General features: G+C 42.8%; 34 protein-coding genes (2 of these 34 only partly in view). 14 read left to right on the top strand and 20 right to left on the bottom strand.

Annotated elements, in window-relative coordinates; all coding sequences use genetic code 11:
• Nucleotides 1-145, top strand: the 3' portion of a protein-coding gene (locus HMPREF1536_RS09245) for a DUF6722 family protein (protein WP_028729989.1). The gene continues 110 nt to the left of window position 1, outside the view; only the last 145 of its 255 coding nucleotides appear in the window; the start codon falls outside the window, past its left edge; its stop codon occupies nt 143-145.
• Between the two features lie 181 nt (nt 146-326).
• Here HMPREF1536_RS09245 and HMPREF1536_RS09240 read toward each other — a convergent pair whose 3' ends face one another.
• The 8 genes from HMPREF1536_RS09240 to rbr all read right to left on the bottom strand — a co-directional run bounded on the left by HMPREF1536_RS09240 (nt 327) and on the right by rbr (nt 16,374).
• Nucleotides 327-1,040 (bottom strand): hypothetical protein, encoded by a 714-nt coding sequence (locus tag HMPREF1536_RS09240; protein WP_028729990.1) that lies wholly within the window; start codon nt 1,038-1,040, stop codon nt 327-329.
• A 1-nt stretch (nt 1,041) separates the two neighbouring features.
• Nucleotides 1,042-5,751 (bottom strand): efflux RND transporter permease subunit, encoded by a 4,710-nt coding sequence (locus HMPREF1536_RS09235; RefSeq protein WP_028729991.1) that lies wholly within the window; start codon nt 5,749-5,751, stop codon nt 1,042-1,044.
• A complete protein-coding gene (locus HMPREF1536_RS09230; RefSeq protein ID WP_028729992.1) occupies nt 5,748-8,849 on the bottom strand; it encodes an efflux RND transporter permease subunit in 3,102 nt (1,033 codons plus the stop codon). Before HMPREF1536_RS09230 ends, HMPREF1536_RS09235 begins: the two co-directional genes overlap by 4 nt.
• Before the next feature lie 18 nt (nt 8,850-8,867).
• Complete coding sequence (locus HMPREF1536_RS09225) at nt 8,868-9,929, bottom strand: efflux RND transporter periplasmic adaptor subunit (protein WP_028729993.1); 1,062 nt, start codon at nt 9,927-9,929, stop codon at nt 8,868-8,870.
• A gap of 6 nt (nt 9,930-9,935) precedes the next feature.
• Nucleotides 9,936-11,432, bottom strand: a complete 1,497-nt coding sequence (locus tag HMPREF1536_RS09220) for a TolC family protein (RefSeq protein ID WP_028729994.1) — start codon at nt 11,430-11,432, stop codon at nt 9,936-9,938.
• 20 nt (nt 11,433-11,452) lie between these two features.
• Nucleotides 11,453-14,761, bottom strand: a complete 3,309-nt coding sequence (locus HMPREF1536_RS09215; protein ID WP_028729995.1) for a golvesin C-terminal-like domain-containing protein — start codon at nt 14,759-14,761, stop codon at nt 11,453-11,455.
• The gene (locus tag HMPREF1536_RS09210; RefSeq protein WP_028729996.1) at nt 14,754-15,647 is read right to left on the bottom strand and encodes an ABC transporter ATP-binding protein; all 894 of its coding nucleotides are present in this window, start codon (nt 15,645-15,647) and stop codon (nt 14,754-14,756) included. The genes HMPREF1536_RS09215 and HMPREF1536_RS09210 overlap by 8 nt, the downstream gene beginning before the upstream one ends.
• A 148-nt stretch (nt 15,648-15,795) precedes the next feature.
• A complete protein-coding gene (gene rbr, locus HMPREF1536_RS09205) occupies nt 15,796-16,374 on the bottom strand; it encodes a rubrerythrin (RefSeq protein ID WP_028729997.1) in 579 nt (192 codons plus the stop codon).
• Nucleotides 16,375-17,938: 1,564 nt separating this feature from the next.
• Between rbr and HMPREF1536_RS09200 the strand changes: the two genes are divergently transcribed.
• On the top strand, nt 17,939-21,487 hold the full coding sequence (locus HMPREF1536_RS09200) for a hypothetical protein (protein ID WP_147337522.1): 3,549 nt from the start codon (nt 17,939-17,941) through the stop codon (nt 21,485-21,487).
• Nucleotides 21,488-21,546: 59 nt separating this feature from the next.
• Here HMPREF1536_RS09200 and HMPREF1536_RS09195 read toward each other — a convergent pair whose 3' ends face one another.
• Together HMPREF1536_RS09195 and HMPREF1536_RS09190 are read right to left on the bottom strand one after the other, a co-directional pair.
• Complete coding sequence (locus HMPREF1536_RS09195) at nt 21,547-26,574, bottom strand: DUF4132 domain-containing protein (RefSeq protein ID WP_028729999.1); 5,028 nt, start codon at nt 26,572-26,574, stop codon at nt 21,547-21,549.
• Nucleotides 26,575-26,596: 22 nt separating this feature from the next.
• Nucleotides 26,597-27,016 (bottom strand): hypothetical protein, encoded by a 420-nt coding sequence (locus tag HMPREF1536_RS09190; RefSeq protein WP_028730000.1) that lies wholly within the window; start codon nt 27,014-27,016, stop codon nt 26,597-26,599.
• 297 nt (nt 27,017-27,313) lie between these two features.
• On the opposite strand from HMPREF1536_RS09190, the gene leuS reads away from it, so the two are divergent.
• The 4 genes from leuS (at nt 27,314) to porZ (ending at nt 34,035) form a co-directional block, all read left to right on the top strand.
• Complete coding sequence (gene leuS / locus HMPREF1536_RS09185) at nt 27,314-30,151, top strand: leucine--tRNA ligase (protein WP_028730001.1); 2,838 nt, start codon at nt 27,314-27,316, stop codon at nt 30,149-30,151.
• Nucleotides 30,152-31,033 (top strand): YitT family protein, encoded by an 882-nt coding sequence (locus HMPREF1536_RS09180; RefSeq protein ID WP_028730002.1) that lies wholly within the window; start codon nt 30,152-30,154, stop codon nt 31,031-31,033.
• An 83-nt stretch (nt 31,034-31,116) separates the two neighbouring features.
• Entirely contained in the window at nt 31,117-31,698 is a 582-nt protein-coding gene (locus tag HMPREF1536_RS09175; protein WP_028730003.1) for a non-canonical purine NTP diphosphatase, read from the top strand.
• 3 nt (nt 31,699-31,701) lie between these two features.
• Nucleotides 31,702-34,035 (top strand): type IX secretion system anionic LPS delivery protein PorZ, encoded by a 2,334-nt coding sequence (gene porZ / locus HMPREF1536_RS09170; protein ID WP_028730004.1) that lies wholly within the window; start codon nt 31,702-31,704, stop codon nt 34,033-34,035.
• On the opposite strand, the gene HMPREF1536_RS09165 is transcribed toward porZ, so the two are convergent.
• From HMPREF1536_RS09165 to nadA, 3 genes are read right to left on the bottom strand one after another with little or no spacing between them, the layout of a single operon-like run.
• Nucleotides 34,019-34,990: an SGNH/GDSL hydrolase family protein gene (locus HMPREF1536_RS09165; RefSeq protein WP_028730005.1), complete on the bottom strand. Its 972-nt coding sequence runs from the start codon at nt 34,988-34,990 to the stop codon at nt 34,019-34,021. The two genes, porZ and HMPREF1536_RS09165, sit on opposite strands and share 17 nt — an antisense overlap.
• 6 nt (nt 34,991-34,996) lie before the next feature.
• Nucleotides 34,997-36,457 (bottom strand): MBOAT family O-acyltransferase, encoded by a 1,461-nt coding sequence (locus HMPREF1536_RS09160; RefSeq protein WP_028730006.1) that lies wholly within the window; start codon nt 36,455-36,457, stop codon nt 34,997-34,999.
• A 37-nt stretch (nt 36,458-36,494) separates the two neighbouring features.
• On the bottom strand, nt 36,495-37,481 hold the full coding sequence (gene nadA / locus HMPREF1536_RS09155; protein ID WP_028730007.1) for a quinolinate synthase NadA: 987 nt from the start codon (nt 37,479-37,481) through the stop codon (nt 36,495-36,497).
• A 1,008-nt stretch (nt 37,482-38,489) separates the two neighbouring features.
• Between nadA and HMPREF1536_RS09150 the strand changes: the two genes are divergently transcribed.
• Nucleotides 38,490-39,020 (top strand): RNA methyltransferase, encoded by a 531-nt coding sequence (locus tag HMPREF1536_RS09150; RefSeq protein WP_028730008.1) that lies wholly within the window; start codon nt 38,490-38,492, stop codon nt 39,018-39,020.
• Here the strand turns inward: HMPREF1536_RS09150 and HMPREF1536_RS09145 are convergent.
• Nucleotides 39,012-39,584: a DUF4294 domain-containing protein gene (locus HMPREF1536_RS09145; protein ID WP_369800849.1), complete on the bottom strand. Its 573-nt coding sequence runs from the start codon at nt 39,582-39,584 to the stop codon at nt 39,012-39,014. The genes HMPREF1536_RS09150 and HMPREF1536_RS09145 overlap by 9 nt on opposite strands.
• A 257-nt stretch (nt 39,585-39,841) precedes the next feature.
• Between HMPREF1536_RS09145 and HMPREF1536_RS09140 the strand changes: the two genes are divergently transcribed.
• Both HMPREF1536_RS09140 and HMPREF1536_RS09135 read left to right on the top strand, forming a co-directional pair.
• Nucleotides 39,842-40,648, top strand: coding sequence for a PorV/PorQ family protein (locus HMPREF1536_RS09140; RefSeq protein ID WP_028730010.1), 807 nt, complete (start codon nt 39,842-39,844; stop codon nt 40,646-40,648).
• A 12-nt stretch (nt 40,649-40,660) separates the two neighbouring features.
• Nucleotides 40,661-42,724, top strand: a complete 2,064-nt coding sequence (locus tag HMPREF1536_RS09135) for a helix-hairpin-helix domain-containing protein (protein WP_028730011.1) — start codon at nt 40,661-40,663, stop codon at nt 42,722-42,724.
• Nucleotides 42,725-42,785: 61 nt separating this feature from the next.
• Here the strand turns inward: HMPREF1536_RS09135 and HMPREF1536_RS09130 are convergent, their stop codons facing one another.
• Nucleotides 42,786-43,679, bottom strand: a complete 894-nt coding sequence (locus HMPREF1536_RS09130; RefSeq protein ID WP_028730012.1) for a DUF1574 family protein — start codon at nt 43,677-43,679, stop codon at nt 42,786-42,788.
• Between the two features lie 6 nt (nt 43,680-43,685).
• Complete coding sequence (locus tag HMPREF1536_RS09125) at nt 43,686-45,125, bottom strand: MBOAT family O-acyltransferase (protein ID WP_028730013.1); 1,440 nt, start codon at nt 45,123-45,125, stop codon at nt 43,686-43,688.
• 478 nt (nt 45,126-45,603) lie between these two features.
• On the opposite strand from HMPREF1536_RS09125, the gene HMPREF1536_RS09120 reads away from it, so the two are divergent.
• Nucleotides 45,604-46,383, top strand: coding sequence for a radical SAM protein (locus HMPREF1536_RS09120; protein ID WP_028730014.1), 780 nt, complete (start codon nt 45,604-45,606; stop codon nt 46,381-46,383).
• 8 nt (nt 46,384-46,391) lie between these two features.
• Here HMPREF1536_RS09120 and HMPREF1536_RS09115 read toward each other — a convergent pair whose 3' ends face one another.
• Nucleotides 46,392-48,848 carry a T9SS type A sorting domain-containing protein gene (locus HMPREF1536_RS09115; RefSeq protein ID WP_044193537.1) on the bottom strand — a complete coding sequence of 819 codons (2,457 nt, stop codon included), beginning with the start codon at nt 48,846-48,848 and terminating at the stop codon, nt 46,392-46,394.
• A complete protein-coding gene (locus tag HMPREF1536_RS09110) occupies nt 48,848-49,951 on the bottom strand; it encodes an acyltransferase family protein (protein WP_028730016.1) in 1,104 nt (367 codons plus the stop codon). The genes HMPREF1536_RS09115 and HMPREF1536_RS09110 overlap by 1 nt, the downstream gene beginning before the upstream one ends.
• 404 nt (nt 49,952-50,355) lie before the next feature.
• On the opposite strand from HMPREF1536_RS09110, the gene HMPREF1536_RS09105 reads away from it, so the two are divergent.
• The 3 genes from HMPREF1536_RS09105 (at nt 50,356) to HMPREF1536_RS09100 (ending at nt 52,872) form a co-directional block, all read left to right on the top strand.
• Complete coding sequence (locus HMPREF1536_RS09105; protein WP_052349928.1) at nt 50,356-51,603, top strand: tetratricopeptide repeat protein; 1,248 nt, start codon at nt 50,356-50,358, stop codon at nt 51,601-51,603.
• A 35-nt stretch (nt 51,604-51,638) separates the two neighbouring features.
• Complete coding sequence (locus tag HMPREF1536_RS26605) at nt 51,639-52,046, top strand: helix-turn-helix transcriptional regulator (protein WP_052349929.1); 408 nt, start codon at nt 51,639-51,641, stop codon at nt 52,044-52,046.
• 157 nt (nt 52,047-52,203) lie between these two features.
• Nucleotides 52,204-52,872: an outer membrane beta-barrel protein gene (locus HMPREF1536_RS09100; protein ID WP_081693426.1), complete on the top strand. Its 669-nt coding sequence runs from the start codon at nt 52,204-52,206 to the stop codon at nt 52,870-52,872.
• 84 nt (nt 52,873-52,956) lie between these two features.
• On the opposite strand, the gene HMPREF1536_RS09095 is transcribed toward HMPREF1536_RS09100, so the two are convergent.
• Nucleotides 52,957-54,633, bottom strand: coding sequence for a SulP family inorganic anion transporter (locus HMPREF1536_RS09095; protein WP_028730018.1), 1,677 nt, complete (start codon nt 54,631-54,633; stop codon nt 52,957-52,959).
• 259 nt (nt 54,634-54,892) lie between these two features.
• Between HMPREF1536_RS09095 and HMPREF1536_RS09090 the strand changes: the two genes are divergently transcribed.
• Entirely contained in the window at nt 54,893-56,713 is a 1,821-nt protein-coding gene (locus HMPREF1536_RS09090; protein ID WP_028730019.1) for a thiol protease/hemagglutinin PrtT, read from the top strand.
• Between the two features lie 114 nt (nt 56,714-56,827).
• Here HMPREF1536_RS09090 and HMPREF1536_RS09085 read toward each other — a convergent pair whose 3' ends face one another.
• Nucleotides 56,828-57,671 carry the 3' portion of an arylsulfatase gene (locus tag HMPREF1536_RS09085; protein WP_028730020.1) on the bottom strand. The gene runs 596 nt beyond the window's last position, so the window shows 844 of its 1,440 coding nt (coding positions 597-1,440); the start codon falls outside the window, past its right edge; it ends in the stop codon at nt 56,828-56,830.

The following is a 57,671-nucleotide window of genomic DNA, read 5'->3' as shown; positions in this document are numbered from 1 at the left end:
ATCGAAATTAGTAATCGGAGGAGCTGTTATTACAACAGTCTTACAACTTAATTCCGATAAATATGTGGTAATAGCAGCGGCTATAAGTTTAGCTATAATCTTCTTTATGTTGGGATTTGGAGTATTAATCTTTAAAAAGAAATAAATATGGGACCAGCTTTATTTTTATATTCTCTTTTGGGAGCAGCTGCCCTTATAGGGTATATCTTCCTTTTTAAAACTAAGAAAGGCAGAGATTGGTTAGAGAGAAACAGTTAAGCTAACAATAAACATTTGGCCCGGATAATAGGATATCTTCATAAGATACTTACTATCCGGGCCTTCTATTATATAAACCTCTCTCTCTTCTGCAAATTCAGTAACCCTATCATCATCCATACCAGGCCGCCTGTAAAAAGGAAGATGCGGCTCTTAATGATCAGGCTTTCCCAGATCACCGGAAGGAAGTTTTCAGGGACTTTGAACGGGTTCAGCAGGATATTCCAGAAGGAACGCTCTATGAAATCCATCTCACTGGTTATCAGGAGAAGAATTGCCAGGATGATCGTTAATACCGCTGTCCCATTGCCGCTACGGGTAATCGTGGAGAGCATAAAGGCCAGATTACCGAAAAAGACCAGCGGAAACATCAACTGGATGGACATCTCAAACGGGTTGACCGGATAGAGCAACAAGGTCGCCACATACGAAAAAGCCACAAGGATAAAGAAGATCGCCACATAGATCATCAGCAGACGCACTCCCCACACCTTGTACTTATAGTCAGGGATACCGAAAAGGATTTCCAGTATCCGGTTGTCCTCATCGTTCTGGATGCCGAATACAGCAGGATAGAAGACAAGCAGGACGCATGGGAACATCAGCAGGTTATAAATCACCCCTTCGTTAATCTCCGAACGGTTCCAGGCCACCTGAAACATAAAATAGGCAAAGAAGACAAACGCCGCCACCAGGAACCAGATGAACTTCCCGGCAAAGATGATCTTCAAGTTGTATTTCACTACTTTAGGTAGCAGTTGTATGAGTTGTTTCGTTGTCATATCAATCATTCATATTCTTTAGTAGACAGAGATAAGCATCTTCCAGGTTCGGTTCTACCTGTACGGCACCCTCATAAGGCGGTACGGCAGAAAGATAGCGTACCTGTATCGTATCGCCATCCTGGATATGATGGATTACCATCGTCTTATCCAATACTTTCTCAAATTCTTCCCGTCCGATATGGAACTGCCATACCTTGCCGGCAGCCATATCCACCATATTGATCGGATCGCCGAAATACTTCAGATCCCCCTTATTGATTACTACCACCTGGCTGCAAGAACTGGATATATCTTCGATAATATGGGTGGAGAAGATCACGATGCGGTCACGACTCAGTTCGACCAGCAGGTTACGGAAACGGATACGTTCACGCGGGTCGAGTCCGGCCGTAGGCTCATCCACCACCAGGATACGCGGCAGGTGAAGCAGGATCAGGGCAATACCGATACGCTGTTTCATACCGCCGGAAAAGGAGCCGATCTTGTCGTCCTTCCGCTCGTACATGTGGACGGCTTTCAGGACGTATTCCAGCCGCTCGTTACGCAGTGCGGTATCTGTAATGCCTTTCAGGATGGCCTGGTAATCGAGGAACTCCCAGGAAGACATATTCTCGTAGGTTCCGAATTCTTGTGGCAGGAAACCGATCAGGCTCTGCAGTTCTTCGCGGTAGATACGGGTATCCAGGCCATTGATCCAGATGCTGCCATAGCTCTGTTCGAGGATACCGCAGATCACACGCATCAGGGTAGACTTTCCGGCTCCGTTAGGCCCCAGAAGACCGAACATCCCCGTGCGGATTTCGAAAGACACTCCACGAAGGGCTTTGAACGGCTTGCGCTGTTTACCGATCAGCGGGATACTCTTGACCATGCGGAACCACGAACGCCGCAATCCGGCCATACGTCCTTTGATACGTTCGATATTGATCTCCTTTTCATACAGATATTGAGAGGAGATATAGACGGCAATACAGAACGCCCATAACAAACCGACTACACCGACCAGATTCGTATTATCCATCTTCAGGAATAACATGAATAGGATAACCGGCGGAATACTCCAGAAGATCACGCGATTGATATACTTCACCGTCTTACTCTCTGCAAAACGGAAATACAGATACTCCCGTACTTTCCGCCACAGGTAAAGGATCGTAGCATAAATGGCAAACGACAGCAGGAATATCCACAGCCGGTTGTCGATAAAGAACCAGGTGAAATAGATTCCGAAGAGCAGCATTCCGAATTGCCAGATCACATTCACAAAGTCTTTCAGGGAACGGTACTCGTTGCCCAGTCCCAGATGCCGGCGGATATGCAGTCCGCTGTTCCATTGGCGGCTGAAGCGTCCCGGCCAGTCGTATATCTTCACCAGGTTGCGGACAGAGATATGTATTTCCTCTCCGGGATCGATCACCTTCGAGCGGGCCCGGCGCAAGCTGGTCTGTGCAAAATAAGTCACGCCCGGAATACCGAACACCAACAGCACCAGATAGATGGATTGCCACAGCATACCGTCGGCATACAACCAGATACAGGCAATCCCCAACAGGAACAAGACCAGATGAAGTATCCATATTTTAGGGGACAGGCCACGATACCATTGCAACGTATTCTCCAATCCCATGCAGACGGTCGGTATCAGGATCAGGGTAAGCAAGGCGGAGAAGGCCAGCCCCCCTATCACCGTGATGGCAAACGGCGCACCGATCGCCCCGGCATATTCCGCATCCCCCATCGCCAGCGGGAACATAGCCACGATGGTCGTAATCGAAGTGATCAGGATCGGGCGGATACGCGACAGGCCGGCTGTCATCAGCGCCCGGTTGCGGCGGTATCCCTGCCGGCGTAGGATATTGGAGTAGTCGATCAGGATGATACCGTTGTTCACTACCACCCCCAGCAGAATCAGGAAGCCGGTCAGCGTATTGGCATTCAAGAGACTGTTGCCCGTCAGCAGCAAGGCCAGCAGAGAACCGATAGCAGCCAGCGGGATCGAGAAGAGCAGGACAAAAGGCGTCACCAGCGACTCGAAGACCGAAGCCAGGATCATAAAGATCAATATAAAGGCGGCCACGATCAGGAACTTAAAGTCGGCAAACTGATCCTCCTCATGGAATACCTCCACCGCCACCCCGGCAGGCAGGTTATACCCCGCCACCAACTGGTCGATGTCCGAACGATAGCCTTCCAGCAGGTCTTTCGACGACTCCACATCTTTGGAAAAGTTATAGAACACCTCGATCTGCTTATCCTGATTGACACGCATGATACGCGAACGTCCACGGCCATAGTTGATAGAGGCCAGATCCTGCAAGTTATGCAATCCCCCGGCCGCATTCTGTATCTGCACGGCACGCAGATCGTCGATCGTTTTATCTTTCTTCCCGGTTTCCTCCTCCTCTTCTTCGGCTTCGGGGACATCATTACGGATAATGATATCATAGGTATCCTCTCCCACCTTGAAGGAAGAGCCGGACGAGTATTCCGAATTGAGCGCCGCCAGTCCAGAAGAGATATTGGCACGGGAAATATCGTAGGAAGTCAGCAGGATAGGATCAAAATCAAGCCGTATCTCCGGCTGACGGCGGTTGTAGGAAACGTTGGAGTTACGGATAAACTCCTGCTCATCGAGGTAATAGCGGAAATCTTCGGCTACGAGTTGCATCACATCGAAGTCGGAACCTTTTATCACGATCCGTTCGCGGTTATCGCCTATTCCCAGCAGGCGCATAAAGCTACCCAGGCCACTCATGGCCGAGCCAGCTCCTCCTCCTCCACCCATCGCCTCGTTGACGGATATTTCCACTCCCTGGATGTTGGCCAGCTTCGATTGTACATCGGCTTTGATATCGGCAATCTTACGTTTACCTATTTTCGTATAGTCGTCTTTCAGGACAAGGGTAAGCACGGCATCCGTCTCACGGATACGGCAGATCAGGTCTTTCATCTCCGGAAAGTCGGTCAGACGTTCCTCCATCACCTTGACGACCTTGTCGGTGTTGTCGAGCGTGCTGCCGGTCTGCATCGTAGCGTAGATGTTGAAACGGTCGGAGTCGACATCCTTCATCTGCTGGACGTTCAACGTGATGGAGAGGATCAGCGTGGCAAACAGCAGGATGATGGCACCTATGATCGTCACCCCCGAATTACGCATGCAAGTCTTCAGAAAGACCAGATAGATCTGAACGGGACGCTGTACGATCGAGACTTTCTCGTAGAACACGCTTTGCCCCGTCTTCTTCCGCAGCAACGTATACGTAGCCATCGGGATGAAAAGAAGGGCGACAAAGAGGGAGATCGTAAGGGTCGAGATGATCGAGACGCCGATATGATGCCCGATCAGCTTGATCATGAAATTATCGGAAAAGACGAAAGGCAGGAACACCGTTACCGTTGTCAGCGTAGCGGCCACGATCGAGCGCCACACCTCCCGGGTACCCTGCGTCACAGAACGCTCAGGCGTAGCTCCGGTGCCGGAGAGACGGTAGATGTTCTCCAGTACCACCACACTGTTGTCGAGTAGCATCCCGATGGCCAGTGCCATGCCGACCAGCGTCAGGCTGTTGATCGTTATCCCGAAAGCATAGAAGAAATTAAAAGCCGTATAGACCGAGATCGGGATCGAGAGGGCGATAAAGAACACGAGCCGCAGGTTCTTCAGGAAGAGCCAGAGGATGAGCACGGCCAGCAGACCGCCTATCAGGGCCAGGTTGATGATCTGATTGATATTATTCTCCATCGTTTCGGCCGTATTCTCCTGCACCACGACTTCTACATCGAGGTGTTCCAGCTTCTTATTCAGCTTGTCTATCGCTTCGGTAGCGCGGTGCGACAGATCGATCAGGTTGGCTTGCGAGTCGTTCGTGAGGGCGACGGACACGGCATCTTTCCCGTTCACACGGCTGAAAGAGGTTTCTTCCTTCAGGTCGAAAAAGACCGTACCGACATCTTTCAGCAGCACAGGGCCGGGGGCGACGACGATGTTCTCCAGGTCGCTCACCGCCGTATAGAGCGAGTTTACATGGATGAAATACTTACTGTCCGGCTCGTCAACAAAGCCCACGAAGGCCTTGTCCTGTGTGTTTTGCGTCAGCAGGCTGCTTATCTTCGAGGGAGTGAGGTCGAGTGCCCGGCAAGCTTCGGGATTGAGCCGTATCTCGATGGCTTTCTCCCGGCCGCCGTAGACATTGACGGAAGCTACCCCGTCGATATTCTCAAGGTCGGAACGGATCTCTTTATCTACAATATTACGCACACGGTCTATCCCTCCCGAGCCACGCACCTGAAGTACCATGAAGTTGTTTGCCAGCTGCGAAACATCCACTTTCTGCAGCTGCACCATAAAACCCTCGGGGAAAGTAGCCGCCAGCTCGTTCACCTTCTCCTGCAGGCGCAGGGAAGTAATCTTGAAGTTGACCGTATTCTTAAAATCTACCTGTATATTCGATTGCCGGCTGTCGATATTCGACTGTATCTTATCCACCCCGCCTATCGAACTGATCGCTCCCTCGAGGGGAATGATCACCTCCGACTCCACATACTGAGGATCCATGTCCTGTTGGGAAGATACCTGGACAAAGAGCATCGGCAGTTCGGCATTCGGCAATAACTCCACCGGAAGCTGTTTATACGACACATAGCCCAGCAGGGACAGTGCGATGAACAGCATCGAGATCGTTATTCTTCTATGTAGTAAAAAGTTCATATCTTTTTCATCCTTTCCAACACATAATACACGCACGGTATCACCATCAAACTCATTAAAGTAGATGTTATCAGTCCCCCGATCACAGCGATAGCCATCGGCGAACGCAGCGAAGCACCCTCACCGAAGCTGAACGTCATCGGCAACAAAGCCAGGATGGTGGTCAGCGTGGTCATGATGATCGGGCGGATACGTTGCTGGCCTGCCTGCACGATCGCGTCGGTCAGGGGGCGGTCTGTTTTCAGTTGGTTGATACGGTCGACGAGGATGATGGAGTTGTTGACAGCGATACCCACCAGCATCACGATCCCGATCACTCCCATCATATTAATGGTTGTCCCGGTGATGAAAAACAGCAGGATCGCCCCTACCACCGCCAACGGAATCGTCAGCAGGATGGTAAACGGATGGAGCAGCGACTCGAACTGCGAAGCCAGCACCATATACACCAGTATCACAGAAAGCGCCAGGGCAAATAGCAGGCTGTTCATCGACTCCTGCCGCTTCTCCTCCTCACCCGTTACCGTGATGGAATAGTTCGGAGGGAGTTCGATGCCTTTTACCGTCCGGCGGATCTCTTCAGCCACCTTATCCAGCGACCGTCCGGCATCCATATTCGCCATCACCCGGCTGATACGGTTCTGTCCACGCCGGTAGATCTCCTTCGGAGCTTGCGACTCGCCGAAGGTGGCGATCTCGCGCAGGCGGAACTCCTGTTCGCCGTTCTTTATCACCAGGTCGCCCAGAGCCGCTAGCGGGATATCGGGGGTTTTGATGACGATGTCGCGCATCTCACCGCGGTACTCCATCTTTCCGGCTTCCTTGCCACCCAGTTGTTGCTTCAGCTGCTCGATAACGGTGGCGACGCTCAGGTTGTTGATACCCGCCATCGTACGGTTGATGGAAATGGTTATTTCCGGGGCACCGTCTTCGATGGAAGAAACGATATTATATAATCCGCTTACGTCCTGTATGCGGGTCTTTACTTCTTCGGTGATAGCGGCGATTTCATCCAGCTCCTCTCCTTTCACCTCTACCACGATAGGGGCGCCTTCGCTGCCGAGGAGCGAACTGAGGGAGTTTTCTTCCTGTTTGATAGTCAGCTCGAGGCCGTCGGGATTCTCCGCCGTGCGTACGAACTGTTCGATGACCGCTTCCGGTGCGATTTTACATTCGGGGGAAAGGATCACTTTCATCATGGCCGTGTTCTCCCCTTCAAAGATGGCGTTCTCGGAGCCGCTACCCTCACCTATATGGCTGTAAACCGTCAAAAGGGAGTCGCCCGATATCGTATAAAGGAGTTCCTCCAGGTTCGAGACGGCCGAAGAAGTACGTTCGAGCCTAGTTCCTTCCGGCATCTTCACCACGACGGTAAAGGCCTTGCTTTCCATCCGGGGCATAAACTCCGTCCCGATCAGCGGGAGCAGGAAACCGGTGATCACCAGCAATCCCACCGCCCCGGCAATCACCCACCAACGATGGCCGATCAGACGGCGCAACAGATGGCTGTAACCGGTCATTTGGATAGATTTCGTTTCCGTTATCTCCATCTCTTTTTTTCTCTTTCCGGAGATGCGGTCATACAACATCGGTATCACCAGTATCGCCACGAACAGCGACGAGACGAGCGAGAACGTCACCGTCCAGGCCTGATCCTTGAACAGCTCGCCCGAAGCCCCGTGCAGATACACGATCGGAAGGAAAACAACAACCGTCGTCAGCGTAGAAGCGATAACCGCCCCCGCCACTTCCGACGTACCCTTGATGGCCGCTTCCCTCACCGACAGTCCTTTCTCCTGGTTGCGGAAGATACTTTCGATCACCACAATGGCGTTGTCCACCAGCATCCCGGCACCCAGCGCCAGACCGCCCAGCGTCATTATATTCAGCGTAAGCCCGTTAAAGAACATCAGGTTGAACGTAGCCACGATCGAGATCGGGATCGCCATGCTGACGATCAGTGTCGTACCGAAACGGCGCAGGAAAACGAACAGGATCACCACCGCCAGGACGATACCCAGCACGGCACTGTCTTTCACCTCCCCGATCGCACTCTTGATAAACGTCCCCTGGTTGGTTATCACCTTAAAATGATAACCGGGCAACGCCTGCTCGATCACGGCCAGCTGACGGGCAACGCCATCTACTACCTTGACCGTATTATAACGCATTTCTTTATAGATGGACAACCCGATACTCCGTTCCCCGTTGATGCGGACGATGTTGTCGGGACGGGCATTCTCGAATGTCACGGTGGCTACCTCGCGCAGGAAAAGGGGGGCTTTGTCGCCTGTCGCTTCCGCAGCAGAGCCGGTATTGTTCGTACTTGCTGCCGTCTCCTGTTTATTGATCGCCTTATAACCGACGATCAGGTTCTCAAAGTCTTCGGCCGAGGTGAACAGGCTGGAGCTCTTTACCAGATACTGCAAGCCCAGTTCGCTGACGCGGCCGCCGGAGATACTCTGGTTGTTTGCCTCGATACGGGAAGCGATATCTTCTATCTTCAGTCCAAAGGCATCGAGTTTATACGGGTCGGTACGGATCGTCAGGGTACTTTCCTCCTGCCCCGACAACGTTACCTCTGCCACACCTTCCAGACGGATCAGCTCGTTGCGGATATAGCTTTCGGCCACTTTCCGGAGTTCCGCCATATCCGTTATATGCTGATGCGAGAGGCCGATCAGGATAACCGGCGACTGGTTCGGATCGTGCTGCGTGATCTTCAGCTCGGTAATCTCCTTGTTCTGCGAGAAAGGATTCATTGCCTTCTGCAAGTCGAGGAAGGCCTCATCCATATCTTTCGTCCAGGTGTACTCTACCGTGATACGAGCCGAACCTGCTTTCACGACCGACGATACCTGTGTGACGTCGCTCTGGCGGATCGCCATTGACTCCATGTTCTTGACAAACTGCTTCTCTATCTCTTCCGGCGGACGTTCTCCAGCTTTCAGCTCGATAAACAGCCGGGGGTTATTCAGGTCGGGCAGCAGGTCGACGCTCAACTGATCGTAGGAGATCTTCCCCAACAGGAGAATCGCCAGCACGACCATACAGATAGTGACCGGATTGCTTACCGCAAATTTGACGATGTTCTTCATATTATACTCTATCGGTCACTATTTTTGTACTTTCACTTTGCTGTTCTCCTTCAGTGTCTCGAAGCCTTTGGTCACGAGGTTGTCGTTTTCATTCAATCCTTCCAGCACTTCGATATTGTTCTCGTCTTCCAGCCCTGTCTTGATATTCCGCAGGATCGCCGTATTCTTATCCACGATGAATACATATTTGCGGCGGCGGTTGGACTGTACCACATCTTTCGGGATGATAATGGCGCTGTCGGCCCTGTCTACCACAATATCCGCCTTGACAAACATTCCCGGACGCAGCTTCAGGTCATTGTTCATGATCAATACCTTCCCTTTGAAAGTACGTGTCTCCGTGCTGATAGCCGGCGACAGTTCGCTGATCACCGCCTTCAGGGTATCTTCCGGCAGGGTATAATGAGTGATGTACACCGGCTGATCGGCCTTCACATAGCTGATGGCACTCTCCGGCAGGTTGACATCCATATACATCCGGGCATAATCCATGACGCCGACCATCGGCTTTCCCTGCTCCACCCTTACATCCGTGGTATAATGGGGAAGATTGACGATCACACCGTCGAAAGGAGCTTTTACATTCATCTTTTCAAGGCTGAGCTTGGCGTTCTCCAGATCATAGCGGGCATTGGTTACCTTCACCTCCGTGTTACGCATTTCGCTGAGTGTTACGCCGCCCTTTTCGTACAAGGCTTTCTGCTTGTTTTGTTCCTGCTCGGCTATTTCCAGGCTGAGTTCCTTGGCGTCGATGGCGATGCCGTTTTCGTATTCCTTATCTTCGAGACGAATGATCAGCTGTCCTTTGGATACGAGATCACCCAGCTTGAAAGGTTTGCCTGTCTTCGGGTTGGTCTGAAGTTTGTAAAGGCCGCTCATTTCGGAATTGAGATCCACGCCGTAAGTCGGTTGTGCCGTGCCGGTCGTATTGATCAGCTTGCTGATAGAGCCTTTCTTCAGTTCCGTTACAGAAACCGGTGTGGCGATATCACTGGGAGCATTCTGCGGCTGGTTGTTGCAACCGGTGGTTATTACGGTTAGTAATAAAAGAGCAACGAGGGAATGATTATACTGTTTCATGGCTGATTATTTTGCTGATATTAAGTCTTTCATCGGGACAATAGGGATATTTCTCTCGAAGTCGTACAACGAGAGTATTTTAAGATTAAGCAACTCTATCTTGTAGTTGATGAGTGCCTGGGTATACGATATCTTTTTGTTCGAGAGCTGTGTCTGGAACTGGCTCATCTCCATACCGGTCAGGTCGCCTTCCCGGTAACGGGTCAGGTTCAGGTCGTAGGTGAGCTGGGCATTCGTCACGTTCTGCTCGGCAATCTTTATCTGTGTCCGGAGATTCTCCAGGCTACGCCATACCTGGCGGATATTCAACTCGATATCTACCTTGTCTTCGTGGAAGTCCAGTTTATTGATGTTCTGTGCTACCTTCTGCGCACGGACGCGGGCTTTCTTTTCTCCCCAGTCGAAGATAGGCACGGAGAAACTGATGGCAACACGCGGGTTCTGTGTCGGGTTATCATAGATATTCTTCAGGTTGCGGTTGTCACCGATCAGACCGAAGGAAACGGCAATATCGCCCTTGAACTCGTTCAATGCCTTTGTCTTGATCATCTCAAAGCCCAGTTCATCGCTCTCGATCTCCCGCTGGCGAAGTTCCAGACGCGACTCCAGGCCATGCGAAATAGCCTGCTGCAAGTCCACATCGATCGGCTTGATATCTATCTCGGCAAAGACCATCAGGTCTTCATCGAGGTTCATTCCCAATGTCTGCTTGAGCTTATCCTTTGCGTTTTCGAGTGAAACCTGCTGTTCTTCTACCGACGAGCGGGCGGTTGCCAGGTTAAGTTCCGCCTGAAAGAGTTCGTCTTTGGCTGACAGGTCGGCTTCCACCTTATTCTTTATAATGTCGTAGCTTTGCTGGGCATTCACCAGTTCCTCGCGGGTGATAGCCAACTGGCTCTGCGCCATATAGACGCTATAGAACTGGTTCGTTATGTCCTTTTCGGTGTTCAGACGTTGTAAGGCATAGCTAATGTTGGCATTCTCGTAATCATACTCGATCTGCTTCAGCTCCATCTTCCGCTTGTTGTATGTGAAGATAGGTTGCGAGAGTTGCAGGTAAAGGTTGTTGTTGAATGCCTTATTGCTGTTTGTCGATCCTTCCACATCCGAGTTATTGTCTTGCCAGCCGAAGGTGTTTATCAAAGATACCACACCATCCGTCCATAAGATAGGCTGATCTACCCGGAAGGTGCCGCTCGAACTGAACGTTTCGTTGGTGTACCACTGCGACAGACGGTTATCGAACCGGCGGTTCTTATTATAATCCACCGGAGTCAGATCGAGTGAAAACCGGGATTTAAGAGAAGCCCGCTGGGCAACCAGATTCTCCTGATACCGATCCAGGTTCATGTGCGAACGACGCAGGGTCGGACTGTTCTCTTCCGCTATGTCCAATGCTTTCTCGATGGTCAGAGACAGTTGCCCGTGAGCTATCAGCGGAACCCCCAGCAGTACAACAATCGTAAGGATCATCTTTTTCATCAATAGTAACTCTCTTTGCATATACAAGATCATATTAATTATTATCGTTTGACCAGTTTAACGGCATCGGCCGCCACACTTCTCAGTTTACACTCGTTTGTCAGGGTGATATAAGCCGTATCGGCAGTAAAGTAATATACACCGAACTGCTCCCACCCTTCATTCGCTCTCTGGAGATCGATATAAGCGTCTTCCGACTCTTCTCCCTGCCGTACCTTGAAACGGTATTCGCCCTCCGCACGGTTGTTATATCTTATCTCATTACTTTTACTCACGTAATAATAAACGTCATATTGCCCTTCTGCCGGGATAGGAACTTTCCAGGTAGCCGTCTGACTTCCGTTACCGCTCTTTATCACATAAGCGGAACGGATATATTTTCCGTAATAGTTATTATTGGTCGTAGCCGTCCATTGCAACGGCGGACGCCAGTCGGACACACCGGAATATTTGAATGAGGTATCTTCCACCTTATCCAGCCATTTGGGAAGCAATCCCACTACATCCGGTTCGGAGAGGACGAACAGCGTAGTATCTTCATTATCGACAATGATCTCGTCTTTATTGTCACGGGAAGAGCCGGAGATAATAAAGTCGCCTTCCGTATCCACCTCCCGCCTTCTTTCTTCTTTTATATTCCCTATCTGCTGACCGATCACACTCGGCAAATTCCCGGATATCAAGGTATTGACTATCACATACCGCGGAGCATTCTCCCAAACGGACACCAACAGTTTTGTCTGATGCGGCTCCAATACGATCTTACGGTTAGCACGCGGATCAAGGTCAGGGCCACCTCGCTGCACACCTTGTATTTCCAGATGGACAATACCTTCATAATCGGAATTATTGCTTATCTGTATCTTCAGTACGAAGTTCTCTTCCCCCCTGTTTGTCACTTTCGTTACTTCAAACCGTTCGAGACTATAATAAGGAAGCGGTGTAGGACGTTCCCATTCGGCAAATCCGGAACGGATATCCGCATGGCCTACCTGACCCAACGTATCCAACAGGCTCTCGAACTGGATATTGCGGAAGGTATTCCGTTCCAATAATGTATAAAGGGAATCCCTGAAAGCATCTACCCCGATATTTATTTCCGGGACGGCGAACAGCCGGTACGTTTTCAGGCTAATAATATTATTCAGCAAGTCGCGGTGCTCCACATCCGTAAGCAACTCTTTAAACGTCTGCTTCTCCATCAGCAAGCTCGCTTTCTCATTGTTACTGATACCGTTTATATCGCGCTCCCAACCGGAGTTATCCGATTTCTTTTGCAGATACAGTTCGATAGCCGCATTAGCGATCGGCCATTCGGGTGAGAATATATTGTATCGGAAATTATACAACTGCGGAAACAGGAAATAGGGATTTGCCTGCGACGATATATTGTAATTGCCCCGGCCGCTGGACGAGAAGTTGTAGTTCCCTTCCAGTCGGGTAAATATCCAGAGGAAGTTATTAAGCGCCCGTATCTTGGCTTCTTCCTCGGTAATTTCACGCCCTCCCCTTTTCGACCACTTGATCTGGTTCTTCCAGGCTCTTTCTACATCCAACTGCCCGAACACGCAACCTTTTTCAGGGAAAAGAACCATTTCCGGCTGCACCGCTTCCTGTGCCTGCGACCAGGCGCGAGGATAGGTAGAGAACTGCACCGGTACTTCCACCACGGAAAAGCGTTTGAACGGATAAGACAGTTTGTAAGTACGTTCCAGGTTCTCCCTTATATTATGGATGAAAGACGGCACCGTGTCGAGAATAGAATCGAAGGTTGCCGTATAATAATCATTCCCTTCGATATGCCAGATACTATATAAGGTACTGTCGGATTCCAGGCTTTGCTGTTTATATTTACCGATAAGCAGTGAGACCGTCTGCGCCGGATATTCGGCAGCAAAAGAATAACTGCCGTCTTCCCCCTTCACTCCTTCTCCCTGTGACAAGGGAACCAGCCCCGGAAGCGGTTTCACCTGCAAGCCGAACCGGCTGAAATAAGTCTGTTGCCAGTCGGAACTGACATCGCTGTAAGCCGTGCCGGGACGCGGATACCAATAGGTTTCGGGCGTGAACAAAAGGTAGTCTTTGGTCTGAAACACATACTGTTTATCTATATTAAACAGGAAGTTTTTATTTTCTTTCTGCAAAACCTCCGCCGGAATATCCAGATAGCAGAACTTACTGTCTATCCTGCCGCCATATTTAACAGAGAAAGTAACCGTATCCGACGGCACGATCTTTTCACCGAAATCAACCAGCAGGATCTGGTTATCCCGCTCAAAGCCGAGCTTCTTCCCTCCTCTTGTTATCTCCTGCACCTGTAAACCCGGATTCAGACAGAAAGTAAATACGGAAGCAGGCTCCAATACCGTCCCTTTCATCGTTACTTCCGAAGAGAATGTCTCCGGATGCTGTTCTACCGAGATATCATACCGGTCTATGATCATCTTAGGCGTATGTACATATTTATTGTTGACGGCAGTGTATAAGGCACGCATATCGCTTTCCTCCAAGATGGAATGCACATGTTTATATCCGGCAGCCCCGCTGACCAACAACATACAGAAGGAAAGGAACAACCACGGGTAATTGCTGCGCGAGGAATTAGGCAACCGCCTGAACAGAAAGATCGTAAAGAAGATAAAGGCAAGCCCGGCAAAGAAATAGATCGCCCGGTGATTCAATACCGTTTCCCAATTGGTAAAACCGACAATGGTGGACTTCACCAACGGCAGACTGTAAGCCATATAGTCAAACAGGTAATAGAACTTGTCGCTGATATAAAAGATCGTCAGGCCGATATACCCCAGCAGAATGATAAAGGTCAGCGCCTGGTTCTTCAACACCAACATCAGGAAGATAGACAAACCGATAATAAAGACCAGCGTAGGAATACTTATCAACAGGAAATAGAAGATATACGACTGCCAGTCGACCGCCATCCCCGACGTCATAACGTTAAACAGCAGGGCTATCGCCATAATGATCAGGTTCAGGATCAGGAATACACGCAGGTTTCCCCATATCTTCCCGATCACATATTCGGCATTACTTAGCGGACGGACATAAAACACCTCCGAAGTATCGAGTTTCTTATCCCTTTTCAGGAACTCCGAAGAAAGAAATATACAGATCACTGCCTGCCCGGTATTCAGCAAAAGCAGGTTCAGATAAGGGAGATTGGCCGGTATCGCCTTCACCAGCCAGAATCCTCCGGAGTCTTCCATGATCAGCAGGGCAAAATCGAAGAATCCGAGTATAAGGATGGCCAGAACAGTAAAAACCTTAAAGAACCAGCTACGGATCAAGATCTTACTTTCATATTTAGCGACCGATAGTATATTGCTAATCATTCGTCCAAAGGTTTAACTTATTCTCCATATAATACACATAAGCATGCTCCAGGTTGGGTGGATACGACTCCGCTTCATATCCCTTGATCTCGTCGGCCACCACCTGCACTTCCCAGCCGGAACCGGAAGGAATGGTTGAGATAACAGGGTATTTCTTATCTACCTCATGTAGTTGATCGCTCGTCACTTTTATACGCCATACTTTGCCTTCCGCCTGCTTCAACATATCCTGCGGGGAACCGTAGAAAGACACCTGCCCTTTGTTCATCAGCGCCATACAATTACAGGTACTGGATATATCGCCCACGATATGGGTGGAAAGGATGATCGTTACATCATTCTCGCTCACTTCCGAGAGCAGGTTGCGGAAACGGATACGTTCCTCCGGGTCGAGTCCGGTGGTCGGCTCGTCGACAATAATCACCTTCGGATGATGGATCAGTGCCTGTGCAATGCCCAGACGACGCTTCATACCGCCCGACAACTTATTGGCATACCGTTCGCGCACATCGAACAGGCCCACATTTTCCAGCATGGCATCGACAGCCTGCTTTCTTTGTTTGCCGTTGGTCATACCCGACAGGCGGGCGGCATAATCCAGAAACTCGTAAGTTTTATATTTAGCGAAGAAACGGAAATCCTGCGGAAGATAACCCAATATCCCTCTGATCTCTTTACGCTGCCTGAGCAGATCGTATCCACAGATATCCACCTGTCCCGAAGTCGGTTCCATCAAAGCAACCAGAATACGCATCAATGTAGATTTTCCGGCACCATTCGGGCCCAGCAGCCCGAACATTCCCGTCGGTATCTCCAGATTCACATCTTTCAGGGCATGGTTGCCATTCGGATATACCTTATTGAGGTTCTTTATCGATATACTCATTCAGTCAAAGGTTCACAAGAAAGTTAGAATTAAGTCATAAAATGCTGGTAAAGATATACTTTATTCGCATTAATACAAATAAAAAACGTTCCCAACCAAAATATATTGGATGGGAACGCCCTGAATTAGATCCTGATAAGGAAATTTTTTAATAATTCTGCTTCATCGGTTCGAAGTATGCCTGAGGATGTTCGCAAGCCGGACATTTAGCCGGAGCTTTCTTTCCTTCGAATACGAAACCGCAGTTACGGCACTGCCACAAGATAGCTTCATCCTTTTCGAATACTTTTCCTTCTTCCAGGTTAGCCAGCAGTTTACGATAACGTCTTTCGTGTTCAGCTTCCACCTTAGCAATCATTCTGAAAGCAACAGCGATTTGCTTGAAACCTTCTTCTTCAGCGATGTCGGCAAATGCAGGATACAGGTCAGCCCACTCTTCATTTTCACCGGCAGCAGCTTCAGCCAGGTTTTCCATTGTAGAGCTGATCACTCCGGCAGGATAAGAAGCAGTGATTTCAACCATACCGCCTTCGAGGAATTTAAAGAAACGCTTTGCATGTTCTTTTTCCTGTTCAGCTGTTTCCATGAATACAGCGGCAATTTGTTCGTAGCCTTCTTTTTTAGCTACGCTTGCGAAGAATGTGTAACGACTTCTTGCCTGAGATTCTCCGGCAAATGATTTCAGCAGATTCTGTTCTGTACGTGTACCTTTAATACTTTTTTCCATAATGCTAATATGTAATATAAAATGAGTTTGTGTAATCGCCCTATTCAAATAACTCTCAAAAGTATGAAATTGTTTAATTATTTAATTCATTCTTTTACTTAAAATATATCTATCGGGCGATAAACGGTATTTATCCGCCTCCTTCCGGTCATTGCAACTGTTGCCGCAAAGTGCCGGTACCACCGCTGATTACATATACATCGGCTCCCTGCACGGGCGATATTTACAACGGCATCATTGTTTTCCTCAAATGGCCTTCATACCCTTCATACTCTTATATCCATTGATTAATAATGCCTAATAGATGAAGCCACTTTGTATTCCGGGTTCATAATGGTTTCATAGTGGCTTCATAAACGGGTGCCTACCCGTTCGCCATCCGATGCCTATCCGTTGGCTTATCGATGCTTATCCGTTTCTTTATGGATGGTTCTAGCCGGTTTGGCAAGTGGCAGCACTACTATGTTGGTCGTTTGGGACAGTAGTGCTGGCAGTCTGGTACTACTGTCTCAACTTCTTCCCTATATAGTGCTGGCTTGCGGCCTATAGGGTATCACCCACTACCGTATATTGTAAAGCTGCGCAGGGTATAGAGTAGAGCCGTAAGCTTTCCAGATAAAAAGCGTAAGTCTTTTCCTTAAAAACTGCCTACCTGTTTCCGGTGGCTGCGGCACTCAATAATAGTGGCTGCCGCAGCGGTTTAAAATAGGTGCCGCACCCAAATATGATGGCTACCGCACTCACTGGAAAAACTACCGGATTTAGAAAGTTTTGAGTCTTGAAGCCAGAATATGAACCATATAGCGACGGTGTGGACCCGAAGGGTTCAATTGTGAATAGCCCCCGGTGAAGCCGGGGGATCCGATATCCGCCGGATGGTACGTCCCTGAAAGGGGCGAATAACACGAACATGTTGACCCCCTTCGGGGATCACCGGATGGATATCATTACCAACCCCCGGCTTCACCGGGGGCTATTCACAGTTAGTCCTTTCAGGACAAGCGGCGACACTGAAACATTCGAAACTGGCAAGAACTGAAACACTCAAATTTGCCAAAATATGAACCATGAAGGCGAAATGAAGCCCCGATGAATGCGGAAAGGCAGGTGGGTTCATCTTCTATCCGTCAGAATATCAGCTAGATATTGAATATAAATAGCTGATGAACCCACAATGCTTAAAAAACTTTTTTCTTTTTGCTTGTTTTATCCGACGAGACTCCCTACTTTTGCTCCCGTACCCCGGTATAGCGTTATCGGTCAGTACGTTTTATTGATTACAGAAGCGTTTAACGATATTATCCTTTCTGGAAAATTCGACACTTTTAGGAGGTTGGATAATACACAGTGAAACGCTCACGTACCTTTTTTGTTATATCTATTCATAAGCATTGCTATGTGCATATGTATTGTGGATATACAAATAAAAGGGCGTGAGGGTAGCTGTTGTATATTAACCTCCGGGGCGTCGAATCCCTCCAGTTAAATATATCAACAGTCCTCACGCCTCTTTTATTTTTTATAACCATCCACTCGGGGATTGATGGGTATAATTCACATTAGTATGAAAAGAGCAAATTTACTCTTAACCGACCAGCCATCGGCGGGAAGTAAGATGGCAACAACCGGACTCTCGACCCCGTCCGGCAGTACACGAACCAAGGCTACAAAAGGCCTATTCTCTCACTTTATGTTTTTAGCCAGCTTGTTGCTGATTACGTTGCTGACTTCGGGGAAGGCGTTGGCGTTTACGCATAATATAACGTTGGCTGACAATGAAGAAACATGCCATATCACAATAAATCAAACGGGAGAAAAAACAGCGACTCTCACAGCCTCTGTTGGGTATTCGTTGCCGACTGATTTTACTACGGTGATGATGGGTGCAACAGCACTAACTTACACCACAGATGCTGCCGAGGGCGAGACCTACCTGTATAATCCTGGAAACGGACAAGTAACAATTAATGCAGCTGCGATTACCGACGATATCGTTATCACCGCTACTGCTTTGAGTTCGGATGCTACGCTAAGTGATCTAAAGTATCAGTTGGGAACAACCAAAGCTGAAAATGTAGAAGGTTTTGCTCCTGGCACAGAAGAATACAACCTGACTGACATCGCTTTCACAAAAGAAGCAAATGTTACTTTGGTTGGAACTCTCAATGATCCCAATGCTAGCATTACTAAAAAAGAAGCTGCCGATATAACAACAGAAACCGACGGAACCCAATCAGCCGAAGCTACTATCATAGTAACTGCTCAGGACAAGAAAACAACAAAGACCTACACCGTCAACTTGACCTTCGTTAAAGACGAGTTGACCGCAGTAACACCACCAACAGCAGAAGCCTTAACCGGGAGAAAGGATAATGCTAATGATGCAGTGGATGAATTGAATGGCAGAAGTATAAAGACTGCTATCACTACCCAATCCGGTGCAGAGAACGAGAAACAAGATGTTACCTGGTCGTTTGACGAAACTGCGAATAGCGGCCCTTATAAGACTGCTGGGGGTGAAAGCAATAAATTCAAATGGGAAATCACCCTGCCGGAAACACTTGCAAACACAAAGGAAACTTCATTAACCGGAAATATCGATATCGACAACGTTGATGCCGCCACAGAAAACGCACTGACTAAGCTAGAATATCAGTTGGCTGGTAAAACTTCTGACATAACACTTGATGAGGCTGCTGGCGGAGATAAGACTTACACAGTTTCTCTCCTGAACGGAACTGAAGACGGAGATATAACAGTTACAGCAACAACTTCGGAGTATGCAAAAATAACTGGTGCTAATGGGCAACCGTTTAGCAGCGGTACAGTAACGTTAATCAGTGGAACCGCCACACTTGTACTTACTGTTACTTCTGAAAGCGGAGCAACACGTACTGTAACGATCACTTTCAATGTTTCTACAAAAGAGTCGATTACAGAAGTGACCGGCATCACAGATAAGGAACTAACACAAGCAGTAACAACATCAGACGATGTTATCACCTTGCTGGAAGCAAATGTAACTCCCACAATTACTTCAACCGGTAGTTCTACGTTTAAGCTTAAATGGGAATATAAAGCAGAAAGCAATGCTGGTTCTCCGTTTAAACCGGGAAGTGGAGAAACCAATGTATTCGATTGGAAGGTCGTAAATGAAAGCGGAGATGATGCCCACCCTGCACCAGGCGTAGATGTTGCCGGAACAATCATCGTAACCAACCATACGACTTCAACCGATGCCACACTGGCAACGTTACAATACCAAATTGGTGATGCTGATGCCAAGGATATTACGATTGGAGCTCAAGACGGAACAACGGTTGCTATCACCGTCCCGGCACTTCCGTTCGGAACTACTGCTATCACTTTGTTGGCTACTGCTTCCAATCAGTTTGCTACAATAGCAAAAGTAGACGAAGCTGCACCTGGTCTCCAATCTCTCAAAGCAGAAACTGTTTCTTTGCCTGTTACAATCGATGCAGCCGGAACTACATACAAACTGAAAGTAACAGCTGAAGACGGAAATACAAATAAAGTATTTACCCTTACTTTCTCGGTAGCAAAAGAAAAGATAACAAAAGTAACTGTCCCGGCCACTTACAAATTGCCGGAAGCAGTTACCGATGAAGCAGGCGCTAAAGAATTGCTGGCCGCTATGGAAGGCGTCGAAATCCAAACAGAAAGTGGCAAAACACCTATGAAGTTGGAGTGGACATACGATAACAGCGACAACAACTCTCAAGCGTATTCAAACGAAGACGGTAAGACACACAAATTTACCTGGAAAGTGGTAAGAGACGGAGAAGGTGCAGAATTAGAAACAGCCGAAACTGTAACGATAACAGGTAAAACAGATGTTACCAACTTTATGCCGGCTGTTACAGGTGATCAATCACAGAAAGATGTTCAAATTACAGCAGACAAACCTGTCGATAAGATTGGCGACGGCTCAGCACCTACAACCGTAAAGAGCGTTGAAATCGTAGCTGCTGTTACAACCGATCAGCTTACTATCAATAAGGCTACAATTGGAAAACTCGATCTTCAAGGATCAGTTGACGAAGTTGTATTGAAAGAAGCAACCATTCCTGAAGTTGTTTTAGCTGCAACAAAAACAACTACGCTTATTCTGCAGTCAGGCAACACGATCGACAAGATCACCAATGCCGGAACGCTGACATTACAGGATGCAGAAGCCACTCCTGCCGTAGCCGCTCAGTCAATGACTCTCGAAACACGTGCCGGATTGACAAACGATGGTGCTGTAGGTGCAGTAGACAACAGCGGTGTCTTTACCGATATGACAGCTACAATCGTTACTGTAGCAGGTGCTGCCGATCTGACTATCACTTCCCGCCCGACAAGCAAGTCTACAACCGGAAGCAGTGCAACATTGGCTGTTGCTGCTACATCAGAAAACGGAACCGTTTCTTACAAATGGCAGAAATATACCGATCAATGGGTAGCTGCAGACGGAACAGAAGAAAGCCTGACAATAGCCAAGACAACAAACGGCACAACAAAATACCGTTGCGAGGTGAAGAGTACAAATGACCGTGAAAGTGCAACAACCACTCTTTACACCCCGGCTGTTACCGTTCAGTTTTACACAAGTACTCCGGATGAGCCGTCAACTCCGTCGACACCTACTTACACCGTATCACTTGATAAGGTAGCCGGTGCTACTTTCAGCAAAGGCGAAACGACAACCGTAGACGAAGGCGATAACTTCTCCTTCAAGATCACGTTGGATAAGGATTATGACCAGTCTAAACCGGTTGTAACAGTAGATGGTACAGCCATCACAGCAGACGCCGACGGCAACTATACGATCAAGAATATTCAGAAAGATATCAAGATCATTGTATCAGGTATTGTGAAGAATACCGCAACGGGTATTGAAGAAAATGTTGCAGATGCTGCTCGTGCCTGGACTGTAGGTTCTACCTTATATATACATGTACCGGAAACATCGGATGTATATGTAATCAGTGGTACCGGAGCTTTACAGCAACAACTTCGTGGTGTATCGGGCGACTACAATATGCAGTTGCGTGCCGGTTTCTATATCGTACGTATCGGTAATGTATCACAAAAAGTGATTATCCGCTAAACGGTATTAATACTAGTGTATGAAGAGGGGGACGTAATTGTCCCCCTTTTCTTATTATCCTATCGCACAATCCGTATCTGATCGAGTATAAACGGATCTTTTATCTTCTTATCTTCAGCAAAGAGCAATATCTTCGAAATAACCTCAGCCGTCTTCGGATCCTCATCTACGAAAGGAAGGAAAAGACGTCCGCGATGCTGCGAATGAACAGGCAATACATTGATAGCCGCTCCCGCCTTCTGATGAATAACACCGCTACCCAGATGAACCGTATATTCGCCCATAGTGCCTTTGATAAAGGCATGGCTTCCCTCCAGCGTGACATTCGAAAGTTTGAACAACGGCAACGTGAACTCGATAATGGCCCGCCGCATTTCAATGGTAGAATGGCTGGCTTCCGGATCGACACCGCCTGCATGTGCCACACTGACAGCCAGATCCACATCGCGCATGACTTCGGAGAAGATCACTTCCGGAATATCCTCTATCTTCAACGCTTTATAGCTCTTTCGTTCATAGAAAGCCACCCATTCCAACGTAGGCGCTTCTATATCTGCGGGGCTGAACCAATCGGCCAGCGCATAGATACTGGCGATGATATTCTCTTTGTAATAAATCTTTTGCAGCCCTTCTTCGTAGTTGGCAACCCAGCGGCGGCCTTTCAGCAGGGCTACTGTCTTTTGCGGCTGGATCTGGTTACCGGCATAACGAAGCGAGTTTGACATCGGACGTTCCTCATCCGTCTTCACATACAATTCACGGAACACCTGCTTAAAGGGTTGACGTATCCCTTTCTCAAACAGGCATTGCTGATAACGGTGCCATACGCCACGGTTATACAGATCGACAGGATGAGCGATACGGACGGAAGTGTCCGGCTTTTGGGCAATGCATTCGCCATCGGCCGTTACCAGGCAGTTGTCAGCGAAAAAGCCGGTATCGTTTTTGCTGACAAAGACAAGGTTTTTCAGTAAAGGCCAGATCACCGGATTACGGGTCAGGGCTGCCAGTTCGCTGATGAAGAAAGGCGTTTCGTCTTCCATCGCCTGTTCCAGCATGATACGGGAACGCGAATACTGGTTCTTCAACTTCTTATGGACAGCTTTCAGTTCCTCTATATAAGGATGCTTTTTCAGCTTGGCGGGAACGTTGTTCAAAGCCTTCTCTCCTTTCCTGTAACGCAGCTCGGACTTGCCTTCGGCATCTACTTCCACATAAACGGTGGTACCTTCCAGTTCGGTTGGAGTGAAATAAGGTTCCATCTCTTTGATCAGTTCGGTTTCCATACTCCACACCAGACGGGTTACATCGCTGTAGCCGGCATTGCGTGCCAGGTTTTGCATGCCGATCTCGACGGCTTTCTTTTCGCTTTCCTGACGTTGTGCACCGAAGGTCTTGCTCTCTTTCAGGAATTGTTGCAGGTATTGGTAACGTTCCAGCAGGTCGGGCATTGTTTTCTTTGCCAACGGGATCAGACAGTAGCTCATCAGCAGGTCTTTGTTTCGTTTATCTTTGATCTGCTCTTTCGTTGCTGCGGCAACCATCTTTCCATTTACGGCATCCGCATATTTACGAGCACGGGTATGTCCCGTACCGGATGAGATATATTTGGCTGCATCGTAGACTACTTCGAAACGCTTCTCTCCTATCTCTTGGTAGGCTTCGCGGAACCAATCGATATCGAAAGCTCCCAGGCGAAGGTCTTCCGGTTCGATCGGCGTATAACGGGCGATGATGGCTTTCTTCTTGTCGTCGCACCATTCGTTGATATGGGCATGGAAGTAATAGGCGGCACTGGTCAGGCCTTTCCAGCCGATGCATTCCTGTATGATATCCAACCATTGCGGAGCGTACATGGCTGCTTCCACCAGACGTTCTTCAGTAATACCGGAGCCTTGCAGCAAGGTAGCCAGCACTTCCGCATTATCCGTCTTAGCCGGATAACAACAACGGAGCAGCTTGCTCAATACTTCTTTCTTTGTATAACTTGAATTATAATAGTAGTCGGAACGGCCGAATGTGTCTTTGCCAAATGCTTTCAGTATCTGTACCAGATAGTTCACCCCTTCCACATATTCTATTTTCATGGCCAGAGGGGAAACTTCGGTCGGTGTGTCTCCACGCTTCAGCTCTATATCGAGGATACGGCCGATCACTTTGTTTGCCAGTTCACGAAATTTCGTGAACTCCGTATATTCATACTTCTTTATCTTCTGTTTTTGCCAATGGCTCAATGAGTCGGTAAAGTAGCGGGAGACGAAGCTAAGCGAATCTTCAGAAGCACGGCGTACCATCAGTTCTTTCATGACCTCAGCTTCGGGTATCAGTCCCATTTCGTACGCTTTGGCAAAATCCAATATGGAAGGGTTATTCTCCGGACTTACACTGACTGGATCGGTCATGAAATAATCCGCCATCTGATAAAACTTATAGCGGAGCATAAAATAAGAAACAAATTCTTCATCGGTATCCCAGTCGAAGAGATCGGTCAGCCAGAAAGCGATACGCACATCCCTGAATATGAAAGTGGTATAACGTTCTTTCCTGCCACCGTATGTTTCGTATTCATATATTCTGGATAGGTTACTCTTGTTGAGGGTACGGCCAAAACCAATCATTATATTTCTTGCCACACTGCGGGCATACCGGTTATCCCAGTATGCTCTTGACAAGATGGTAAGTATCTGGTTAACAATATTCACATAATTCAGTTTACCCACCCGGGATTTCCTGTCCGTCAGGTCGAAACCGTAAAAAGAACGGATAGCCGGAGAATAGTATTTGCTTACTTCATCCGGACGTCCGGACTCCCGGACATCATCCCAGCTAGTATTTATAAAGAAGTAGATTTGTAGCAAGGTGGCAAAATCGCCTATCTCCTCTTCATAGAATTTACGCCATACATCCGCCAGCGGATAACGGTCTATCTCAGGCATATCTTTATTGCTTCCTTCCGTCTCCCAAAAACTATTTCCAAGTAAAACAGAATAACCGTAACGGGTCTTATACTCATACCCGGCATTTCGGGTAACCAGTTCATTCAGCTTTTCCAGGATCGTATAGACATCTTCCTGTTTCTTTCCGAACAGCTTCTTCAGAAAAGAGCCTTCCTGCAGGATAGGGAAAACTTGCTTCATATCAAAACCATCATCCATTTTCAGGTCAGGCACTGAAACCGCAAAGTCGGGATCATACAGGCCGAAACCATTCGCCTTGGTATAGGCTTCCGAAGGTGAATGTTCTTCTGTCAGCTGGTCGATCAGCAGTTGTTCCTTCGAGGTCGGATTATTTATTGTGCTTACCGACGAAACTGCTTTTTTATAAGTTCCGGTATACTCTTCTTTCTTACGGATGGTAAGCAACATATCCAATCCGGCTAACCGCTTTTCCGACACAGTAGCAGTAAGCAGACGTTCGATACTGCCGGACAGGGCTTCTTTATCCTGTTTCAAGAGCAGGGAGATTGCTTGTTGACGCAGTTCGCCCGATTTATATTTCAACAGTTCTTCGATAGACAAATACTGTTTGCCGGATAATTCCATTTTATTCAATACCTCATAAGCAGACTTCCGGGGATATTCAGCCCGGTCGCCCAATGCTTTTACAACTGTATCGACCTGTATGGCTGAAGAAGGATCGTTCAGCAAATCCCTGATTACGCAATGGCGCACACTGCTATCCATCTGGTCGTAGTAATTACACAGATCGTTCAACAGTTCTTCGCTTCCCAGCACATAGACAATGGCAACCATCTTTCTGGTTATATCCTGCCGGGACAATTCCACACTATGCCAGGGAAAGATAAACGGAGAGAATGTTTGTTTCTTCGGTAGCTGATTATAGATATCTTTCAGTATATCATAATGCTTCCTGGCTTCAGCCAGTGATTCGAAATAAGAATGGTCTTTCTTCTTATCACTATAATATCCCAACGATACGCTATGCAAATAACTGTCGAGGAAGGCAGCTACAATCGACAGATCACCGGAATATAACTCCAAGGCTTGCTTAGATAGTTTCTCACGTAGCCAGTCGCATTGGGTAGCTACAAGATAATAGAACAGAACTTGTATCTTATGTTTTACCCCTTCTTTTATGATTTCATTGGCACAGACGTCGAGGTCTTCCATCTTAAAGAAACCTTTCGTCCAAAGGGCCATATACACTTCGATGCTATCCTCGCTTTTCAGACAGGAGTCGGCGTAAGTTGGGTCAGTCAGCATCAGATGGATCAACTCGATCAGTTTCTGATTGATACGGTCAGTATTCGCCTCATTGACCAATCCTGTCCAGGTTCCCACAGCTCGTTTAACCGATGAGAAACGTTGCAGGTCATTTGTCCGGATTATATTGAAAAGATAGATAAAGGCTTCTGTCGTACCGCTATCCATTGTTTCACAGATAGACTGTCGAAGTCCTTCCTGCAAGCGGGCGGCCAAAAGAAGTTTACCCTCCAATTCATAGAGTTCACGATTACTGCTTGTGACTATTCCCTGCAATAAACTATATGATATTCTTCCGTTGTTTTCTTCTCCGCAGATAATATCTTTCGTCTTTTGGATGATAGCGTTATTTCCGGCGTCTATCTCCACACTCATCAGGTGATGGAAACTGATGTCCGAGATAAAGGCGCGCTCCTCTTCGGTACGGCCACCTTCCATAAGGGTTTCAAGCGAAAGACCCGAAGCTTTGATAGCTAGGAAGTCTTTCAGGGCATCCAATGCTTTCACGTAATGAAGTCCACCGTTTGCAGAGCGAAGCGGCCGGCGGTAATAACCGGAAGTATAAGGGATAAAGGCCATCTTATTCAGCCAGGCGACATACTTGCCGGCATATTCATCGCCCAACATATGCTTCAGCACATGATAGCGATCGTCCTCGAAAAGTTGGCCGATATAACTGAACTCGCCTTTAAGCATTAATCCATACAGGTAACGATCGGCTTCATAGGTATAGTCCGTCATCCGCTTGATCAGCAAATCGAATAAAGCGCGTTCGTTTTCACTAAGTTTGTTTTTGTTACTTACGATTTTGTCTACATAATCGGAGACGTATTGATTGGATTCTTTTCTCCAGAATAAACTCATGTTGCTTCCCTCCTTCTTTACATTACCACATACGACCGGCCAGCATGGTCAACCGGATAAAAGTTAGTTTATCTTCTTCTTTCAAATCAATTATCTGATCGGGCGATTCCAGTTCCTCTTCATTCAGAAAGACACGGAATATGCCGTCTTCAAACGATTGCAAGGCATTACGAACAGCTTTCTCCGTATCGGCAGGCAGGCCATTATAATTAAATTCAAAGCTAACCTTTCCCGTTGTCGCCCTGTCTTTTATCTCTTCATCCGTAAGATACTTCAACAGATCATTTTGTTCCAACCGTTCATTGTATTCCTCCACCTGCCGGATAACGATCGCAACGATCAATTCCGCGACCGTACCGGGAACAGCATCCAATAACACCTCTTTATCTTCAACAGCATTCCGTCGTTTCCCCAACTGCTTTACATTAACAAATATCTTCATATAAATCAGAGTTTTGTAATATTTCTTATATGCTTTACAAAGAAACAAAATAAAAGAAGAATACTGAACTCCTGAAACTACAATTTCCTGGGCGAAGAACTAGAGTTTCCCAGGAAGAAACTATAACAGGATGAAATGAAGCAAATAAGTATCTGCGTCAGCAGGTTAATTATGTACGAGTCTTCGTTCAAAAAGAACAACAAACCCTTACCGAAGATTAGTTATGTGAAGTAAAACTAAATAAAATAACTAACTTTGTGGCTTTAAACTGAAAACGATAAAAAACGATTAGATATTATGGAGTACAATTTCAGAGAAATCGAGAAAAAATGGCAAGAATACTGGATTGCCAACGGGGTTTATAAAGTGAAAGAAAATAAGGATAAACCCAAATACTACGTGTTGGATATGTTCCCTTACCCATCGGGCGCCGGACTACATGTAGGACATCCGCTCGGTTACATCGCATCTGACATTTATTCCCGTTTCAAACGGTTACAGGGATTCAACGTATTACACCCGATGGGATACGATGCTTACGGCTTGCCCGCAGAACAATATGCCATCCAGACCGGACAACATCCCGAAGTAACTACAAAACAAAATATCGCCCGTTATCGTGAGCAGATGGATAAGATAGGTTTCAGCTACGACTGGAGCCGTGAAATCCGCACATGCGAACCGGAATATTACCACTGGACACAATGGGCATTTATCAAAATGTTCAACAGCTACTATTGCAACGATGAAAAGAAAGCACTTCCTATCGATAGCCTGATCGAAGCTTTCGAAGCAGTAGGAACGGAAGGTCTTAACGTTGCCTGTGGTGAAGAAATGAGCTTCACTGCCGATGAGTGGAAAGCTAAAAGCGACAAGGAAAAACAAGAAATATTACTGAACTACCGTATCGCTTACCTGGGTGATACAATGGTAAACTGGTGCTCGGAACTGGGAACCGTATTGGCTAACGATGAGGTAGTAAATGGCGTGTCCGAACGTGGCGGCTTTCCTGTCGAACAAAAAATGATGCGCCAGTGGTGTCTGCGTGTATCCGCCTATGCACAACGTTTGCTGGACGGACTGGATACGATCGACTGGACAGACTCGTTGAAAGATACACAACGTAACTGGATTGGACGTAGCGAAGGTGCCGAAGTTAACTTCAAAGTAAAAGACAGCGATCTGGAATTTACGATCTTCACCACCCGTGCCGATACTATGTTCGGTGTAACCTTTATGGTGTTGGCTCCCGAAAGCGAACTGGTTGAGAAATTGACTACTCCGGAGCAGAAACAAGAAGTAGATGCTTATCTGGAACGTACTAAAAAACGTACCGAACGTGAACGTATTGCCGACCGTCAGGTAACAGGTGTATTCAGCGGATCGTATGCAATCAATCCGTTCACCGGAGATGCAGTGCCTGTATGGATCAGCGATTACGTGTTGGCCGGTTACGGAACAGGAGCTATCATGGCTGTTCCGGCTCACGATAGCCGCGACTATGCTTTCGCCAAACATTTCAACCTGCCTATCATCCCATTGATCGAAGGCTGCGACATAAGCGAAGAAAGTTTCGATGCTAAAGAAGGTATCGTCTGCAACTCACCGAGACCGGATGTAACTCCTTATTGCGAGTTGTCACTGAATGGATTGACTGTTAAAGAAGCTATTGCCGCTACCAAGAAATTTGTAGCAGAACATAAGTTAGGACGTGTAAAAATAAACTACCGCCTGCGTGACGCTATCTTCAGCCGTCAACGTTATTGGGGCGAACCGTTCCCTGTGTATTATGATGCCAACGGACTGCCTCAGATGCTGCCGATGGAAGCACTGCCCCTGCAATTGCCGGAAGTAGATAAATTCCTGCCCACCGCAACAGGCGAACCTCCATTGGGACATGCTACTAAATGGGCCTGGGATTCTGTAAACAAAGAAGTTGTAGAAACATCCAAAATAGATAACAAAACAATCTTCCCGCTGGAACTTTGCACAATGCCGGGATTTGCCGGTTCATCCGCTTATTACCTGCGTTATATGGATCCGCACAATAATAAAGGATTGGTCGATAAGGATGTGAACGGATACTGGCGCAATGTAGACCTGTATATAGGTGGTACGGAACATGCTACCGGTCACCTGATTTACAGCCGTTTCTGGAATAAATTCCTGTATGATATGGGTGTCATTTGCGAAGATGAACCATTCCAGAAACTGATCAACCAGGGTATGATCCAGGGACGTTCCAACTTCGTATATCGTATCAAAGATACCAACACATTCGTATCTCTGAACCTGAAAGACCAGTATGAAGTAACTCCTATCCATGTGGATGTAAACATCGTTTCCAACGATATCCTGGATATTGAAGCTTTCAAAAACTGGCGTCCGGAATATCATACAGCAGAGTTCATACTGGAAGATGGTAAATATGTCTGCGGATGGGCTGTTGAAAAGATGTCCAAATCTATGTTCAACGTAGTAAACCCGGATATGATCGTAGACAAATACGGTGCGGATACTTTGCGTCTGTATGAAATGTTCTTAGGCCCGTTGGAACAGTCTAAACCCTGGGATACGAACGGCATCGACGGTGTTCACCGTTTCCTGAAGAAACTGTGGGCTTTATTCTATGGCAATACGGAAAGCTTACAGATCACAGACGCTGAACCGACAGCTGAAGAATTAAAATCATTACATAAACTGATCAAGAAAGTTACATTCGATATCGAGCATTTCTCTTTTAATACTTCTATCAGTGCTTTCATGATCTGTATTAACGAATTAGGCAGCCTGAAATGCAATAAGCGTGCTATCCTGGAGCAATTGATCATATTACTTGCCCCGTTTGCACCTCATACTGCAGAAGAGTTATGGCATGTATGTGGTCATACCACAACGATATGCGATGCTCCGTGGCCGCAGCACAACGAAGAATATCTGAAAGAAAATTCAGTTATTTACGCCATCTCATTCAACGGAAAAGTCCGCTTCAATCTGGAACTCCCGGCTGATATGCCCCGCGAAGAGGTAGAAAAGGTTGCTCTCAGCCACGAAAGTTCCGCTAAATGGATGGAAGGCAAAACTCCTAAAAAGGTGATTGTCGTTCCAGGTAAGATCGTTAATATCGTTATCTAAATGAGAACAGCTCAGTTTTATAAAGTTTTCTTTTCCATACAGGATTATCTGATGATTCTGTTCGGAACCATTTTATACGGTTTCGGATTCAACGCATTTATCCTGTCTAATGAGATTGTTACCGGTGGTGTCAGTGGTATTTGTGCATTGATATTCTTTGCCACCGGCGGCGCCATACCGGTATCGGTTTCATACTTTGTTATCAATGTTGTCTTACTATTAGCCGCTCTAAAGATTTTAGGACTTAAATTCCTGATAAAGACAATCTTTGGAGTATTCTCGCTTTCAGCTTCCCTGTCATTTTTTGAATGGTTGCTGAAAGGAAATCCGATCTTACATGATCAGCCATTTATGGCCATTATGATCGGTGCCCTCCTCTGTGGTGCCGGATTGGGATTGGTATTTTCCGCCAACGGAAGTACCGGAGGAACGGATATTATCGGAGCTATTGTAAACAAATACAAGAACATATCCATCGGACGTGCCTTGTTGTTCTGTGATTTCTTCATCATCAGCTCTTCCTTCTTCCTATTCCATAATGTGGATAAGATCGTGTTCGGTTTTGTTGAAATGATTATCAGCAACTATGTCCTCGACATGGTGTTAAACGGTAACCGCCAATCCGTACAATTCCTCATATTCTCACAAAAATACGATGAGATAGCTGATCGGATCATCCATGATCTGGATCGTGGATGTACCATCCTTGATGGCGTAGGAGGTTACTCCAAAAAACCGGTCAAAGTAGTTGTCTTGTTAGCTAAAAAATCAGAATCCATATCCATCTTCCGCCTGGTAAAACAAATAGACCACCAGGCATTCATATCACAAAGCATCGTCCGCGGAGTATATGGAGAAGGATTTGATCAGATAAAGACATAAAACGATTATTCAAACAATTTAAAGCACTTCCATACGTTATACATATCGTACAGAAGTGCTTTTTTATTTATATATTTACAAACATGAAACTCGTATTTGCTACAAATAACCAACATAAGTTGGATGAAGTACAGAAAATAACAGCAGGTTACACTGAAATAATTAGTTTAGCTGCTATCAATTGTCACGATGATATCCCGGAAACAGCTGATACTCTGGAAGGAAACGCTTTACAAAAAGCTCGCTATATCAAAGAAAAATTCGGTTACGACTGTTTTGCCGATGATACCGGTCTTGAAGTGGAAGCTTTAAATAATGCACCCGGAGTATATTCAGCCCGCTACGCCGGCCCTGGTCATGACTCTGAAGCTAATATGAAGAAACTTCTTCAGGAAATGAATGGGAAAGAAAATCGTAATGCCCGTTTCCGTACTGTTATCGCCCTGATTTTAGATGGTAAAGAATATTTGTTCGAAGGTGTAGTAAATGGTCAGATCACGAATGAAAAACGTGGAACAAGTGGTTTTGGATATGATCCAATCTTCAAGCCATACAGTTTTGAGCAAACATTTGCCGAAATGGGTAATGATATTAAAAATACGATCAGTCACCGGGCTGAAGCTGTTAAGAAATTGAGTGCATTTTTATCTACATTATCAGAATAAGTTATGAGAAGAATAGTATATACTCTTTTATTAATTTGTATTACAGCCCCTTATATTATAGCTCAAAAAAGTGTAGGAGAATGGAATACTTATCTAGCTTATTATACAACAACAAAGATTACCGAAGGTAATAATCATGTATATGCAGTAGCAGACGGTTCTTTATATAGCTATAACAAAGAAGATAATAGCATTACTCATTATTCAAGACAAACAGGCTTAAGCGATAATGATATAAATCATATAAGTTTTAATCCTGAAGTAAATACTTTACTCATCACTTACAGTAACGGAAATATTGATCTATTAGGAGAAAATGGTGTATATAACTTATCTTATCTACTTGATAATTCAAGCGTAACAAATAAAACTATCAATAGCATCTACCTATATAAAGAATTTGCTTATCTATCCACTGATTTTGGAATCATCGTTCTGAATATGAATAAAAAAGAAGTGAAAGATACTTATAAACTAAATAGAGTAATATATTCTGTTGCTATTAATAATGACCATATCTATGCAGCTTCTGCTACTGGTTTAATATATGCTTCATTAGATAGTAATTTACTGGATTATAATGAATGGAAAACTTATGCATTATCTTCATCTGAATTCGACACAGATAGTATTAGTCAAATATGTTTCTTTCAAAATAATCTTTGTCTATTAGCCGATCAAAATCAAAAGAACAAAAGCGGTATTTATTATCAACAAACAGACGGTACAGTAAAAAGTTTATTAAAAAATGATAACCTGAAAGATATGGTTATTCAAAACAATAAACTAATATCTTATACCAGTTCTGAATTATATATTTATTCTTCTTTATCTAATTCTAACAGAGATGTTATCAATGTAGGTATTATAAACTGTGTGGCATCTCTTAAAGATCCTAATACATTCTGGATAGCTTCAGGTACAAACGGAATAAAAGGTATACAAAAGAAAAATAATCAATACCAAATCATTCTGGAAAATACCAATAATGATACACAATATCCGAAACGTAACTATAATTATTTCATGACAACACATGAAAATAAATTATTGGTTATCGGTGGCGGACGTTGGACTGATCGCTGGGGAAGACCCGGAACATTCATGGAGTATGAAGATGGAAAATGGTTTAACTTCGATGAAAATGATATTAATAAAAACTTCAGGTATTTCTGGGACTATACAGGAATAGCTGTTGATCCCAAAAATCCTGAACACTATTATATATCTTCTTATGGTCAAGGTATTGCAGAATTAAAAGACAAAAAAGCTACTGCATTATATAACACAGATACCGAAAATTGTACGCTCACTCCTGTAAAAGGTTTAAGTATTTATGACTACATTCGCATAGGCGGTATAACCTTCGATAAGGAAGGTAACTTATGGGCCACTAATTGTGAAGTAGAAGATGTTCTTAAAGTATATAAAGCAGATGGAACTTGGGGGACTTTTCATTTCAATAACTTCACGGGTGTACACATGGCTGATAAAATAACAATCACATCCGATAATCGTAAATGGGTTAATGTTCCCTATGGAAATGAATCTGGCATTTTAATATTTGATGATAACGGAACCATAGACGATACTGGCGATGACGAACATCGTTTTGTAAAAACATTCAGTGATATAAACGGTACAATCGATGCCAGCGGTTACTTTTGCATTACTGAAGATAAAAATGGACAGGTCTGGATTGGAACTAATAGAGGCCCGATTTACTGTACCAATCCCAAAGCTAAACTGGAAGAGATAAGATGCAGCCGGGTTATTCGTCCTGCCGATGAAATAAACGATGTTCCTTATAACTTTCTGGACGGAGAACAAATAAACGCTATTGCTGTAGACGGTGGAAACCGTAAATGGATAGCTACCCAAAGCTCCGGTGTATTTTTAGTTAGCGAAGATGGCATGGAAACTATTGAGAACTTTACAACAGCTAACTCTCCTCTCCCATCTAATCAGATTAATTCATTGACAATAAATCAGCTGACCGGAGAAGTTTTTATTGGTACTGAAAATGGACTGGTATCTTATATGGGCGATGCTACAGAGGGAAAAGAAGACTATTCAAATGTATACGCTTACCCAAACCCTGTGCGTCCGGAACATAGCGACCGGGTTACAATTGTCGGATTAATGAACGATTCGAATGTAAAAATTACAGATCTGAGAGGTAATATCATATATCAGGGTAAATCTGCCGGAGGAACTTTCACCTGGGATTGCCGAAGTAGAAAAGGAGGCCGTGTTGCGACAGGAGTTTATCTGGTATTATCAGCTACACCGGAAGCCAAAGAAAGTGTAGTTACCAAGATTATGGTAGTGAAATAAGTATCTGCCTGGTTATCTTTTTAGCACCTTTATCATTAGGATGAATTGCATCATAAAAATCGGATGCTTCCAGTAAATCAAAACAATTTATATAGGGAATATATCCCAATTCATTTATATAAGACTGAAGAGCTTCCTGCTTTTCAGTCTTTTTTGCTGATATAATATCAGGATTGTACGGCATTAATACCAGGTAATATTGAATATTTTTCGCTTTAAAAAAAGCATAAGACTCTTCTAGCAACCGTTTCCATTCAGCAGTGATTTTATATGCTTCAAACTTGTTTTCTTTATTCTGTTCATCCAGGCCACGTTGATAAACAGCTTCATTTCTATAGGAAGCCTGAGACGCCGGATAACGTAATTCATTGTCCATAGAATTTTCAGGTGCATCATCATCTAACAGATTACGAAGAACAAATGAGAATCCTGAAAACAAACAATTCCTGGCCTTATAATTATAGTACCAGTCCGATTTATTCAATTCGTCATATAAGGCAGGTACCAACAATTTTGTCTGATCATCCATTTTATAACCATACATATGTAAAGCAACCTGATTAGGTATATCCATATCAACCGGCTTGGATAAAGCATCTATATCGAGACATTGAATAACCGTTTTTACAGAAGCTGGCAAAGAAGTATAATATAAAGCACTCTCACTCAGTTTCTGCCCGGTAGAAGTAAAACTGTATACAACAGGATGATCACTCAACTCCCTTTCCAACAGATAACCATCTACTCCACTCATTCCTCTACTATTACCGAAGATAACAACTTCAGGAGTTTGTGTTGTATCCCTTATTGTATTCAGTATAAGTTTAGTACGGGCATAATCATTTGGCAGCATTCTGAAAAAGCAGGGAGTTACCCTATTCAAACAAGCCATTAGAACTATTACAAATAATAGAAAAAATACTAACCTCTTTATCTGCTTACCTGTCAGTTCCATAACTTCTTAAAATTGAAAATAAATAAAATTGGAAGAATCAGCCCCAAAGAAATAAATAGAAAAGAGTATACCGGCATAGATTGAATATCTGACAAATGAACTTTGTATATTCTCTATATCCAACCCAAAAGGTTTATTCCTGTTCACCCATTCTACACACAACAGAATAACGATGAATGCGAGTGATAACATAGCAGTTACATTATTAGCACCACTCACTTTAGGTATTCTCAACAAAGAAGACGAAAATATATTATTAATATAATCGAACGCAACAGAAAGCGTTTCAGCCCTGAACACGATCCATCCCAGGGTAACGAACCCAAAAGTAATTAACATCGAAACAACGGGAGGAAACATACCAGAATCAGCTTGTTTCCTCTTATCCAGCAATAACAAAGGAATAAATAAAAGACCATGATATATTCCCCAGGTTACAAATGTCCAGTTTGCTCCATGCCATAATCCACTCAATAGGAATATAATCAGAATATTACGTATATGTTTATACTGGCCCTTTCTGCTACCTCCCAAAGGTATATACACATAATCGACAAACCAGGTGTTTAATGAGATATGCCATCTACGCCAGAAATCAATAATATTTCTTGAAAAATAAGGATAGTTGAAATTCTGCTTTAATGTTATGCCGAACAACCGGGCTGTACCAATCGCAATATCCGAATAGCCGGAAAAATCCCCATATATCTGGAAAGCAAACAAAACAGCACCTAAGACCAACGTACTGGCTGAATAATTCATATAATTACCGAATACATCATTGACTACCAATGCACAGTTATCAGCAATTACCATCTTTTTAAAAAATCCCCACAGGATTTGCCGCATACCATCTACAGCCTCCCCATAAGTAAACACCCGCGGTTTATAAAACTGAACCAACAAATTAGTAGCCCTTTCGATAGGCCCGGCAACCAATTGAGGGAAAAAACTTACAAAAGCAAAGAAAGCTACAATGTCCTTAGTAGGTTTCAATCTCCTTCTATATACATCGATCGTATAGCTTAAAGCCTGGAAAGTATAAAAACTTATACCAACCGGAAGAATAATCTGTAAGGTTGATTTATGCAAAGCGATCCCTATAAATGAAAAAGCTTCAACAAAGTTATCAACAAAGAAATTGAAGTATTTAAAAAATCCTAGGATAGCTAAATTCAGGAAAATATTGGTTCCGGTTATCCATCTGCATTTCTTTCGGACAGATGGCGTATCTTCCGATAATGAGTTTCCCTCTCTCGCCTTTTCAATCGCTACACCGCTCAACCAGCTACAAAAGGAAGTAAATGCAATCAATATCAGAAAACGCCAGTCCCACCATCCGTAAAACAGATAGCTGACAATTACTATAAACAGATTTTGTAATTTTATCTTCCTGTTGAATACAAACCAGTATAACAAAAATACAATAGGAAGATAAATTAGAAACTCTATCGAATTAAATAACATATGTCTCTGTTCTGCGGATGATGGGACAATTATACTATTACAATCCTAACTTCTCAGAAATCTCCAGCATCTTTCTGATCGGTCTGATTGCTTTCTTTTGTACCTCTTCGTCCACAAATATTTCAGGCATTTCAAACTTCAGACAGTTATAAAGCTTCTCCATCGTATTCAAACGCATAAAATTACATTCGTTGCAGGCACATGTGCTATCATTGGGAGGAGCCGGAATAAACTCTTTATCCGGACTCTTTTTTCTCATTTCGTGAATAACACCACTTTCCGTCGCTACAATGAACTGTTTCTTATCCGACTTGATAGTATGCTTCAAAAGAGCGGCAGTCGAACCAACGAAGTCTGACACCTGTATAATAGGCTGTTTACATTCCGGGTGAGTAATCACATCCGCATCCGGATATTGTTTCTTTACTTCCAGTATCTTTTCTAACGAGAATTCTTCGTGGACATGGCAAGCACCATCCCAAAGCAACATATTACGTCCGGTAATACTGTTTATATAATTCCCCAGGTTACGATCCGGGCCGAAGATCATCTTTGTTCCTTCCGGAAAACTTTCTACGATCTGACGGGCATTCGTAGAAGTTACTACCACATCCGTAACAGCCTTTACCGCAGCTGTCGTATTTACATACGAAATAACCACATGATCCGGATGCTGCTTTACAAATTCAGCAAATTCCGGAGCCGGACAACTATCTGCCAGAGAACAGCCGGCATTCAGGTCAGGAACCAGAACTTTTTTATCCGGACACAATATCTTAGCCGTTTCACCCATAAAATGAACGCCACAGAGAACTATTATATCTGCCGTAGTCTTGGCAGCCCACTGGGCTAAAGCCAAACTATCCCCAACAAAGTCTGCTATATCCTGTATATCACCAGTTTGATAATAATGCGCTAAAATAATAGCGTTCTTTTCTTTGCGAAGTTTATCAATGGCTTCCTTCAGATCCATATCTTTGGGAACCGGTGCATCCATATATCCGATCGATTGATTTGTCAACATGATTTATCTATTATATTATTCTTAATTTTAATTCTAAAGATAAATAGGATGTATATAATATCCTGTTAAAATGGTTCATATAATAATCGCCCATACCTCATTCCGAGGATATAAATAGTATATCAACAAAGTTATCATCAGGCTTTATAGCTGATAATCTTTATATTAATATACTTATCAACTCACTGTTGATAATATGCAAAGGTAAAAACTTTATTCATTTCAGCCATCGAAAGCAGTGTAAAACAATCTTTAAAAGAACGGGGAAAGTATCGATTCATAGTTATCAGCCATTCCGATAATTCTCTTATACAATATCTTCAATGACTAAAACAAACTAATTTTATTACTGTTTACCAACCAGATGTTCACAAGTTATAAGAATAGTATCACAATATATGATACTGGTTTAGCATATATTGTAATAATGGAGTATCATATATTGTGATACAACTCTTATCCTACCCGACTTCAATACCTGATATGAAATTGTAAAAGAGTAGATCGGTCTTCGATAATGCTACCGGTTCTTCCTTGCCTCTCTCCTAGTTATCCACAATTATATATTATATTAATATTAATCTTTAATTTAAAAATAAAATATGATGTATATGATATGCTGTTGAAACAGTTAATACATTTTTGTTACAATACTTGCCTGAGGAGTTATTAAAGTATATGAACTACTTATCAAAACGATACCAACAATATAAAAGATAGCTTCTGTACTGTTTTTCTTTATTTTATGGACTTTATTAGTTTTATGTTGATAACTGGTCGTGTGAAAAAGTTTATCTCTGTTGATGGGTGTTGATACGTGTATAACCACTGTTAATAGCTCTTCATAAATAATAGGTTATAAATGTTGCGTGTTCGGAATGAGGAGGAGTATAGATAAGAATCTGAATAATGCAAGAACTTTTTTTCATTTTCTGTTCACTACTTATCAATACCTTTTCAACGGCATATCCACATTAATTAGCTACTTTTGCAGCTAAAGAAAAAGTTATGCGTAAATTAAAAATAACAGAACTGAACCGTCTTACTCCGGAGGCCTTTAAAGAAAGTAAGAAGATACCGTTAATCGTTGTGCTCGACCATGTTAGGAGTCTGAATAATGTCGGATCTGTCTTTCGTACTTCAGATGCCTTTAAGGTAGAGGCTATTTATTTATGTGGTATTACGGCTTGTCCGCCCCATGCGGAGATCCATAAGACAGCTTTAGGAGCTGAAGAAACTGTAGACTGGAAATATTTTAAAGATACACACGATGCTGTTGATAACCTGAAGCAACAAGGGTATATCGTTTGTGCAGTAGAACAGGCTGAAGGTAGTGTTATGCTTGATAAATTGCTGTTAGACAGAGATAAAAAATATGCTGTTATCATGGGAAACGAAGTAAAAGGCGTTCAACAATCTGTTGTTGATAACTGTGATATGTGTATTGAAATACCCCAATACGGAACTAAACACTCGCTGAATGTATCGGTAACGACCGGGATTGTTATCTGGGATTTCTTTAAGCAATTATCAGATTAATCCTCTTTCAACCATAATAACGACCCGTTCGGTCATGGCATCTTTTCCTTTCGGGTCGTATTCGGATTTCAGGCTGGCTCCGAACATTCCGGCAAACAAATTCCAGAAGCCTGCCCTGAAACCGCCCAGGTAAGCTTTCAACAAGTTATAACTGGATTGGTTACATTCCCTGTCAATCAGCTTGATAAGTAATTTACCTTGTGAGAAGGTCAGCTTTTTAAGCTCCGGTTTATATTCTTTGAACAGATCTTTTTCCATACGTTTCAAATGTTCCTGGCGTGCTTTGTCATCAGGGAGCGTTTCCATATATTCGTATGTCTCTATTAAAGTTTCATATACCATTTTGGCATAGGGTAATGTGCGTTTTACATCTCGAACCAGTTTATTATATTTCTGTTGTTCACGATTGTTCTTAAAACGCATCTGCGGAAATATAAATACTTCCTGAAGATTGACAACGGGAACCGTATCCTTCCCGTCCAGATAAGCTCTTTGCACTCCTTCGGGAAGTGTGTTTATTTTTAGTTTCTGTGCTTGACCAGCTGTAACACAGAGTAAAAACATAACCACAATCTTATACCATCTCACCTTTGTCATAGCCTACAAAAATAGGTGATTTAGTAATAGCCTGTGCAGGTTTTACAGAATTTGACTAATTATATGGAAATGATGATTTACTTGTTAATAAGTTGTCAACTTAATAAGTTTCATTATATTTGTGGCAATTCTGAATTATAACAAAACAAATTGACTATGAACATTGAATAATATTGTTAGCATTTAATTGCACTTATATATTAACAACCAAAAATATCTTATCTATGAAACTATTAATCCTATCCCTGTTATTGGGAGTTTTCCCTTGTTTGTATGCTGTTAATAACTTACGTTTGCCTGACATGCGTAGCATGGGAATGGGCGGATGTGCTGTGACTCAATCTTTCCTTTTTAATCCAGCACTAATTGGGTTGGAATCTTGTAAGAGTATCGATATCAACTATTTTAACCGTTATGGACTAAAGGAGCTGGGAACTGTTGGTCTTTCATTTTCTTATCCTAATAATGTTCTTCCTTTTGGTGTTAATATCTCTTCTTTCGGGTATGATCAATATAGGGAAAGTATGTTCCGGCTTTTCTTCGGAAGATCTTTAAATGATAAATGGAGTATCGGCATAAGTATCCAGTATTCGATCGTACAGACAGAATTGACGGAAGAACATCCACAATACTTGTCAACTGATATCGGTATCAGTTATTCTCCGGTTGAAAAGCTGTTGATTGGTATGTTGATAATGGATTTTCCTTCTGTTGCTGTTAAGAAAGAAAATACTGAAATAGATTATTTTAGGGGATATTCTTTGCAAATAGGTTTTCAATGGGAAGTAATTAACAGCTTGTTGATAATAGGAAATGTGGGAACGAATAAACATACTACATTAACAGGTAACATCGGTTTAGAATATCAATTGTATAAACAATTCTATGTGCGGGCTGGAATGCAGACAACCCCTCTCCTTCCCACTATCGGTGTCGGATATCGATTTTCCGGTTTCACTGCTGATGTTGCGACCGTGTATCATCCGATGTTAGGTATTAGTACCGGTATAGGTTTGAAGTATTCATTTTAAAACTATATAACTATGAAAAAGTTGTTTATAACCCTGTTGGTATATCTGTTGATAAATAGTTATCATCTTAATAGTCAGAACATATATTCTGTTGATAAGTGGATGGAATATATAGAAGAAATGGCTTCTGAAACAGATGATGAAGCTCGTATTGAAAATCTTTATTCCGACCTTTCTTATCTGGCTGAACATCCTTTTGAACTGAATAGTGTAACTAAAGAGGAGTTAAGTCGTCTGCCCTTTTTATCGGATCAGCAAATAGAACAGGTTATCTTTTACCGGAACGAGTATGGAAAGTTGGTAACCCTTTATGAACTGAAAAATGTCGAAGGGTTAGATTTCCAGACAATATCACTTTTACTCTCTTTTGTTTATATTGCAGATATTTCTGTTGATAAACGTCCGTTTTCTGTTAAGAACATGTTGAAGTACAGTTCTAATGAATTGCAAATCAGATATGATCAATGTTTTCAACAGAAAAAGGGATATTGTTCATATCCGGATAGTATTTTACAGCAATATCCGAACCGGAAATATTTGGGTGAACCTTTTTATCATTCCCTTCGTTATTCATATGCTTTTGATGAAAGGCTTCAATTTGGAGTTGTAGCGGAAAAAGATGCCGGTGAACCTTTTTGGAACCAATATCATAAAGGGTATGATTATTATTCGGTACATCTTTTTTTGAAAGATATGAATAAGTGGTTGAAAAGTCTTGCAGTCGGTGATTATAAGATATCTTTTGGGCAGGGATTGGTTATCAGTAATGATTTCTCTCCTAGCCGCAGTTCTATTGTAGCTCAGGCCGAACGACGTACAAATGGATTTCGCCGTCACTTATCAACGAATGAAAATGACTATTTTCGTGGAGTGGCTTCTACCATTTCAATTAAAGATTTTGATATCAGCCTGTTCTATTCTTTTAGGAAACTGGACGCAGGTGTTAATAACTACGAAGTAAGTTCGTTTAAAACAGATGGTCTGCATCGGTTGGTACGTGACCGGGAGAAGTTACGGACAGTACCTATGCATACGTATGGAGGAAATATTCGATATGCAACTTCTCATGTTCATTTCGGAGTAACCGTACTATCCTATTCTTTTGGGAATTATCAGATACAGCCGGATTTAAAACCGTACAATCTTTTTTATTTTCGTGGAAACAGGAATATGAACATCAGTGTAGATTATATGTTGAAAACGAATAAGCTTAAGTTTTATGGAGAAACAGCCGTATCATCCAATAAGGCAATAGCTACTTTGAATGCTTTCCAATTGACGCCTGTCTCCTATTTATCGTTATTATTGCTCCATCGTTATTATGACAGACGTTATCAAACTTTCTTTGGAAATGCTTTTGGTCAGAACTCTACCGTTCAGAACGAACAGGGTGTTTATACCGGAATGCAATGGACACCGTTCGCTCATTTTAAACTATCCTTATATGCGGACTTATTTCGTTTTCCCTGGTTAAAATATGGAGTTGACTCACCTTCTTCCGGGAAGGAATACATGGTACAATTGGATTATAATTCGGGTAAGAATCTTGCAGCTTACGTGCGTTATAAATATAGAAAGAAGGAAAAGAACCAGACATTGGAAAATGAATCGACACAAAGTATATTACCTTATTCACAGCAACGTTTCCGGTTTCAACTATTATATGGATCGCAACCGGCATGGATGTTGAAAACTTCGGTAGATGGTGTTTATTATGATGAACATAAAGGTAAACATAGCTTTGGATGGATGGTTTCGCAGAGTGCAGGCTGGAAACCGTCTTCCCTTCCCTTTCAGTCTGATTTTTATATTGGTTACTTCCATACTGATGATTATTACAGTCGGATAAGTTCCTATGAAAAGAATATTCTTTATGCTTTCAATATGCCTTCTTTTTATGGAAAGGGTATCCGGCTTTCTGTTTCCTTTCGTTGGGATCTGTTGAAAAAGTTATCCCTTTCAGCTAAATTGGCTCACACTTATTACGCAGACCGGGACTTGATAGGTACAGACCAGGAAGAAATAGAAGGACATAATAAAACAGATTTGTATGTTCTTCTAAGATATAAATTTTAGAATAGGTTTTGTGGCTTTAATAATTCACTGAAATATTGTATGATTTTTTTATTTCTAAGCCTTATAATTTTATTTTGAAGGTATGGTCAAGAGAGTCCTTCAATATTTTAGTGAATTTTTCAGCTCCTTCTTCTGATAAATGATCGCCATCGCTAAAGTCTTTATCATTGAATCTAACATCTTTCAGAAAATCAAGATAGAATACATTTTTGTGATCTTCAGTTATCTCTGTTGCTATGGAATATATTTGATTAAGCTGATGTTCATCCAGGTGTTCATAGTAAGTGTGCCAGGTTGGTGTAGTGACGAGGATTAATTTTATCTGCCGGTTTTCGCAAAACTGAATGATCTTATTCAGAAATTTAAGGTTATCAGTCAAACTTTCCTGATTATTTAGCGTATGCCGTTTTGCTGCTTTTATGCCACTTATGTTCAAATCGTCTTTTGAAGGAATATTCACTCTGAATCCTAATGGAGAGCATTGTAGAGAACCATCTCTTAAATATTCCCTTACTTTTTCATAAGTAATGTTGCTTGTGATTTCCATACTGTATTTGTATTTTTCATATCCTATATAAATCCCGTAATATTTTAAACGTGGCTTATCTGTATAATCCATTTTATCCTGAAGCGTACAATAAGAAAAAGAAAGGATCACTTGTTTTAATTCAGCATATATGTCTTCATATTTAGTCAATATAAAATAGTCACGCTCCAGATCCTGAGAAGAGTTTGCGAAGTTAAAGGCATTGTTCGTTAAAAAGAAAGGATTGATTCCCGACATGCAATGTGAATTACCCACTATGAGCGTATTCAAATTGTTGGCATGTTGTAACATCCATTCATTTTTATATTTGTAAGTATTTGGTATTTGCCGGATTGCATACTCTAATATGATGAATATCACTATAAGGGGAATGATAAAAATAACCAATTGTTTTATAAAGTTTTTCATGACAAATCAGAATTGAAAGTAAATAAAGTCAGTAGGTGTACCTTGTAAAAAGACAATTACAAAAATCAGTATATAATAAATTCCCCAGCGGATTGCAGGTGATTTTATTTCCCCATTTATCTGTAAACCATGTTCTTTTTCCCGCTGTATCCATTCAATGATAAATAACAACAGACAATATATCAGGGCTCGTTTACCGTATGGAAATGATATTTCAAACAAAGAGGGAGAAAGAATTCGTAACAGATAGTCAGATGCTTCGGTTATATTATTTGCCCGAAAAATAATCCATCCAATAACGACAAAGAAGAATGTTAAAAGTACTTGTACGGTTTCTTTCAAAGAAGGTAATAATTTGCCTTCGGCTACAATGTTTTTTGTATATCTTCGGTTTTTGTTGAGTAATAGGAGAGGTATGAATAAGAGTGCATGATAAATACCCCATACTATAAATGTCCAGTTTGCCCCATGCCAAAGTCCGCTGATAATGAATATGATAAATGTATTTCTTATTGCTTTCGTTTTCTGGCAGCGACTTCCACCCAGAGGTATATAAATATAATTGCGAAACCAAGTACTTAATGAAATATGCCAACGTCTCCAAAACTCAGAAATGTCTCTTGAAAAATAAGGATAATTGAAATTCTTCATTAAATCGATACCAAATAAGCGGGAACATCCGATAGCAATATCCGAATACCCGGAAAAATCTCCATATATTTGAAAAGCAAATAAAATACCTCCAAGCAGAAGAGTAAAACTACTTTGGTATTGATAGCTGTTCCAGATTTCATTGACTGCTATTGCACAGTTATCTGCAATTATCATTTTCTTGAAAAACCCCCATAACATCTGCTGACAACCATCTATTGCCTTATGATAATCGAATGTACGTTGTTTGTAAAATTGAGGAAGTAAGCCGGTAGCTCTTTCTATAGGGCCTGCTACTAATTGTGGAAAAAAGCTGACAAAAGCAAAAAATGCAACTGGATCATGACAAGCGGATATTTTCTTTTGATATACGTCGATACTATAACTTAATGCTTGAAGGGTATAAAAACTTATACCAACAGGGAGAAGTATATCTAATGTAATCCAATCCGGTTCAAATCCCAGTGCATTCAATGCTACTTTAATATTTGCACTGAAGAAATCAAAGTATTTGAAAGTCCCCAGGATGCCAATATTAAGTAATATATTAATCGTATTGATTATATTTTGTTTATTTCGGTGGCCTTCAGCTTGTTCGATAAGCAGGCCACTAACAAAACAAAAGGCACTGGTCAGTATGATAAGAAGAAGAAAACGAACATCCCACCAGCCATAAAATATATAGCTTGCCAGTATAACAAGACAGTTTTGCCACTTTAAATTCTTATTTGCTAACCAATATAATAGGAATATGATTGGCAGGAAGAAGATAAACTCTATAGAATTAAATAGCACAATAAGTAAACAATTACTGTCCTCAACTCCCTGAAGTGACAATTGTTAAGAAAGAAAACGTAGGAATTGACCAGATTTATCTATTCAATAGTTCATTCTCATAATTTATAATACATAGTTTATACGCGCTAATATATACACGCTTACCTATGAACAGGTAAACGCGAAATAGTAGCGAGTAAATAATACTATAAACTATGAAATATAAATTGAAAAGAATAAAGCCAGACGCTTTCTATTATAAATATCGCTGATAGCGCGATTATATTTAATTACAAAAATAGCGAAACATAATTTCATCATCTGTTTAATTAATAATAAATTATGTTTTAATAAAGTAATGGATAATTATCTAATTTTTATATGCTTCTTCATTGGTAGTATTAGGGTCTTTTGTAGCTTTGCATCCATAATTTATGGAAATATAGGAGTGTTCTTTGTTATATAAAGAACTTGATAGATAAAAACCAATATAATTATGTCAACAATTCTCTTTGATAAGATAGTATTCGGCCCGGTGCACAGCCGTCGGTTGGGAGTTTCTTTGGGTATGAATTTGCTTCCGGTGGACGGGAAGCTTTGTTCTTTCGATTGTATTTATTGCGAATGCGGCCTGAATGGAGAACGCCGTACGTATACCAAACTGCCGACTCGTGAAGAGGTGAAAGAAGCATTGATACAAAAGTTATCAACTATGCAAAGTGAAGGGATTGCTCCCGATGTGATTACTTTTGCAGGTAATGGGGAACCAACTATGCATCCTCAGTTTGAAGGAGTTATTGAAGATACGATTGCTACCCGTAACCGTTTTTTCCCGAAGGCAAAGATTGCGGTTTTATCGAATTCGACAATGCTTCATAAAGAAGGTGTATTCCGGGCATTGAATAAGATCGAAGATAATATCCTTAAACTCGACTCTGTACTGGACAGCCGTATACAGCAGTTGAATGTTCCGAATTCTCCCGCATTTACATTCGACAGATTGATGGAACAACTTTGCCGTTTCGAAGGAAACCTGATCATCCAGACCATGTTTCTGAAAGGGGAAGTTAACGGTCAGTCGGTTGATAACACCACAGAAACGGAACTGGAAGGCTGGCTCGAGGCTTTGAAGAAAATAAAACCGAAACAGGTAATGATCTATACTATCGATCGTGAAACTCCGCTGAAAGGTCTTCAGAAAGTTTCAAAAGAAACATTGGATGAAATAGCCGATCGTGCCCGCAAAGAAGGCTTCGATGTAACGGTTTCTTATTGATATTTTTTTTACTGTTTGATACAGCGAATCGTTTTTACTGTTTTATCGGCGTATAACCTGAAGAAATAAACGCCCTGTGATAGATTGCTTAGATTTATCTGTTCAGACGGGTTATTTATTTTCCGGATCATTTTTCCATCGGCGGTATAGATTTCGATAGATTTTACCTGTTGATGATTAATGATCCGTAATTGATCCTTGAATATTGTCGGAGTGATGGTTATTTCATCAGCTTCCGTAAGTTTTTCAGAGTTTACTTTTATTTCGTTAGCAGCTGTAATTTGTCTACTTTCATTTTTGTCATACAATGTTGAAACACTGTAAGAATGTGTGCCTGAAGTGATGTTTCTGTCTGTATATTGTAATGTAGAAGCAGAAACGGAAGCCAGTTTTTGCTGATTTTTGTAGATATTATATCCTGTGATAACAGGGAAAGCACTGCTGCGTGTAAGGGTTCCCTCTTCGGAAGTTACAACCGCTGATAAGATAAAGTTATTGTCCGTTTTCTCATTTTGCAAATATTCCCATTTCTCTCCGTCAAAAGAAATAAGATTCCCTTTTCCGTGAATGGACGGCCCACCGTCCATAAATGCGGGAGTCGACCGACTATATTTTTTTACATGGATAGAGACAATCAACTCCTGTCCGGCATCTATTACAAATGGAGTTCTCAACTGAACCGAATTTGATTTATTAGCTACCGGATTAGTTATTTCCTGGCTGTAAGTACGTTCCCCCTGCTTAATATAAATAGCATAGAAAGCGTTGGAAGCCGGAATAAAGTTAACACTGATCAACTTTTTCTTATGAAAATCCTTTAAATCTTTGGTATCCCATCTTTGACCGAAATAGAATGGAGTGTTTGTATAACCTATCTGTTTTGATGAATTTTGAGTTCCCCATCCGATAACTTGTTTGTATAAAGGAGCATTCCATTCAATCAGAATATTATTGGAAGATATGGTTTTTGAAGTCACATCTGTTGGCGGTTGATAATTTATTAAAGTCCCCTCCTCACCTGTCTGAGATAATCCTGCGAGGTTGACTGTACCTGTGTTCAGTGGATCGAGCCAGATATCCATGCGTTCGTTATCCGACTTACCGTATTTATTCCAGTGATAAAACAGTTTACCGTATATATTTCGCCCGTCCGTATAGCGGCAGGTGGAGTTACCACCGGTTAAGGTGCCTACTATCAGTTTGTTTTGGTTTAATAGAGGGGAACCGGATGAGCCACCTTCGGTTATAGAATGTCCATTGGGAGTCGGATCGAACACTACATTCCAGTGTGCATTTTGAGCTCCCGTTGTATTAGTATCATCCAGCCAAGTGACTGTTTCAACCGGATAACTGCCGAAGGTTGATATTTTCATGTAATCGGCGGATGGATGATGAATATTTACACCTGAATTTGCAGGTGTGTCCCTCCTGTCCCAACCATTGAAATAGACATTATAATCTTTAGGAATATCATTATTCAGTAATACTAAAAGTCCGTCGGAACCACCGTCGAGTGGGATACTGACTTTACGGGTACAGCCTACCATCGATTTCTGTTCCGTTACGGGAGAAGAATTATCGCATCCGGAATGTTCAAAATGAAAATGAAATACCCATTGGTTCAGATCCTCATCCGAAGCAATGGTATTGTTCTTAAGATCTTGAGAACAATGGAAAGCGGATAAAATATAAGGTTTCATATCCAAAGCCGTGTTATTTATTAAGGAGCCTGTACAAAGATAAGCCGCTGTTCCTATCTTCTGAACCATCTGGCAGACCCCGTTCTTTTCAGTCTGCCACTCCTCTCCTTCTTCGCAATTGATATTCACCATACAGGAACCGGATGTTCCGGGGCCGGTACTTTTTAACCCGGAGAAAACGGATAGATGATTGTATCCATATCCTATCTGATTGATTTTTATGCAGGCTGGTTCACCGGAAGGCGAGGGTTCATATTCCAGCGTGATATTATCGCCGGCTACGAATTCGGTAGCAAACGATTTTCCTGCTGGATTAGTTCGTGAAGTATACGCCCCTAGTAAATGAGTTTTCTCTGCATTATAAATGAACAGTTTTCCTCCTTCAGGTATGTAGAATGTATCATAATAAAGCATTAATGCGATAGCCCCTTTTGCCTGCAGATGCAGTTGCCATATTTTTTGTCCGGAAGACAAGGTAAGCCAATGGCCGGCATTATCCATATTCAGATCTGTATCTATCAAGGTAGAGACTGTTAATGGTGCTCCCTGGCTTACTTGCCAGGCATCCACCACTTTCATATCTTCCACACTGAAGTTTATAGGAATGTCAACTACCGGTAGTTGGCTTTTCAATGTATTCTGTTCATTGAAACTGGCTGGCATTCCCCCTTCGCTTATTTGAGATTTTACCTTATTAGTGCAAAACAAAAATAAACAGACAATACTTATATAAATGTAATGGCAAAAGAGGTTTTTACTATTCATTATAATTTAATATAGATACGTTTCTTATATAACCAATATCCGGGGATCCAGTTCAGAATAACAAAGAAAATAGCCCATACTAATGAACCGCCGAAGTTTCCGAATAAGGGAGCCAATATATCCGTATAAATATAAGATGCTATACCGCTTTTATCCAGTATGACAGCCAGTATATCGCCTTGTACATACAGGTATAACGGATTAATCCCGAATGATTCGAAAAATAATGACCATTTCTTTTTACCGTTAATGTCGATAATCCAGATCAATAAGGCCAGGAACAATGAACCGAATCCACAAGTGGTTAAAACAAAAGTACTGCTCCATAACTTTTTATTGATCGGACAACCGTAACTGAATAGAAATCCCAGAAACAGAATAATGCTTCCAAAGATAAACAAATTCCTGATAATTAATTCATTATTCTTTTTGCTGTCCAGAATTATTTTACCGGCATAGAAACCTAATAATACATGTGCGATACTTCCGAAACAGCTTAACAATCCTTCCGGATCAAAAGCAATACGTGTTCCGTCGGCCAGATAATCGTGATACATATGTGTGTTGCCAAACAGGGCACGGTCTACAACGGCAATGATATTATCTTCCGATAATGTGGTGCTTCCTGTTAGGGCCAGGAGTATCCAGTAGAATAAGAGTATCACGGTAGCCGTTTGCAGGATATATTTATGATTGACAGCCAACCCGATCAGTGAACCTGCACCATAAGCCAATGCAAGGCGTTGCATAACACCGAGGATACGAAGGTTTTCAAAGTGGGTGAATCCGTTATAACAGATATGGGAGAAAAGGTTCAGTCCGAATCCGACCAGAAAGATAAGTGCTGTCCGCTTCAATACCTTCGTAACACTTTCTTTGGATAGTTTGAAATTATATTTCCGCAATGAAAAGAACATCGAAACTCCCATGATGAACATAAAGAACGGAAAGACCAGATCGGTAGGAGTGAGACCGTTCCAGGATGCATGCCGTAAAGGAGCATATACATATTCCCAGGTTCCGGGATTATTCACCATGATCATTCCTGCAATTGTGATACCTCTCATTACATCCAACGAGAGTAATCTTCCTGATTGTGCCATATCTTAGATTTTAGGTTTGTAAAGACGCAAATGTAATGGAAAAAAGAATAGGGTAGTATTATTAAAAAATAAAACACGAACTTTCAGTACAATCAACCTTATGTTTTTGTACATTTATACGGCATTTTTTAGTGGCTTACAATTGTGAGCCGTATGGCCGATAATTATCAACCGTATGGTTGATGATTATAAGCCATACGGTTGATGGTTGTTAACCGCTGATTAGTCGCCATAGTAATTCTATTTAATAAGTAGGGTAATTGGAAATATATCTGGTCTTTTAAGGAATGCTTATATAGCTGAGTTGTCTGCTGAGATCAAACCATGTTGTATAGAATTTGTATTATTTATCCTTTTGCTGTTTCTTTTTTATTGATTAATATTGTGTCGATAATATAACGTTTATGAAAAATACGATTTATCTAGTATTATTATTAACTGTATTTTTTACAGGTTGCCGAAACGAAATCAAAGAACAGCAATTGATTGACCGTGCTGAAACTTTATTAGAAATTGATTCGGATAGTACTTATTTATTGTTAGATAGCATAACAATGGCCGATAATCTAAGTGATAAGTTATTAGCCCGGTGGTGTATGCTATATGGAAAAGCTGCTGATAAAGTACATAAAGATATGCCTTATGTATCTCAATTATTAAGGGCACGAACCTGGTATGAAAAACATGGAACACCTTACGAGCAGGCACAGATCGGTTTGTTTTTAGGACGATCATACGTAGAAGATAGAGAATATATGAAAGCTATGGATGCGTATACACAGGCATTGGATGTGGCTGAAAGGGCAAAGGAGTATAATGTGGCCGGGTATATTTGTTCGTATATGGGGGATTTATATGAATTGAAAGGATTCTTCCAGGAAACTTTAGACAAGTATAACCAATCTGCTGATTATTTTTTTAAAGCCGATAATAAACGAAGTTATGCGTTGGCATTGAAGTTCATGGCTCAAACACTGGCATTTGAGGATTCCTGCTCGCTGGCGTTGGATTATTTGTTGAAGGCGGATTCCATAGTAACAAGCATACAAGATTCGAGTGCAATGCCTTCTATTGCCAATGGGTTGGGTAATGTGTATAGTATGTTGGGAGATACGGAAAAAGCGGAAATGTATCTTTTAAAGTCTTTAGAAACCGATTCATTGGAGATGGCTACCAGTTATTCGGCATTAAGTGGATTATATATGGATATAGGAGATTTGGAAAAAGCGCGTTTGTATTTGGAAAAATCAAGAGGAGTGCCTATAACTAATCCATATACTCCGATTTCTTCTTTGTATACAGAATATGAAATAGAGAAAAAGTGTGGTAATACAGAACTTGCTTTATCTATTTTGGAACAATATGTGGAACAGGTCAATTCTATTTATAATTCCACTATTCATTTGGATGTATTAGATGCGGAAAAAAGATATAATCATGTATTATTATTGAATGAGAATACTAAACTTCATAACAGCAATCTTCTTATTATTATTACTATTATAGTTATTGGTTCGTTTCTATGTATTATCGTTTTGTATTACAATAATAGGAAAAACAAAATGTTATATGAACAAGAAGTCAAACTAAAAGAAAATGAAGAAAGAATATCCGTATTGTCTTATGAACTAGAGGAAAAAAAAAAGAAGTAATCCTACAGGAATCTATACATAATAGTGAATCAAAATTGAGTTCATTAAAAGATAATATAGTAAACATAGAGAAAGAGCTGAATTTACTAAAAGAGGAAAAAATGAAGAATGCTACTATTGTGAAAAAGATAATTAAACTATCCTCTAAAGTGGTTGCCGGTAACCAAGAGCCATTATTGACAAATAAAGATTGGCATAGTCTTATGGAATTGATTAACCAGACATATCATTCGTTTGATGAGTTTATATCTAATACTCCCCGTGGATTAACCCCAACAGAAATACAATATTGTTACCTTTCTTTTTTGAAACTGGATATAAACTCGGAAGCCATCTTACTAAATATAAATCCGGAATCCATAAGTAAACGTAGGTTACGCATACGCCAGAAGCTGGGTTATGCGGGAAGTGAAGTGTCATTTTATGAGTGTGTTTGTAAATAATTGGTTATTAGGTAGGTATCTTTATGCTTGTCCATAAGGTATTGTTTTAAATTATTGATTTTCATAAGGTGATTGTCCTTGTACATTTGGGGAAAATATGAGGTGTTTGTTTCTGTAAACATCTATGTTTGTAGTGGATTTAAAATGATAAAAAATTATGAAAACAAAGTTGTGTATTATTTTAAGTATGCTCATTGGTATGAGTGTAGTGAAGTTGAGTGCTCAAGTTCGTTTGGGGGCTGAGGTTGGTGTTAATATGGCTAGGTTAGGAGTGAAAGGAGATCATAGGCAGGTTCTGCCTGTAGGTGGTTTGACAATTGACTATCAGTTAGGGAATAATATAATGCTTTTAAGTGGAATCTATCATACAACGAAAGGTGCCAATGGTTTGGTGGATGGCAGTCGTGAATTAATGGTTCGTTTGGGGTATCTGGAATTGCCTGTCATGTTTGGCTACCGTATTCCGGTTGTTGAACATATATCTTTAGTTCCTCAGCTAGGGGCTTATTTTGCTTGTGGAGTAAATGGATATGGAGAGTTTGGGGCCAATTTTGTACATACGGGAATCGGTAATACAGATGGGATATGGTATAATCCGTTTGAACGTTTTGATTTAAAGACGGGAAAAAATGAATACATAGAACCTTTTGAACGCTTTGATTCCGGTTTACGATTTGCTCTAAGTGCCGAGGTATATAAGTTTAATTTATCTTTGGCTTATGACTTAGGGCTTAAAAAGACATGGAAAGAATTTGATCCGGATAATTATTTTAAGTATAAGAATAGAAGCGTAGCTATAACTATTGGATATAAATTCAATTTATAAGAATTGATGGGGAGACTTTCCTAAAGTTCTCCCCATTCATACATATTTATTTCTTTAGTAACTTTCAAAACTGAAAAAATAGATTTACCTTACTGCCTCTTCTGCCTTTCTGACCGCTTCGTTAATATTGGAACAAATATTTTCCGCACCGATCTTTTGGTCGAAGCCTGATTTGATCAATACACGGCGTACATCTTCATTTACCCCGGATAGGATCATGTGGATATTCTCCGCTTTCGATAAGCGGAATAAACTTTCGAGGTTATGCAGCCCTGTTGAATCCATGAACGGAACTTTACGCATACGGATAATACGCACTTTAGGTTTATCGCCTATGACTTTCATTACGTCATCGAATTTATTGGCGACACCGAAGAAGAATGGGCCGTCGATTTCATACACTTCAACCCCTTTCGGTAAAGTCAGCACCTCTTCGTCATGGTGTATCTCACCTTCATCGGACAGGTCTATTTCATCTTTGGACACTGAAACATGTGTTGTTTCAGCTACCCGTTTCATAAACAGGAACATGGCGATTAGCAGACCTATCTCGATAGCGATAGTCAGGTCGAATATCACTGTCAGGAAGAAGGTTACCAGCAAAACGGAAACATCGCTTTTCGGATTCTTCATCAACGAACGGAATGTGCGCCATTCACTCATATTATAAGAAACGATGATCAATACACCCGCCAGGCAGGCCATTGGGATATGTTTGGTCAGCGGGCCCAGAAATAAGAGGATCAATAGTAATACAATTGCATGGATAATACCGGCAACAGGCGTACGGCCACCGTTATTGATATTCGTCATCGTACGGGCAATAGCACCGGTAACCGGAATACCACCGAAAATAGGGACAATGATATTGGCAGCCCCTTGCGCAATCAGTTCGGTATTGGAATTATGTTTGTCTCCTGTCACACCATCTGCCACTGTTGCAGAAAGAAGCGATTCGATCGCCCCCAGCATGGCAATGGTAAATGCAGAAGGAAGCAACAGGTTGATCGTTTCCATATTGAAAGAAATAGCTTCCGGCTGTGGGAGAGAGGCATTGATGGTAAAACGGTCGCCGATCGTTTCTATGCCTGCAATACCCAGATGGTTACGCATGATATAGACAATAATTGTCATCACAATAATAGCGATCAGCGAACCCGGTATCTTCTTCGAGAATCTGGGTGAAACGGCTATAATGACGATGCTAATAATCCCGATGACGAACGACCAGGGATTAATTGTATGGAAATGTTCGAAATAAGCAATCCATTTGGAGATAAAATCGGCCGGAACCTTTTCCATCGTCAAACCGAACAGGTCTTTCATCTGTGTGGTAAAGATAGTCAGCGCAATACCACTGGTAAAACCGACTACGATAGGATAAGGAATGAACTTGATGACCGTTCCCAGCTTTAAAGCTCCCATTACCACCAATATAATTCCGGCTATAACTGTTGCTATGGCTAGTCCTTCGATACCGAAACTTTGTATAATACCGTATACGATTACAATGAAAGCTCCGGTCGGCCCACCGATCTGCACGGAACTTCCTCCTAGAAGAGAAACGATAAACCCACCGATTATTGCCGTGATCAATCCTTTTTCCGGACTTACTCCCGAAGCAATACCGAATGCGATGGCCAATGGAAGGGCAACAATACCCACGATGATCCCTGCCATCAGGTCGGTCATGAACTTTTCTTTGGAATAATTTTTCAGCGCCGATATAAGCTTGGGCTGAAAATCAATTTTGCTTTTCATTTTTCTGCCTAATGTGTTAAATTGTGATGCAAAGATACAATAATATTTATCGGGAAGTATAAATTATAGGGTATTTTGCAATGTCGACATTTCAAAATGGGCAGGATAGATTCCGGAAGGAGTTTTTTGGCAAGCAATAGTTGTTGATCTGCCGGTGTGAAAAGACAGAAACTATTTCTCTCCTTTCCTTGTTATAAAAACACCTTTAACCAGGCCTCTGATAAGCGCAAACTGAATGTAAACTTAAAAATTACGAGTAATGAGAAGATGTACTTTTGTTTTCTTTATCGCCTTATTGACTATGTCGATAAGTGCCGCACCTATTGATGTGAAGCAGGCACGGAGCGTAGCCCTCAGTTTCCTGAAAGCGAATTCTCCGCAGACAAAAGCTTCAGAACCCGCATTGACTCTGGTCTGGTCGGATGCCGGAACAACTACCAAGTCAGCCGGTTCCGTGCAGGATGCTACTTTTTACGTATTCAACCGCGAAGATGCCGACGGCTTTGTCGTCGTGGCGGGTGACGATGCCGTTTATCCTATCCTGGGATATGGCATGCAGCAACTGTTTGAAAAAGACTCCATGCCGTCGAATCTGCGCGGATGGTTTGATAGTTACCAACGCCAGATCAACTGGGTACGTGAGAATAAGCGGGAAGCATCCCGTGAAGTTTCGGCTGCTTGGAATCAGGTTCGCCAGGGAACTATGCAGTTGAAGTCGGGCGGAGTATCTCTGACAACCGTTCTATGGGATCAAATGACACCTTATAACAATTTGTGTCCCGTAGTGAACAGCCAGCGCACACCGACCGGATGTGTCGCCACCTCGACATCTATTGCCATGCAGTATCATAAATGGCCGGATGTGGGTGAGGGCAGCCATTCTTATACTTCCCAGACTTACAACCTCTCCCTTTCGGCTACCTTCGATACTCCTTACCAGTGGGATAACATGCCTTCTACCTATACGGCTGGGCAATATACTACTGAACAGGCACAGAACATAGCTACCCTGATGTATGATGTCGGTGTTATGTCCGATATGAATTATGCCCCCGGAAACAGTGGTGCACTGACATTGACAGCCGCCCAGGGCCTTGTCAATTATATGAAATACGATAAATCCCTTCATGTCCTGCAACGTGAAAACTACCAGACAGCCGAATGGGAGTCTATCATCAAAGGTGAACTGGATGATAACCGCCCTGTGATTTACGGGGGTGAAAACGATCAGAACGAAGGCCACCAGTTTATCATCGACGGTTATAACGAAGCGGATTATTATCATGTGAACTGGGGCTGGGGCGGACTGGCCAACGGTTATTACCTGCTGGCGGTACTTGAACCCGAAGAACAGGGAACAGGTGGTAACATTGGCGGTTTCTCGCTCGATCAGGATGCTATCATCAGTATGAAGAAACCGGTGGAAGGTTCCACCTATCAGGACGTACTGGCCTTTTTCTATGGTGAGAACAGCGGAACGGTCTTTGCCGGCCTTGAAGCAACAACGGATACTTTCGAACCAAACAAACTGTTTGGTGTTGAATACGGCTATGTGGGTAATATGAGTATCCGTGATTTTTCCGGTAATCTGGTTGTCGCCCTTGTCGATAAGGATGGTAATACCAAAGAGTTCATTTCGAGTGAAGAGCCTGTCAGCATACAGATTGAACAGGGAGTAGCTCAGGAAGTACCTTGCACGATCACGCAACAAATGGTTCCCGGCGACCGTATCCGTCTGCTATATAAGAGCAGCGACGCGCAGGATTGGCAATGGGTGAGAGGTGGCGGCAATACGACCGGTGAGATCCTGGTAGCCGGCGATCCGACCTCAACGGAAGAGATATCAGCAGAGACGAATATCTCTGTCTCCTACGATACAAACGGAACGGCTTACATAACTTCTCCTGTCGCTATCCGGGAAGTCGCTTTGTATGATATGAACGGCCGCCTGTTGAAAAAGCAGCCGGGAAGCGATAATTCGGCTGTTACATTTTCTTACAGCGGCTATCCGTCAGGTATTTATGTGATGGAAGTACAGACTGCGGAAGGACGAAGCAGCCATAAGGTGGTAAAGAAGTAATATATAATGGTTAGATAAAACAAAAGCAGGCTGAATTGTTCTATTAATTACAATTCAGCCTGCCTTTTTCAATGCCTTGTCCATTTCGTTGACGTCAACGAAATGGTCATATCTTTATTTCTTCAGTAACGGCCAGTTCGGATCTTCGATATGTTCCCGTACCATGATCTCTTTCAGTTCGGCTACCTTTTCCGGATATTTGTCCAGCAGGTTATACTTTTCCGAAGGATCGGCTGCTAAGTTATAAAGCTCGTAATACGGTTTATCGCCACGGATATTCATATGAACCAGTTTCCATGAGCCCTGGCGTACAGCCTGACGGCCGTTCATTTCCTGGAATTCGAAATACAGGAACTCATGTTCTTTCTGTCCTTTACGGTTTTGTAGCAGCGGCAACATACTTACACCGTCCATCTCTTTCTGTTTAGCTTTTGGATGGATGATCTCTTCGAATGTGGGCAACACATCCCAGAACGAACACATGAAATTCGTTTCCGTTCCCGGCTGTATATGTCCCGGCCATGAAATGATCATCGGTACACGGATACCACCTTCATACAGGTCGCGTTTGTAACCGCGGTAGATGCCATTGCTGTTGAAGAAATCAGGATCGGCTCCACCTTCCATGTGAGGGCCGTTGTCGCTGGCGAAGATGATGATTGTATTGTCGTATAAACCTTTGTCTTTCAGTTTTTGCACGATCTGTCCCACATATACGTCCAGACGGTAGATCATTGCGGCAAATGTAGCGTGGGGATATAGTTGTGTGCAATAGCCACCTTTGCGGAAAGCCGGACTGCCCGGTTCGGTACCCTTATGTGCCTTTTCCGGATACATGCCACGGAATTTCTGGATGATGCTGTCTTCCGGTACGATCAGTTCGGCATGAGGCAGAATGGTCGGATACCACATGAAGAAAGGTTCGTCTTCCTTCAAATTATCCAGGTAGTCGAGTGCT

Source organism: Parabacteroides gordonii MS-1 = DSM 23371, from assembly GCF_000969825.1.
Lineage (GTDB): Bacteria > Bacteroidota > Bacteroidia > Bacteroidales > Tannerellaceae > Parabacteroides > Parabacteroides gordonii.
This window is presented reverse-complemented; position numbering and strand designations above follow the sequence as displayed.

Coding starts and splice junctions, on each gene's coding strand:
- HMPREF1536_RS09190 (WP_028730000.1), bottom strand. CDS start 27,016: ATGAAGATATTTGTTAATGTAAAGCAGTTGGGGAAACGACGGAATGCT.
- rbr (WP_028729997.1), bottom strand. CDS start 16,374: ATGGAAAAAAGTATTAAAGGTACACGTACAGAACAGAATCTGCTGAAA.
- HMPREF1536_RS09195 (WP_028729999.1), bottom strand. CDS start 26,574: ATGAGTTTATTCTGGAGAAAAGAATCCAATCAATACGTCTCCGATTAT.
- HMPREF1536_RS09225 (WP_028729993.1), bottom strand. CDS start 9,929: ATGAAACAGTATAATCATTCCCTCGTTGCTCTTTTATTACTAACCGTA.
- HMPREF1536_RS09140 (WP_028730010.1), top strand. CDS start 39,842: ATGAAACTATTAATCCTATCCCTGTTATTGGGAGTTTTCCCTTGTTTG.
- HMPREF1536_RS09175 (WP_028730003.1), top strand. CDS start 31,117: ATGAAACTCGTATTTGCTACAAATAACCAACATAAGTTGGATGAAGTA.
- HMPREF1536_RS09090 (WP_028730019.1), top strand. CDS start 54,893: ATGAGAAGATGTACTTTTGTTTTCTTTATCGCCTTATTGACTATGTCG.
- HMPREF1536_RS09200 (WP_147337522.1), top strand. CDS start 17,939: ATGAAAAGAGCAAATTTACTCTTAACCGACCAGCCATCGGCGGGAAGT.
- HMPREF1536_RS09100 (WP_081693426.1), top strand. CDS start 52,204: ATGAAAACAAAGTTGTGTATTATTTTAAGTATGCTCATTGGTATGAGT.
- HMPREF1536_RS09135 (WP_028730011.1), top strand. CDS start 40,661: ATGAAAAAGTTGTTTATAACCCTGTTGGTATATCTGTTGATAAATAGT.
- HMPREF1536_RS09235 (WP_028729991.1), bottom strand. CDS start 5,751: ATGAACTTTTTACTACATAGAAGAATAACGATCTCGATGCTGTTCATC.
- HMPREF1536_RS09240 (WP_028729990.1), bottom strand. CDS start 1,040: ATGACAACGAAACAACTCATACAACTGCTACCTAAAGTAGTGAAATAC.
- porZ (WP_028730004.1), top strand. CDS start 31,702: ATGAGAAGAATAGTATATACTCTTTTATTAATTTGTATTACAGCCCCT.
- HMPREF1536_RS09130 (WP_028730012.1), bottom strand. CDS start 43,679: ATGAAAAACTTTATAAAACAATTGGTTATTTTTATCATTCCCCTTATA.
- HMPREF1536_RS09105 (WP_052349928.1), top strand. CDS start 50,356: ATGAAAAATACGATTTATCTAGTATTATTATTAACTGTATTTTTTACA.
- HMPREF1536_RS09210 (WP_028729996.1), bottom strand. CDS start 15,647: ATGAGTATATCGATAAAGAACCTCAATAAGGTATATCCGAATGGCAAC.
- HMPREF1536_RS09145 (WP_369800849.1), bottom strand. CDS start 39,584: ATGTTTTTACTCTGTGTTACAGCTGGTCAAGCACAGAAACTAAAAATA.
- HMPREF1536_RS09215 (WP_028729995.1), bottom strand. CDS start 14,761: ATGATTAGCAATATACTATCGGTCGCTAAATATGAAAGTAAGATCTTG.
- leuS (WP_028730001.1), top strand. CDS start 27,314: ATGGAGTACAATTTCAGAGAAATCGAGAAAAAATGGCAAGAATACTGG.
- HMPREF1536_RS09220 (WP_028729994.1), bottom strand. CDS start 11,432: ATGCAAAGAGAGTTACTATTGATGAAAAAGATGATCCTTACGATTGTT.
- HMPREF1536_RS09180 (WP_028730002.1), top strand. CDS start 30,152: ATGAGAACAGCTCAGTTTTATAAAGTTTTCTTTTCCATACAGGATTAT.
- HMPREF1536_RS09095 (WP_028730018.1), bottom strand. CDS start 54,633: ATGAAAAGCAAAATTGATTTTCAGCCCAAGCTTATATCGGCGCTGAAA.
- HMPREF1536_RS09120 (WP_028730014.1), top strand. CDS start 45,604: ATGTCAACAATTCTCTTTGATAAGATAGTATTCGGCCCGGTGCACAGC.
- HMPREF1536_RS09150 (WP_028730008.1), top strand. CDS start 38,490: ATGCGTAAATTAAAAATAACAGAACTGAACCGTCTTACTCCGGAGGCC.
- nadA (WP_028730007.1), bottom strand. CDS start 37,481: ATGTTGACAAATCAATCGATCGGATATATGGATGCACCGGTTCCCAAA.
- HMPREF1536_RS09115 (WP_044193537.1), bottom strand. CDS start 48,848: ATGAATAGTAAAAACCTCTTTTGCCATTACATTTATATAAGTATTGTC.
- HMPREF1536_RS09165 (WP_028730005.1), bottom strand. CDS start 34,990: ATGGAACTGACAGGTAAGCAGATAAAGAGGTTAGTATTTTTTCTATTA.
- HMPREF1536_RS09230 (WP_028729992.1), bottom strand. CDS start 8,849: ATGAAGAACATCGTCAAATTTGCGGTAAGCAATCCGGTCACTATCTGT.
- HMPREF1536_RS09110 (WP_028730016.1), bottom strand. CDS start 49,951: ATGGCACAATCAGGAAGATTACTCTCGTTGGATGTAATGAGAGGTATC.
- HMPREF1536_RS09160 (WP_028730006.1), bottom strand. CDS start 36,457: ATGTTATTTAATTCGATAGAGTTTCTAATTTATCTTCCTATTGTATTT.